The sequence below is a fragment of the Spirulina sp. LEGE 11439 genome (assembly GCF_059821285.1).
Genome location: NZ_JCAMRX010000004.1, coordinates 141738 through 198338, shown reverse-complemented (window position 1 = coordinate 198338; position 56601 = coordinate 141738). Strand labels below are relative to the sequence as shown.

General features: G+C 43.0%; 57 protein-coding genes, 2 tRNA genes and 1 pseudogene (1 of these 60 cut by a window edge). 24 read left to right on the top strand and 36 right to left on the bottom strand.

Translation table 11 applies throughout. The features are described 5' to 3' along the window. A protein-coding gene (locus tag AC6RV6_RS04615; RefSeq protein WP_500239282.1) for a CHAT domain-containing protein crosses the window boundary here: on the top strand, positions 1-153 show its 3' portion. It extends 3810 nt beyond the left edge of the window; only the last 153 of its 3963 coding nucleotides appear in the window; its start codon lies off the left edge, out of view; it ends in the stop codon at positions 151-153. After that, positions 150-1544: a hypothetical protein gene (locus AC6RV6_RS04610; RefSeq protein ID WP_500239280.1), complete on the top strand. Its 1395-nt coding sequence runs from the start codon at positions 150-152 to the stop codon at positions 1542-1544. The genes AC6RV6_RS04615 and AC6RV6_RS04610 overlap by 4 nt, the downstream gene beginning before the upstream one ends. 37 nt (positions 1545-1581) lie before the next feature. Here the strand turns inward: AC6RV6_RS04610 and AC6RV6_RS04605 are convergent, their stop codons facing one another. From AC6RV6_RS04605 to AC6RV6_RS04595, 3 genes are all read right to left on the bottom strand, one after another. Next, positions 1582-2238 (bottom strand): hypothetical protein, encoded by a 657-nt coding sequence (locus tag AC6RV6_RS04605; RefSeq protein WP_500239278.1) that lies wholly within the window; start codon positions 2236-2238, stop codon positions 1582-1584. Positions 2239-2313: 75 nt separating this feature from the next. Further along, entirely contained in the window at positions 2314-3789 is a 1476-nt protein-coding gene (gene ffh, locus AC6RV6_RS04600) for a signal recognition particle protein (protein ID WP_500239277.1), read from the bottom strand. Between the two features lie 141 nt (positions 3790-3930). Next, the gene (locus AC6RV6_RS04595) at positions 3931-5856 is read right to left on the bottom strand and encodes a mechanosensitive ion channel domain-containing protein (RefSeq protein ID WP_500239275.1); all 1926 of its coding nucleotides are present in this window, start codon (positions 5854-5856) and stop codon (positions 3931-3933) included. A 215-nt stretch (positions 5857-6071) separates the two neighbouring features. Here AC6RV6_RS04595 and AC6RV6_RS04590 point away from each other — a divergent pair, with 215 nt between their 5' ends. From AC6RV6_RS04590 to AC6RV6_RS04570, 5 genes are all read left to right on the top strand, one after another. Next, a complete protein-coding gene (locus AC6RV6_RS04590; RefSeq protein WP_500239273.1) occupies positions 6072-6656 on the top strand; it encodes a L,D-transpeptidase in 585 nt (194 codons plus the stop codon). A gap of 116 nt (positions 6657-6772) precedes the next feature. Further along, complete coding sequence (locus AC6RV6_RS04585; RefSeq protein ID WP_500239271.1) at positions 6773-7339, top strand: L,D-transpeptidase; 567 nt, start codon at positions 6773-6775, stop codon at positions 7337-7339. A gap of 97 nt (positions 7340-7436) precedes the next feature. Next, on the top strand, positions 7437-8516 hold the full coding sequence (locus AC6RV6_RS04580; RefSeq protein WP_500239269.1) for an AAA family ATPase: 1080 nt from the start codon (positions 7437-7439) through the stop codon (positions 8514-8516). Continuing rightward, on the top strand, positions 8513-9184 hold the full coding sequence (locus AC6RV6_RS04575) for a DUF3226 domain-containing protein (protein WP_500239267.1): 672 nt from the start codon (positions 8513-8515) through the stop codon (positions 9182-9184). The genes AC6RV6_RS04580 and AC6RV6_RS04575 overlap by 4 nt, the downstream gene beginning before the upstream one ends. A 198-nt stretch (positions 9185-9382) precedes the next feature. Further along, positions 9383-10114, top strand: coding sequence for a Bax inhibitor-1/YccA family protein (locus AC6RV6_RS04570; protein ID WP_500239265.1), 732 nt, complete (start codon positions 9383-9385; stop codon positions 10112-10114). 108 nt (positions 10115-10222) lie between these two features. Here AC6RV6_RS04570 and AC6RV6_RS04565 read toward each other — a convergent pair whose 3' ends face one another. The 4 genes from AC6RV6_RS04565 to AC6RV6_RS04550 form a co-directional block, all read right to left on the bottom strand. Continuing rightward, positions 10223-12793, bottom strand: coding sequence for a DEAD/DEAH box helicase family protein (locus AC6RV6_RS04565; RefSeq protein ID WP_500239264.1), 2571 nt, complete (start codon positions 12791-12793; stop codon positions 10223-10225). A 14-nt stretch (positions 12794-12807) separates the two neighbouring features. Beyond that, positions 12808-13008, bottom strand: coding sequence for an HNH endonuclease (locus tag AC6RV6_RS04560; protein WP_500239263.1), 201 nt, complete (start codon positions 13006-13008; stop codon positions 12808-12810). A 79-nt stretch (positions 13009-13087) separates the two neighbouring features. Continuing rightward, the gene (locus AC6RV6_RS04555; protein ID WP_500239261.1) at positions 13088-13606 is read right to left on the bottom strand and encodes a DUF2062 domain-containing protein; all 519 of its coding nucleotides are present in this window, start codon (positions 13604-13606) and stop codon (positions 13088-13090) included. Between the two features lie 25 nt (positions 13607-13631). Next, positions 13632-13922: a hypothetical protein gene (locus AC6RV6_RS04550; protein ID WP_500239259.1), complete on the bottom strand. Its 291-nt coding sequence runs from the start codon at positions 13920-13922 to the stop codon at positions 13632-13634. Positions 13923-13989: 67 nt separating this feature from the next. Here AC6RV6_RS04550 and mnmE point away from each other — a divergent pair, with 67 nt between their 5' ends. Beyond that, positions 13990-15372, top strand: a complete 1383-nt coding sequence (gene mnmE, locus AC6RV6_RS04545) for a tRNA uridine-5-carboxymethylaminomethyl(34) synthesis GTPase MnmE (protein ID WP_500239258.1) — start codon at positions 13990-13992, stop codon at positions 15370-15372. A 51-nt stretch (positions 15373-15423) separates the two neighbouring features. On the opposite strand, the gene murA is transcribed toward mnmE, so the two are convergent. Further along, positions 15424-16785 carry a UDP-N-acetylglucosamine 1-carboxyvinyltransferase gene (gene murA, locus AC6RV6_RS04540; RefSeq protein WP_500239256.1) on the bottom strand — a complete coding sequence of 454 codons (1362 nt, stop codon included), beginning with the start codon at positions 16783-16785 and terminating at the stop codon, positions 15424-15426. 239 nt (positions 16786-17024) lie between these two features. Between murA and AC6RV6_RS04535 the strand changes: the two genes are divergently transcribed. From AC6RV6_RS04535 to AC6RV6_RS04525, 3 genes are all read left to right on the top strand, one after another. Then, positions 17025-17109 (top strand) — tRNA-Leu (locus tag AC6RV6_RS04535). Positions 17110-17228: 119 nt separating this feature from the next. Further along, complete coding sequence (locus AC6RV6_RS04530; RefSeq protein ID WP_500239254.1) at positions 17229-17759, top strand: DUF4330 domain-containing protein; 531 nt, start codon at positions 17229-17231, stop codon at positions 17757-17759. Between the two features lie 96 nt (positions 17760-17855). Beyond that, positions 17856-18485, top strand: a complete 630-nt coding sequence (locus AC6RV6_RS04525) for a DedA family protein (RefSeq protein ID WP_500239252.1) — start codon at positions 17856-17858, stop codon at positions 18483-18485. Between the two features lie 4 nt (positions 18486-18489). Here AC6RV6_RS04525 and AC6RV6_RS04520 read toward each other — a convergent pair whose 3' ends face one another. Beyond that, positions 18490-19179 carry an acyl carrier protein phosphodiesterase gene (locus tag AC6RV6_RS04520; protein ID WP_500239249.1) on the bottom strand — a complete coding sequence of 230 codons (690 nt, stop codon included), beginning with the start codon at positions 19177-19179 and terminating at the stop codon, positions 18490-18492. Positions 19180-19212: 33 nt separating this feature from the next. On the opposite strand from AC6RV6_RS04520, the gene AC6RV6_RS04515 reads away from it, so the two are divergent. After that, positions 19213-19833, top strand: a complete 621-nt coding sequence (locus tag AC6RV6_RS04515) for a cyclase family protein (protein WP_500239247.1) — start codon at positions 19213-19215, stop codon at positions 19831-19833. Between the two features lie 41 nt (positions 19834-19874). On the opposite strand, the gene AC6RV6_RS04510 is transcribed toward AC6RV6_RS04515, so the two are convergent. Then, positions 19875-21224 carry a hypothetical protein gene (locus AC6RV6_RS04510; RefSeq protein WP_500239246.1) on the bottom strand — a complete coding sequence of 450 codons (1350 nt, stop codon included), beginning with the start codon at positions 21222-21224 and terminating at the stop codon, positions 19875-19877. Between AC6RV6_RS04510 and AC6RV6_RS04505 the strand changes: the two genes are divergently transcribed. Beyond that, positions 21223-21981 carry a Uma2 family endonuclease gene (locus AC6RV6_RS04505; protein WP_500239245.1) on the top strand — a complete coding sequence of 253 codons (759 nt, stop codon included), beginning with the start codon at positions 21223-21225 and terminating at the stop codon, positions 21979-21981. The genes AC6RV6_RS04510 and AC6RV6_RS04505 overlap by 2 nt on opposite strands. Positions 21982-22011: 30 nt before the next feature. Here AC6RV6_RS04505 and AC6RV6_RS04500 read toward each other — a convergent pair whose 3' ends face one another. The 3 genes from AC6RV6_RS04500 to AC6RV6_RS04490 form a co-directional block, all read right to left on the bottom strand. Continuing rightward, on the bottom strand, positions 22012-22377 hold the full coding sequence (locus tag AC6RV6_RS04500) for a DUF5615 family PIN-like protein (protein WP_500239244.1): 366 nt from the start codon (positions 22375-22377) through the stop codon (positions 22012-22014). Positions 22378-22388: 11 nt separating this feature from the next. Next, positions 22389-22730 (bottom strand): DUF433 domain-containing protein, encoded by a 342-nt coding sequence (locus AC6RV6_RS04495; RefSeq protein ID WP_500239243.1) that lies wholly within the window; start codon positions 22728-22730, stop codon positions 22389-22391. Positions 22731-22812: 82 nt separating this feature from the next. After that, entirely contained in the window at positions 22813-27186 is a 4374-nt protein-coding gene (locus tag AC6RV6_RS04490) for a CHAT domain-containing protein (RefSeq protein WP_500239242.1), read from the bottom strand. 240 nt (positions 27187-27426) lie between these two features. On the opposite strand from AC6RV6_RS04490, the gene AC6RV6_RS04485 reads away from it, so the two are divergent. Beyond that, positions 27427-27816: a C6orf136 family protein gene (locus tag AC6RV6_RS04485; protein WP_500239240.1), complete on the top strand. Its 390-nt coding sequence runs from the start codon at positions 27427-27429 to the stop codon at positions 27814-27816. Positions 27817-27857: 41 nt separating this feature from the next. Then, positions 27858-29033: a TRC40/GET3/ArsA family transport-energizing ATPase gene (locus tag AC6RV6_RS04480; RefSeq protein WP_500239238.1), complete on the top strand. Its 1176-nt coding sequence runs from the start codon at positions 27858-27860 to the stop codon at positions 29031-29033. Positions 29034-29160: 127 nt separating this feature from the next. On the opposite strand, the gene AC6RV6_RS04475 is transcribed toward AC6RV6_RS04480, so the two are convergent. The 3 genes from AC6RV6_RS04475 to psbZ form a co-directional block, all read right to left on the bottom strand. Then, positions 29161-29232: transfer RNA gene (locus tag AC6RV6_RS04475), tRNA-Gly, on the bottom strand. A 68-nt stretch (positions 29233-29300) separates the two neighbouring features. Next, positions 29301-29864, bottom strand: a complete 564-nt coding sequence (ribH, locus tag AC6RV6_RS04470) for a 6,7-dimethyl-8-ribityllumazine synthase (RefSeq protein ID WP_500239235.1) — start codon at positions 29862-29864, stop codon at positions 29301-29303. 99 nt (positions 29865-29963) lie between these two features. Continuing rightward, positions 29964-30152, bottom strand: a complete 189-nt coding sequence (psbZ, locus tag AC6RV6_RS04465; protein ID WP_500239233.1) for a photosystem II reaction center protein PsbZ — start codon at positions 30150-30152, stop codon at positions 29964-29966. Positions 30153-30342: 190 nt separating this feature from the next. Between psbZ and AC6RV6_RS04460 the strand changes: the two genes are divergently transcribed. From AC6RV6_RS04460 to AC6RV6_RS04445, 4 genes and pseudogenes are all read left to right on the top strand, one after another. Then, positions 30343-33072 (top strand): CBS domain-containing protein, encoded by a 2730-nt coding sequence (locus AC6RV6_RS04460; protein WP_500239346.1) that lies wholly within the window; start codon positions 30343-30345, stop codon positions 33070-33072. Positions 33073-33086: 14 nt separating this feature from the next. Then, positions 33087-33173, top strand: a pseudogene (locus AC6RV6_RS04455) (IS1/IS1595 family N-terminal zinc-binding domain-containing protein); the annotation flags it as partial. A 20-nt stretch (positions 33174-33193) separates the two neighbouring features. Continuing rightward, positions 33194-33463, top strand: a complete 270-nt coding sequence (locus tag AC6RV6_RS04450; protein WP_500239230.1) for a helix-turn-helix domain-containing protein — start codon at positions 33194-33196, stop codon at positions 33461-33463. A 64-nt stretch (positions 33464-33527) separates the two neighbouring features. Further along, on the top strand, positions 33528-34163 hold the full coding sequence (locus AC6RV6_RS04445) for an ABC transporter ATP-binding protein (protein WP_500239228.1): 636 nt from the start codon (positions 33528-33530) through the stop codon (positions 34161-34163). A gap of 8 nt (positions 34164-34171) precedes the next feature. Here the strand turns inward: AC6RV6_RS04445 and AC6RV6_RS04440 are convergent, their stop codons facing one another. From AC6RV6_RS04440 to AC6RV6_RS04395, 10 genes are all read right to left on the bottom strand, one after another. After that, positions 34172-34489, bottom strand: a complete 318-nt coding sequence (locus AC6RV6_RS04440) for a hypothetical protein (RefSeq protein WP_500239225.1) — start codon at positions 34487-34489, stop codon at positions 34172-34174. A 29-nt stretch (positions 34490-34518) separates the two neighbouring features. Beyond that, positions 34519-34842: a low molecular weight protein tyrosine phosphatase family protein gene (locus tag AC6RV6_RS04435; protein ID WP_500239223.1), complete on the bottom strand. Its 324-nt coding sequence runs from the start codon at positions 34840-34842 to the stop codon at positions 34519-34521. Between the two features lie 3 nt (positions 34843-34845). Beyond that, positions 34846-35343: a thioredoxin domain-containing protein gene (locus AC6RV6_RS04430; protein ID WP_500239221.1), complete on the bottom strand. Its 498-nt coding sequence runs from the start codon at positions 35341-35343 to the stop codon at positions 34846-34848. Between the two features lie 36 nt (positions 35344-35379). Then, complete coding sequence (locus tag AC6RV6_RS04425; protein WP_500239219.1) at positions 35380-35994, bottom strand: hypothetical protein; 615 nt, start codon at positions 35992-35994, stop codon at positions 35380-35382. A 114-nt stretch (positions 35995-36108) separates the two neighbouring features. Next, positions 36109-36762, bottom strand: a complete 654-nt coding sequence (locus tag AC6RV6_RS04420; RefSeq protein ID WP_500239217.1) for a Tll0287-like domain-containing protein — start codon at positions 36760-36762, stop codon at positions 36109-36111. Between the two features lie 56 nt (positions 36763-36818). Next, complete coding sequence (locus AC6RV6_RS04415; RefSeq protein ID WP_500239215.1) at positions 36819-37637, bottom strand: cytochrome c3 family protein; 819 nt, start codon at positions 37635-37637, stop codon at positions 36819-36821. After that, positions 37634-38320 (bottom strand): cytochrome c3 family protein, encoded by a 687-nt coding sequence (locus AC6RV6_RS04410; RefSeq protein WP_500239213.1) that lies wholly within the window; start codon positions 38318-38320, stop codon positions 37634-37636. The genes AC6RV6_RS04415 and AC6RV6_RS04410 overlap by 4 nt, the downstream gene beginning before the upstream one ends. A gap of 10 nt (positions 38321-38330) precedes the next feature. After that, complete coding sequence (locus tag AC6RV6_RS04405) at positions 38331-39326, bottom strand: globin family protein (RefSeq protein WP_500239210.1); 996 nt, start codon at positions 39324-39326, stop codon at positions 38331-38333. Between the two features lie 250 nt (positions 39327-39576). Next, the gene (pabB, locus tag AC6RV6_RS04400; RefSeq protein WP_500239207.1) at positions 39577-41844 is read right to left on the bottom strand and encodes an aminodeoxychorismate synthase component I; all 2268 of its coding nucleotides are present in this window, start codon (positions 41842-41844) and stop codon (positions 39577-39579) included. A gap of 39 nt (positions 41845-41883) precedes the next feature. Next, entirely contained in the window at positions 41884-42783 is a 900-nt protein-coding gene (locus AC6RV6_RS04395; protein WP_500239205.1) for an ABC transporter ATP-binding protein, read from the bottom strand. A 4-nt stretch (positions 42784-42787) separates the two neighbouring features. Here AC6RV6_RS04395 and AC6RV6_RS04390 point away from each other — a divergent pair, with 4 nt between their 5' ends. Beyond that, positions 42788-43201, top strand: a complete 414-nt coding sequence (locus AC6RV6_RS04390) for an acyl-CoA thioesterase (RefSeq protein ID WP_500239203.1) — start codon at positions 42788-42790, stop codon at positions 43199-43201. A 121-nt stretch (positions 43202-43322) separates the two neighbouring features. Here AC6RV6_RS04390 and AC6RV6_RS04385 read toward each other — a convergent pair whose 3' ends face one another. Further along, the gene (locus AC6RV6_RS04385; protein ID WP_500239201.1) at positions 43323-44312 is read right to left on the bottom strand and encodes an RNA polymerase sigma factor, RpoD/SigA family; all 990 of its coding nucleotides are present in this window, start codon (positions 44310-44312) and stop codon (positions 43323-43325) included. Positions 44313-44930: 618 nt separating this feature from the next. Between AC6RV6_RS04385 and AC6RV6_RS04380 the strand changes: the two genes are divergently transcribed. Continuing rightward, entirely contained in the window at positions 44931-45260 is a 330-nt protein-coding gene (locus AC6RV6_RS04380; protein WP_500239198.1) for a DUF8822 family protein, read from the top strand. A gap of 9 nt (positions 45261-45269) precedes the next feature. On the opposite strand, the gene rpsN is transcribed toward AC6RV6_RS04380, so the two are convergent. Together rpsN and AC6RV6_RS04370 are read right to left on the bottom strand one after the other, a co-directional pair. Continuing rightward, the gene (gene rpsN / locus AC6RV6_RS04375; RefSeq protein ID WP_500239344.1) at positions 45270-45572 is read right to left on the bottom strand and encodes a 30S ribosomal protein S14; all 303 of its coding nucleotides are present in this window, start codon (positions 45570-45572) and stop codon (positions 45270-45272) included. A gap of 164 nt (positions 45573-45736) precedes the next feature. Further along, positions 45737-46465 carry a hypothetical protein gene (locus AC6RV6_RS04370; RefSeq protein WP_500239195.1) on the bottom strand — a complete coding sequence of 243 codons (729 nt, stop codon included), beginning with the start codon at positions 46463-46465 and terminating at the stop codon, positions 45737-45739. Positions 46466-46496: 31 nt separating this feature from the next. Here AC6RV6_RS04370 and AC6RV6_RS04365 point away from each other — a divergent pair, with 31 nt between their 5' ends. Next, complete coding sequence (locus tag AC6RV6_RS04365) at positions 46497-46646, top strand: hypothetical protein (RefSeq protein ID WP_500239193.1); 150 nt, start codon at positions 46497-46499, stop codon at positions 46644-46646. 3 nt (positions 46647-46649) lie between these two features. On the opposite strand, the gene argF is transcribed toward AC6RV6_RS04365, so the two are convergent. Then, complete coding sequence (gene argF, locus AC6RV6_RS04360) at positions 46650-47576, bottom strand: ornithine carbamoyltransferase (RefSeq protein ID WP_500239189.1); 927 nt, start codon at positions 47574-47576, stop codon at positions 46650-46652. A gap of 36 nt (positions 47577-47612) precedes the next feature. Between argF and AC6RV6_RS04355 the strand changes: the two genes are divergently transcribed. Together AC6RV6_RS04355 and AC6RV6_RS04350 are read left to right on the top strand one after the other, a co-directional pair. Further along, positions 47613-49229 carry an alpha/beta hydrolase gene (locus AC6RV6_RS04355; protein ID WP_500239187.1) on the top strand — a complete coding sequence of 539 codons (1617 nt, stop codon included), beginning with the start codon at positions 47613-47615 and terminating at the stop codon, positions 49227-49229. A gap of 348 nt (positions 49230-49577) precedes the next feature. Further along, the gene (locus AC6RV6_RS04350) at positions 49578-50018 is read left to right on the top strand and encodes a hypothetical protein (RefSeq protein ID WP_500239186.1); all 441 of its coding nucleotides are present in this window, start codon (positions 49578-49580) and stop codon (positions 50016-50018) included. 96 nt (positions 50019-50114) lie between these two features. Here the strand turns inward: AC6RV6_RS04350 and AC6RV6_RS04345 are convergent, their stop codons facing one another. The 6 genes from AC6RV6_RS04345 to tig all read right to left on the bottom strand — a co-directional run bounded on the left by AC6RV6_RS04345 (position 50115) and on the right by tig (position 56562). Further along, positions 50115-50762 (bottom strand): alpha/beta hydrolase, encoded by a 648-nt coding sequence (locus AC6RV6_RS04345; RefSeq protein ID WP_500239185.1) that lies wholly within the window; start codon positions 50760-50762, stop codon positions 50115-50117. Positions 50763-50849: 87 nt separating this feature from the next. Beyond that, complete coding sequence (locus AC6RV6_RS04340; RefSeq protein WP_500239184.1) at positions 50850-51647, bottom strand: alpha/beta hydrolase; 798 nt, start codon at positions 51645-51647, stop codon at positions 50850-50852. Positions 51648-51888: 241 nt separating this feature from the next. Further along, positions 51889-52740 (bottom strand): alpha/beta fold hydrolase, encoded by an 852-nt coding sequence (locus AC6RV6_RS04335; protein ID WP_500239183.1) that lies wholly within the window; start codon positions 52738-52740, stop codon positions 51889-51891. Between the two features lie 6 nt (positions 52741-52746). After that, positions 52747-54102, bottom strand: a complete 1356-nt coding sequence (gene clpX, locus AC6RV6_RS04330; RefSeq protein WP_500239182.1) for an ATP-dependent protease ATP-binding subunit ClpX — start codon at positions 54100-54102, stop codon at positions 52747-52749. Between the two features lie 17 nt (positions 54103-54119). After that, positions 54120-54791 (bottom strand): ATP-dependent Clp endopeptidase proteolytic subunit ClpP, encoded by a 672-nt coding sequence (gene clpP, locus AC6RV6_RS04325; protein WP_500239180.1) that lies wholly within the window; start codon positions 54789-54791, stop codon positions 54120-54122. A gap of 331 nt (positions 54792-55122) precedes the next feature. Further along, the gene (tig, locus tag AC6RV6_RS04320) at positions 55123-56562 is read right to left on the bottom strand and encodes a trigger factor (RefSeq protein ID WP_500239179.1); all 1440 of its coding nucleotides are present in this window, start codon (positions 56560-56562) and stop codon (positions 55123-55125) included. Positions 56563-56601 lie beyond the last annotated feature (39 nt).

The window sequence follows — 56601 nt, the reverse complement described above, 5'->3', positions numbered from 1 at the left end:
CTCTTAAGTGCAACCGGAGAAAAAGGCGGTCATCGTAGCAAAGCAACCTCCAAACAAGCCAGTAAATCTTTTCGGGAACTGATCGAACAAGCCACGAAAAAGAATACTCCGCAAAGCGATTCATCTAAACCCAAACCCCCAGAGAAATCGTGAAGAACTTTAGCCTCAGTCTCTACGCTTTCCATCTGCGTCAAACCTTAGACGATCCTCCTGATTCCTGCGATCGCGAAGCCGATCGCCTGTGGGAAAGTCTGACCCAATTCGGCCAAATTTTCAACTTTCCCGAACTGAAAAACCTTAAATCTCAACTCATTTCTTACACACTAGAAGATAATACCTATCAATATACTCCCCAACAAGAAGAGACTTTACAAAATGAATGGTTAACCCATCATGCCGATGCTATTGAGTTTACCCCCATTCCCACCCCAACAGGCTTTAAACTAACAGGAAATCTGCAAGCCTTTCGCCTCCACGATACTTATTGTGCAGATTTGACCCTCTACCCTGAAAGTGAAGAATTAGAAATTGCGATCGAACAACTTCAATATTTTAAACCTCATCATTTAGTTGAAAAAATTGATGCTAACCTCGGCAAATTCTTTTGGATGACAGGCTATACAAATTCTCGAAAATTGCAAAATATAGCCGATCGCTGGGCAAATTCTTTCTGTACGAATACCGATTCCATTCCTCAATTTATCGAGAAAGGAAAACTTTTTCATGCCGATTCTTTTCTTTACGAAACCAAGAATATAACAATTCTGATTTCCTTCACTCGCCCCAATAAAGCCGAAACTATACAACAATCTGCTACAATTAATTATACTTGGTTTCGAGACCTATTGTGGAGTCGTCAAAAAATTATTTTTGCCCACCGCGAAGCCAGAGAATGCTATCAAAAAGCGAGAACAATTTACAGCCAACTCGAAACCAAAATACGGGATTTTCAAACTATCTTACAAAAAGAAAGCGATCGCATTATCGAACTCGATACTCTTTTAAAAGAAATCCCTCAGGGTTTGCTAACTTATCAATGTTATTTGCGAGATTTAAAAGCACACTACACGACCCTAGAAACTAATGCTAAAAATTTTAGCACTTGTCTAATTCATGTTCTACAAACCAACAATAGCTTAAAAACTTGGACGGATTTTACCGATAAAATTTGCCCTCGCTATCTGACTCAAATTGCAACTTATATTAACTATCTCGAACCCGGAAAAAATTTATTTACCGACTTAACCAACACCATACGCGCTACAGTGGAGCTAGAACGGGCTAAAAGCGATCGCCAACGCCAACAAGCAGAACAAGAACTCCAAGATAATATCCAAGCGATCGGGGTAGGAATTGCAACAGGTGCCATTATTGCCTCGAGTTCTGGCGTAATAACCCAGCAGTGGTATTTCTTTAACAAAAAAATTGAACTGCCTTTTTCTCTCCCTCATCCTTTTTTAATCGCTGTTATTGGTAGTTTGGGGTTAGCAGCGATCGCGTGGAAGTGTACAAAATGGATATTGCAGAAAAAGCGATCGCGCTAAAAGTTTAGGTTCTTAAATTCCTCTATAGATGTTTGACTCACCAACGAAAAATCAGAGGTAAATTGGGTTGAAAATCTTTTATTTTCCCTTGTCTTTTGTTATCAAAACAAACTTCTAAACAGTAAAAATCGCTTTCCTTAAATTCAATTCCTTCTATTTTTTCTACTGCTTGTAAAGTTTGCGATCGCTTTCCTAAAGAAGGATGATAAATACACAAAGAAGAAATTTCTCGCAATCCAATTGGATGTTCTAACGGTTGAGTTTGCTGTATTTTATTCTGAGACCGGGCAAAAGGCAGATAAAAGATTGCGGGTTCATCAAGGCGATCGCTATTATCGCCAACATAAATTGCTACATTCTTGGGTAAATATTCGGGATAATAAGCCCATGTTTTAAAAGGAATATTGGGATTTTCAATAGCTGGACGAAAAAGAAGACCAAAAGGCGATCGCGTTTCTCTTTGCTGCCAGCGATCGGCTAATCTTGTCGGTGCGGTGCGATCGCTTTTCGCTTCTGCTAAGGAATGAACCCAAAGGAACTCTAACATCCCATTGGCAAAGAAAAAGCGACGATTGGCCGTGCCTTGTCCGGGGTGAATATTCGGCGTGCCTTCTCGCAAACCAAATTCAACAAGGCGATCGGCTTTGGGGGCATTTATATCGGTTAAAATAAAGAAATGATCCAGTTCTAGCATTGGCGATCTTCCCAAGATAAAAGATTAAGGGCAGAAATACTACTTGATTGAATTCTTACCCTTAATAACTAATTTCTACAAAGTACCAAACCCTTTCTTTTTCTTCTTCTTCCCACCGCCTTTTTTCTTACTTCCGCCACTATGACCGCGAAAACCCGGACGAGGCATTCCTCCCCCCATCATGCCGCCGAGTCCTCCCATTCCTCCCATACCGGGCATACCGGGCATACCGGGCATTCCCATACCGGGCATCTGGCCTTGTCCCATTTGCTTCATCATATTTCGCATTTTTGTGAAATCTCGAATTAAATTAGAAACATCTTTCTCACTATGTCCCGATCCATTGGCAATGCGACGGCGGCGGCTGGGAGACTTGGCCAATAAATCCGGATCTTTGCGCTCTTGTTTGGTCATGGAATTGATCATCGCTTCCGTGCGCTTGAGTTGCTCCTCTCCTTTTTCTAAGGTCTCGCCACTCAGTTTTCCCATCCCCGGAATCATCTTCATAATTCCCCCCAAAGAACCCATATTTTTCAACAGGCGCATTTGTTTGAGGAAGTCGTCAAAGTCAAATCTTGCCTCGAGGATCTTCTCCTGCATCTTGGCTGCATCGGAAAAATCAATTTGTTCTTGCGCTTTTTCAACTAAAGTGAGGACATCTCCCATGTTGAGAATGCGCGAAGCAATGCGATCGGGATGGAAGGGTTCTAAGGCTTCGACTTTTTCTCCCATCCCGATAAATTTAATCGGTTGACCGGAAATACAGCGTACTGACAAAGCTGCCCCACCTCGGCTATCCCCGTCCATTTTAGTGAGAATTGCACCAGTAATGCCGATCTCTTCGTGAAAAGTTCGGGTTAAACTGGCTGCTTCTTGCCCGGTCATGGCATCCACCACCAATAGCGTATCGTGAGGCTGCACGGTTTCTTTAATTTGGGCAAGTTCCCCCATCATTTTCGGGTCGATTTGCAAGCGTCCCGCCGTGTCGATAATAATCGTATCTACACCCATTTCTTTGCCTTTTTCTAGCCCTTGACGGGCAATTTCCACAGGATTTACATCCGTTCCCAACTCAAACACTGGGACATCAATTTGCTCTCCGAGGGTCATCAATTGATCGATCGCAGCAGGGCGATAAATATCCGTCGCGACGAGTAAACAATTGCGGTTTTGCTTGCGAAGATAAAGGGCGAGTTTTGCCGTAGCGGTGGTTTTCCCCGTCCCTTGCAATCCTGCCATGAGAATGACTGTTGGGGCTGTTTCTGCTCGGGCGAGGGGGACGTTACTGGCTCCCATAATCTCCACCAGTTCGTCATTAACAATTTTAATAAATTGCTGCCCCGGATTCACTCCTGATATAACATCAGCACCGAGTGCTTGCTGTTCGACTTCTTTAACGAAATCTTTAACGACTTGCAGGTTAACATCTGCGGACAGGAGGGCGCGTCGAACTTCTTTAATTGCGTCTTTTATATTACTTTCTGAAATTTTATCTTGACCGCGCAGTTTCTTCCATGCGTCATCGAGGCGATCGGCTAATGCGTCAAACATAATTTTGTGATGGGTTGTTGGTTGTTGGTTGTTGGCTGTTCGCTATTGAGTCATTTTATCAGAATCTTGATTTTTACTGAATTTATAGTTTTAATGTACTTTCTAGCGAGTGATGGGTTAACTTAGTAACCCATAACAAAATCAATAATAAAATTGATAGAACAAATACTCATCGAGAAAAGGATGTTCGTCCGTGACATGGTGCATAATTCCTCGTTTGCGGAGATGTTCGCCGATCGCGATCGCATCTTCCCGAGAGCAATTTTCTCGCATCATCAACCAATCTACTAACTCAGCACCGATAAAACAGCGCGGATAGCTTTTTAAACGATAGCGGCGATCTTTGATTTCGATGCCTTCAGATCCTTTTAAATTGACAACTAATGTTTCAATATCTAAGTTAGTTAAATCTCGTGTCGAGATCGCTTTCATTTCTTTTTCATCAATAGTCATAGGAATATTTTTCAAGGAAAAATTACTCTCAGTTTTAGCTATTTTTGGTTCTGCGGATACAGGAGGATATTGTTGTAGGAGAGATTGAGCCAACTGTTGCAATTCTGGCGATCGCACGTTCAAATCTCGTTGAGGAAAAGGTATTTCAATGTTATAACGATTCAAATTAGCTTCAATGCGATAATTGAGATCGCTTTTAATGCGAGCTTGTTGCTTTGGATCTGCCGTCCAAACTCGCAATTCAAAATTAAGAGAACTCTCAGCAAATTCCATAAACCAAACCTGCGGTTCCGGTCTTAATAAGACTTCTGGATGACTGGTCGCAACTTCTAATAAGGCTTGACGCACTAAAGGAACATTGGAGCCATAGGCAACTCCAACCGCAATTTTCAAGCGTGAAACCGGATCGCCATAACTACGATTAATGGTTTCTGAATCTAAAAACCGAGAATTGGGAACAACAATGGTAACGCGATCGAGTGTACGAATAATCGTACTGCGAGAACCAATTCGTTCTACCGTTCCTTCTAAATCAGCAACTGTGACAAAATCTCCCACTTTAATCGGACGTTCGAGGGCAATAATGAGACCACTGACAAAATTATTAACAATATTTTGGACTCCAAAACCAATCCCGACCCCGAGGAAACTGGCCAGAATCGCAAGAGAAGCTAAATTTAATCCCCATAACGGGAGTAAAATCAAAAAAGCAATAGAAATTAAGGCATAGCGAATTAGCACTGCTATCACTTCATAAGTTCCTGAATCTTGCCCCGATCGCTTGCAAATATAGCCTTGTAACCAACGAGAAATCAGACTAATAACAAACCACAGCCCCAAACTGATTAAAACTAAAACAACAACATCTTGAATAGATCTCGTTTCCGTATCGCTTAGAGGAATAATAGGTTCTCTCAGAAACCAGAATAATTGATAGCGCAAAATCCGAGTTTGTGGCAAGCGATCGCTAATCCAATAAAAAACGCTCAAACAAATCGTAATATCGAGAATTAGCCAAATAACTTGCAATAAAAACTGAGCGGGTTGCTTCCAAGAATAGAGAGGATTTTCAGGATTGCCGATCCACTGAAAAACTTTGCGAATGCTAAATCGCATGCTAAGGCGTAAAAGAATCATAAAAACAATCGCAGCGACTAAACAAGACAGCATCCAAGTTATGGCTTTTTGTTGGTATTCAGGAGTACGCTGTTCTTTTGCTTCTTTGAGAGATTGTTCGATCCTTCTGCGCCATAATTTCCCTTGTTGAAACGGTGTCGATGCAGACAAGAGATCGTTTTCCGTAAGCGTGAGAAGATAGCGATCGCCGATTTGCAGAATAACTTGTCCGTTTTCTCGCAAGATCTCGACATCCTCGGACTTTGAAGATTGAGCTTCCTCGTTTAATGTCCGATTGATAAAGTTAGCTCGTTCTTGAGGCGAAAAGTTACCAAACCCGCCCACTTCAAATAAGGCCTTCCCATCAACAACAACCGGGGCTTTTGCGGTTAAATTTGCCGGCGTTTGTGCCTCGATAAGAGCGGGATAAAGCACGACCAAAAGCGTTAAAATGCCGAAAAGCAGCCATTTACTCCAATCTTTGAGAAGTCTAGACATTGGCGAAAAGTAATAAAGCGATCGGTTAGCAGAACTTGAAGAGTCTTTTAGGGACGCTCTCTTCGGAAACAAGTATAAATTTCTCTGCGTCAGAGGGATTAACTTAGCAAAAATTTCTCAGGTAACTTTCAGGTTTCCCTTACAATATCTAGAAGGGCAAACCCATTATTTTTCCTGAAACTTCTCTAAATTCTTTTTCGGTGAGGACTGTAATAATGATGGCACGGGTTAAAAATCAGCGTATTTCCCGCAGCTTAACGGCTATTGTTTCGAGTTTGGTCGCATTAACGATCGCTACCCAAGGGCAGGCGATCGCTTCAGAGGATTCGGTAGCCGAATTCGGAACTTCGAGTTTGGCTTCTCTTGAGGTTCCTCCCCTCGGCAGCAGCGATCGCTACCTACCCGAAACCGCCGTAGCTCACTTGCGTTTGGACTTAAGCGATCGCCGGGTTTACGTGGAACGAGGCGATGAAACGATCGCCAGCTATCCCGTCGCGATCGGCAAATCGCAAACCCCAACTCCCACGGGAACTTATGAAGTGTTCCAAATGATTGAAGATCCTATTTGGCAAAGTCCTTGGACGGGACGAGTAACCCCACCGGGTGCTAATAGTGCTTTAGGACTGCGTTGGATCGGTTTTGCTCAAATGCACAATGGGATTATCGGTTTTCACGGTACCCCGACGGTTTCTTCCATTGGTAAAGCCGCCTCTAATGGTTGCGTCCGGATGTATAACAAAGATGTCGTTGCCATGTTCGAACAAGTGGAAATGGGAACAACGGTTATCGTACAACATTAAGCAAAAAATTGTTTATTGTTCATTGTTCATTGCCCATCTTGAACAATGAACAATGAATAATGAACGAAACTGATTGTTTTAAGACAGCAGCTTAAAATCTATTTTTGTAGATCATTATGGCAAAATGCGATCGCAAACAATATTTTTGTTGGGGTCTAGGGTTGGGTTTGTTCTTACTGGGACTTTACAATCCAGTTTTGGCATCTCCTCTTGAAGAAATTCCCCCAGCACAACTGACCTCGTTATTAGAGATTCCGCCTTTAGGAGATGCCGATAAATTTCTGCCCGAGATTGCCGAATCTCGTTTAGTTTTAAGGTTAAGCGATCGCCGCGTTTATTATTATCGAGGAGAGGAGTTAATAGTTAGCTATCCTGTCGCGATCGGTCGAGAAGGGTGGGAAACACCAACGGGTAATTTTCAGGTGTTCCAAAAAGTTGTTAATCCCACTTGGCAGCATCCCTTTACCGGAGAAATTGTCCCACCGGGTCAAAATAACCCTCTCGGGGTACGTTGGCTCGGTTTTTGGAGTGATGGCAAGAATGCGATCGGCTTTCACGGGACTCCCAATGAAGAATTAATCGGTCAAGCCGTTTCGCATGGATGCGTGAGAATGCGAAATGTTGATATTGTTGCTTTATTTGAAAAAGTGGACATGGGAACAACAGTTATTGTTGAGAATTGAGAAAAATTGGGCGAGCGATCGCTCAGTACAGTACAATGTTAAAATATGTAAGAAAATTAATGTTATAGATTTTCATATAAAATCTTGAGGTTATCAGATGGATAATATTCATTTTGTCAAATCTATTAAAATCAAGAATTTTCGCTGTTTTGACTCGCTAACAGTAAACTCTTTAGCAAGGGTGAATCTATTAGGTGGAGATAATAACATTGGAAAAAGTACATTTTTAGAGGCTTTAGAAATTATTACTCAAGCAAAAACAAAAGTCGATTTTATTAATATTATACGAGATGTTATCTATAGAAGACAAGGTAAGAATTTACAAGATAATGAATTTGACATGATTGCTTATGATAGAAACTGTTTTGAATTAGAAACAACTAATAATCACGTTTTCTTTGAAATCAGATCAAACGATACAATTTCTATCCTTGAAGATGACAACAAAGATGGAAGAGATAAACAATATGGAGATATCAGCGATACTTTTCAAGTAGAACTAAAAGTAAACAACGACTCCGATCAAATTCCACACAGTAGATTTGTAGAAATAATCAATAATGATCCTCGATATGGATTGCCACGCTATCGCCGTGATTCAAAATCAAATAAAAATATCGATTTTATTACTAGCACGACTATTGATGAAACAAAATTAGCAAGTTTATATGGAAAAGTTGTTGATTTAGGAATAGAAAAGGATATCGATCGCTTTTTAAGAGAATTTGATTCTCGCCTAGATTCTTTGGTTATCCGACCGACAGAAAGACATAGTGTATTTAAGATAAAATTAAAAGGAAAAGTACAGCCTGTTCTACTTTCTTCAATGGGCGAAGGATTAAACCGTTATGTTGCGATTATCTGTGCAATTTGGAAAAGTCAAAATGGGCATCTTTTTATTGACGAAATTGAAAATGGAATTCACTATACAAAATATGAGAAACTTTGGGAGATTATTTTTAAAATAAGTAAAGAGGCAAATTGTCAAGTATTTGCTGCAACCCATTCACGAGAATGTATTGAGGCATTTAGTCGCGTTGCAGAACAGTGCGATCGCGAAAATATAAAATATATTAATTTCTCAAGAATTTTTGATAATCCAGATGAAATTGTTGCAACAGTTTTAGAGTCAGTTGGACTAGAAGACAATTTTCAATTAGGAGTAGATGTGAGATGAAAAATATTCTGATTGTAGAAGGAAAGACAGACAAAAAATTTTTAGAAAGCTATATCGATCATCTCCGAAAAACTTTTCCTAGGGAAATATTTGAAATTGATGACATAAAAAATGCGGAAGGGCAAAATGGAATATCTCGAATTCTAAAGCCCTTAAAAATCAAGATTACAACAAGAGAAATAAAAAATATTGGTATTTTAATTGATGCCGATAATGTAGGAATTAATGCTAAAATTAGAGATACAATCAATCCTGCTATTAAAAAAGTATTCAATGTTGAAAATGCAATTACAACTCAGAATCAAAAATTTTCAATAACATATAATGAGAATAGTTTCAGTATTTTTTGTCATATCTTTAATTTGAATGGAAAAGGAGAATTAGAAGATATTCTTATGGAAATACGAACCGATACAGAACTTCAATCTCCAAGATGTTTAAAAGAATTTGTTCAATGTATAAAAGGTTTTAACATTGCTTATCCTGAAAAAGAGTATAAAAAGAATCGGGTTAACTTTTATGGCTATGAATCTCTTAAAAAAGAAGGTTTGAGTGATAAAGAAACAAAATCAAAATTAAAGAATTTGGAATACTATAAACCCGAATATTGGGATTTTGATAGCGATCTCCTCAATGACTTAAAGCAATTTTTAAACTTATTCCAATAACTCACTTAATAAAAAAGTGCCGATCTTAAAGTAAATTATCACAAATTAGAGATAGCGATCGCCTTTCATTTCCTAAAATACTCATCAATCATCAGTTGTCAAGAATTGCTTAAAATTCGGTATTCCCCCTCTCCTTGTTTGAGAATGCCGCGATAGAATAAACCTATCGAGTATAAAACATCATTTTCAAAACGGGTTATGGCTAATTCCAGTAATTTTGTCGATGCAATGCAGAAAGCCGGCCAGCAAAACCTTGTCGGTCCTAATGTTATTGCCAACGCCCTGCCTTTTGTCGGGGGCGGATTAATTCTTACGGCGATCGGAACCTATGGCGGTTTAGGGGTCATTCACTCCAACCCATCCCTATTTATGTCAACGGTTTGGGTTGCCCTCATTGCTGAGTTTGCCCTCTTCTTTGCCGTGCGTGGAGTTGCCGAAAGAGCAAACAATTCTCTAGCCTTACCGCTACTCAGCGTTTACAGTTTGCTATCGGGATATGTCCTGACGGGTCTGGTATTTTTAGCCCTGCATTCGGCAGCCGGAGTCAATGGTATTTTGATGGCGGCCTTGGGATGTGGTGTTACTTTTATCGCTGCCCGCAGCATTGGTTCTAATCTTTCCGATAGCGATGGTATCGCCCTGACGAAAACTGTCGGGATCGGGTTAATTGCCTTAATTGTCGTTCTCGTCGCACAACTCGGCCTCGCCTTATTTGGAGTCGGTACACCCACCTTTTTAGAAGTCGCCATTTCTGCGGCAGGGGTATTTATTTTCGCCGGGCTTTCTGTTGTTGATTTTTACGTTCTCCCTCGCACCTATCGAGACGATCAATATCTCTCGGCAGCGCTGTCGATGTATCTGACGTATATCAATTTATTTACGTTTTTGTTGCGCCTCATTATCATTTTAAACGGCGGCAGTCGTGATTAGAGGCGGTTAATCTGTATCGATCGAGAATGAACAATTGCGATCGAATAATTTTTGTAGGGACGTAGTGTACTACGTCCCTACTGCATTTAGAATACCATTTGATAATTTTTAAGATTTCCATTGTAATTGTTCTCGCAAACGCAACAAATAAATGCGTACCAATTGATAAACTTCTCGATATTGCTCCTCGTTATGTTCGGAAAAGCTGCGTCCCGTTGCTTCTTTAATGTAAGCAAAAACGGCAGAATGGAGAAATTGTTGATTATTTTTAAAGGAAACTTCTTCTTCTTTGGCGTTAACGCGATCGAGTTCTTCCTGTAATAAAGAGACAGGATGAGTTAATAAACATGTCCCATTTTTGCCATCGGGAACAAAACGACGCTGACGTAAAAGATCGTGAATTAAACTTCTAATTTGTCCCCCATAACGCCCTTGTATTTCTATTTTTGCTTTATCGGGACGCGCGATCGCATTATTATTTTGCGGCACATCTACATTAATACTGGTTAACTCTGCTTCCAATCCCTTCAAAAATAACTGATAAGCAGAATCCGGCATTAGCGATCGCAATTTTACGCCCTGAGAAACGATCTCGCCTTCTGCATCTAAATCAAAGCCTTTTTGTTGCAAAATTTCCCGTTTTTTATATTCCGTATAAGACATAATTTCATCTCCTACCATAACTTGCCAATCGAGGTTGACATGACTGAGAAAATGTGCATCGGGTAAGGATTGCGGCGTTCGTTCTCGCTGTATTTTTGCCCCCCGAGGAATGTCATTCCACGTCGGCGCAATTTGGACGTGTTTTTCGTCTAAAACTGCTTCGACTTGAATATTAAACGTCCGCAAACTGCGAATTTTTTCTAAGTTTTCTGCGATCGCATCAACTTCATTTTGCCAAGGTTGAGTTGGGGTTAATGTTTGAGATGTAATTGAGGATTGGGAATTAATTTCTGGAGAGAGAGAAGCGGAAATCGGCACTTGGGAATCGTTAACCGAATCAGAAACAGATAAGCTTTGATGATTTGCAGATGATTCGCTATTAGAAAAACTTTGAGTTTCAGCAACATTGGTTGAAGCTAACTCTCGGGTTAGATCGAATTTTGGCGGAGTAGCGGGTTCAGATTCTACCCATGTTGAAAGCTGTAGGATATCCCCCGATCGCAAGGAAGAAGTATCGGAGAGACTTAAAACTGTTTCTCCCGCTTCGTATTCGCTAACGAGGACGGGGTTAGGACGAGTGGGTAGAATATCTTTAATCGTATCGCTTTCCACCCCTTGCAAAAACTTCTCAAATAAAGGACGAATATCTAGACTTTCGTGAGTGACGATAACCCCCCAGTTGGGATGCTCTAAGCGAGGAAAGTATCCCGGTGCTTCTCCCGGCACACGCCGGACAATTCTCCCCCATTCTTGTTCTGCTGGCGAAAGACTTTTGAGAACGCACAAACAACAACTCACAGAAGCCCAAGGATGATCGAATCCGACTCCTACCATGCCGCAATGCACTAAAATCCACAAATCCCCGTGATAAAACCGTTGAATAATATCCCCCGGACGACCAGCAAGATCGAAACCTTCGCGATCGCTATGAATTCCACCCACGCGACCTTTTAATAACGGAAAATTCTTCTCTAATAATTCAGCCACGCGATGGACGTGGGGAATATTTAAAGCCCGCACGATCGCGGCGTGAGGTTGTCCCGTTTTCTGACGTTTGGCGAGTAAAATTTCTACAGTTTTTTGTAACACCGGGAGAGAGAAATTATCGGCAAACAATATCTTGCGAAACCAAAGGCGATCGCTTTCGGCTTTATGAAAAAATTCTTCAGGAGTATAAGCAATTTCTTCGCCTTCTTCTTCAATTAAAAAGGCTTCGCTAGTGGCTTCTTGTAGCGTTACTTTTTTAATCGGCGGTGGCTCTAATTTCCACGCATCTTGTAAGGAAAACTCATAGTCGGCAACTGGGGCATAATGAACGATCGCATCATTATTGATATCCCAGTCGGATACTTCTGTATAACGAACATAGGGTAACGGTTGACTATCAGAGCGAAATTTAGATCCCGTAAAATAGGTTAACAAAGCATTTTCAAAATAACCAGTAATCGTGCGATAAGAAGCCGCCGCCGCAAAATGAGCTTCATCAATAATTAAAATTCCGATCTCATTGGGTTCAATATCGCCGCGATTGACTAAATTAACGACAAATTGCCGATTCCCGACCAAAATATCAGCGCAGTGCATGGCATAAGCATAACTGTTAAAATTACTTGCATCTAGCCCGACAATCGTGGGCGGTGGCACTCCGGGAGGTAAAATATTTAAGCGATATAGCAACCATTTTTGATAATAAGGATGCCCTTTTATATCCGTAGGGAAATCTCGCAGAAAGCGATCGCGCAAGGTACAATTATCAGATAAAAATAAGGCTCTTTCTCCTTGCATCCACGGAGCGAGAATAAAGGGCGTTAATGCTTGAATTAATGTTTTTCCCGTCCCTACTCCTGCTAAAATCAAAGCAGCCTGTCGGTGTAAGCCATCCATTTCACCTCGCACAGCTTTTTGATAAAGGGCTAAAATGGCTTCTCGTTGATGGGGATAGAGTCCCGTTTGACCCGACAAGACGCGGGAAAGTACCAATTCGTGATAAGTTTTAAAATAGTTTGCGATCGCCATTCTTGTCACCTTCTTCAATGGTTGCTTTTGCGACTATTACAAGCCCGACATAATGCTTGCCCATTCCAAACTTGAGTTGCTCCTTGTTTAGAATAAGGAAGGCGGTGATCGGCAGCAAAATTATTGGGGGTGAGAGGTACGCCGCAGATTTGGCAGCAATAACCCGCACGACGCAATAACAAGAGTTTTTGCGCCTTGGTAAAACACCGTCTCATAAAAGTTTTAATTCTATATTGATTTTTTAGTCTATCAGAAGTTGTTCAAAACGTCAACTCAGATAGAAACTCTCATAATTTAGCGCGATCGCCGATAGCGTCGAATCAAAGTCAAACTGAGAAAATAGCCCCCAGTCCCTGCAATTAAACCCACCACAAAACAGCCTGAAAATAAGCGTAAGATAAAATCCGATCCCACCTTTAACACCTCGGGAGAATTCCAGTCAATCTTTTCTAAAGTAATATTTTTGCCCCCTAATAACCAACGCCCCACGGCAAAATTAAAAGTATAAATCGGCACGTAAGTTAAAGGATTGCTCACCCAAGTAGCGGTGGCGGCGGCCAACTTATTGCCGCGAAAAAAGGCAGCGAGAATTAAACCGATAATAGTTTGTAAGCCAAACAAAGGAAAAAATCCGGCAAACATTCCCACTGCAATACCTCGGGCGATCGCTTTAGGACTCCCTTCTAAACGTAAAAAACGCAGATAGTAATATTTAAGCGATCGCTTCCACCCAGATTGAGATTTTCGGCGCTGAGATTGACGACGGTGACGCTGCGATCGGGAGGAAGAATTATGCAGGGAAGAATGTGGCATTATTTAGTACATTTTTGGCCTTTTTTTAAGATAACTTAATTATTCTTAAAGCGTCACGGGAGATTCTACGTAAATCGTCGGATTTAATATTCTCAATTTCATAACGCTCAACTTCTAAACGTGCCAGCAAACCAAAAATATTAATATGATAAATCTGAGTAAAAATAATAGTTACAATCAAAATCAGCAAGATATTCGAGATAACCTTGATAACTAAAAGTAATAATATTCCCAAAATCCGCTTGCGATCGAGAGCAAAAATTTCTTGATAGAGGTTTGGGCGATCGCGTTTAACCAGATCGTTAATAGCTGACATGAGCCAACACCACTAAGACAGCGAACTTTTCAATTATGATGCCATATAGCGTTTAATCGGGAGAAATATGTCCCACTCCCCACTTCAAGGGGAAACGATCGCCGCGATCGCAACGGCGGTTGTTCCCGAACAAGGCAGCATTGGTATTGTGAGATTATCTGGCGCACAAGCGTTAGAAATTGCCCAACGAATTTTTTACGCCCCCGGCAAGCAACAATGGCAGAGTCATCGAATTCTCTACGGTGCAATTCGCCACCCGCAAACCCAAAAACAGATTGATGAAGCACTGCTATTAATCATGCAGGCACCGCGATCGTTTACCCGGGAAGACGTAGTGGAATTCCACTGTCACGGCGGCATGATTCCCGTGCAGCAAGTGCTGCAACTCTGCCTCGAATGCGGGGCGAAATTGGCGCAACCGGGGGAATTTACCCTGCGTGCCTTCCTCAACGGCAGAATTGACCTCACCCAAGCGGAAAGCGTTGCCGATCTGGTGGGGGCGAGATCGCCCCAAGCGGCACAAATTGCCCTCGCGGGGTTGCAAGGGAAATTAGCGACCCCCATTCGCCAACTGCGGCAAACTTGTTTAGATATTCTCGCAGAAGTGGAGGCGAGAATTGATTTTGAGGACGACTTGCCTCCTTTAAATGAAACAGAAATTTGCGATCGCTTGCAATCTGTCCTCGCAGCAGTGAAAAATATCCTCGCCACTGCCGATCGCGGACAACTCCTTCGCAGTGGGCTAAAAGTTGCCATTGTCGGCGCGCCTAATGTGGGAAAATCCAGTTTATTGAACGCTTGGAGTCGCAGCGATCGCGCTATTGTCACCGATCTTCCCGGTACAACGCGGGACGTAGTAGAATCCCATCTTATCGTCGGCGGCATTCCCGTCCAGGTCTTGGATACCGCCGGAATTCGCGAAACCGAGGATACCGTAGAACAAATCGGCGTTGAGCGATCGCAAAAAGCCGCCCGAGAAGCGGATCTCATTCTCCTCGCGATCGATGCGAGTAAAGGCTGGACGCAAGATGAATCAGAGATTTACGCTCACCTCAAGCACCGTCCCCTCATTCTCGTTATCAATAAAATCGATCTTGCCTCCCGCGATCGCATTGCCTATCCCCCCGAGATCGAGCGCATTGCCCAGACTTGTGCCATTAGCGATCGGGGCATCGATCGCCTTGAAACCGCCATTCTCGAAACCATCCACAGCGAAAATTTAACCGCCGCCAACCTCAATCTCGCCATCAACCAACGACAAGAGGCGGCTTTAACTCGAGTTAAAGCCGCCCTAGAATGCGTTCAAAACACAATTGAACGCGATCTTCCCCTTGACTTTTGGACGATCGACCTGCGCGATGCCATTCGTATCCTTGGGGAAATTACGGGAGAAGATGTCACCGAATCCGTATTAGAGCGGATTTTCAGTCGTTTTTGTATTGGTAAATAGTTACTGGTTATTGAGAACCGAACAACAAATAACCAACAACAAACAACGAAACTAAATCGTGACCCGTTCTACTTTTGCACCCAATTTGCGAAGTTTTCCTTCCAAATTTTCGTAACCACGATCGAGATGGCGCAGTCCTTTCATGAGTGTTTCGCCATCGGCAGCCAAACCGGCTAAAACTAGCGCCGCCGAAGCTCGCAGATCCGTCCCCGATACAGGCGCTCCCGACAACAGGGGAACGCCGCGAATAATCGCATTTTCTCCCTTAATGCGAATATCGGCTCCCATGCGAACCAATTCCGGCACGTGACCCATGCGATTTTCAAACACTGTTTCCGTGACGACGCTATTGCCTTCACTCAAACTCAACAAAGTCATAAATTGAGCCTGCATATCCGTAGGAAAACCGGGATAGGGGAGGGTCTCGATATCCGTCGCCCGTAGTTCCCCCGGAATAATTCGCAAGCGGTTGGGTTCTTCAAACAGGATCTGACACCCCATTTCCTTGAGTTTCGCGATCGCCGGGGTTAAATGCTCGGGAATGACCGGAGAAAGGGTGATTTCCGAGCGCGTGATCGCCCCAGCCACCAAAAAAGTTCCCGTTTCAATGCGATCGGGAATGATGGAATAGTCCGTCGTATGCAGCCTTGGCATCCCGACGATAATAATGGTATTCGTTCCCGCACCGCGAATTTTTGCTCCCATCGCCCGACAGAAGTTCGCTAAATCTTCCACCTCCGGCTCTTGAGCGGCGTTCTCGATGACGGTTTCCCCCTCTGCGAGGGTGGCTGCCATCATCAAGGTTTCTGTCGCGCCAACGCTAGGATAATCGAGATAAATTTTTGCGCCTTTTAATTTACCGCCGCGGCCTTTCACATCGGCATAAACAATTCCGTGTTCGATCCGAACCTCCGCGCCTAAGGCCTGTAAGCCCCGGACGTGGAGATCTACCGGACGAGCGCCGATCGCACAACCGCCTGGTAGAGGAACTCGCGCCGATCCTAGCCGAGCCACTAAGGAACCGATTACAAAAAAACTAGCTCTTAACTGCGAAACTAATTCGTAAGGTGCTTTGGAGGTGGAAAGATTGCTGGCATCAATATCGAGGGCATCTCCTTGTCGTTGTAACTTCACTCCGAGGGCTTGTAAAACCTGCCCCATTCTGCCGATATCCACTAGAGAAGGGACATTTCTCAGCCGACAGGGTTCGGGACAAAGCAACGCTCCAGCCATGAGGACGAGAGCGGAATTTTTTGCGCCACTAATGCGAACATTACCGCTTAGAGGTCGTCCTCCCCAAATCCGAAGGGCTTCTTGCACTTCATCCGAGGGAGCTTGGGCTTGAGTTGGGCTTAGAGAGAGATTTGTTGCTCTATTTTCCACAATTTGTTCGAGTTTTGCGAAGTTTTGCAATTTTTTGTTTTGATATTACCAAAAAGATTCACAATGTCCAGAGAAACTGGAGGATCTTGTCAGCAATTCCTGAAAGAAGGCGACAAATTAGGCACAAAATGGTATATTCGATCTCATTTTTCTGCGATCGCACTAAAATTCTTTCAATGTTTCTTGTTTTCCGCCATCGAGATAAGTCTTCGGGGCAATCTTGAAAAATTTTAATATTTGTGGCATAATAGTTTACTGCATTGTGACCTGCGGAACTGGCGGAATTGGTAGACGCGCTAGATTCAGGTTCTAGTGGGAGATAATCCTGTGCGAGTTCAAGTCTCGCGTTCCGCATTTTCCTCTTTTTTCTCATCCCTCTTTTTTTCTCTCATATTTGTTGGCTTTTAAAATCGCCATTTGAGGTGCGATCGCTGATAATCTTCAATAAGTCTTGCAATTTCATAAAACAGTCAATGAACATTATCGATTCTAAAGGGCGCTTATTTGGCAAACTCAATATTCTTGACTTGGGAGCGGCTTTAGTTATTCTATGCGTCATTATTGGTATCTTTTTTGTCCCCGGAACATCAGGATCTTTAGCACAAGTTACCTCAACGAAACCCATTGAAGTTGATGTCGTGGTGCGAGGATTAAGCGTTAAAAATCCTGACGAACTTCTGCAAGAAATGCAGGAAGCAGGAAAGACTGATATTATCATTCGCAACCAACCTAGCGGCTCGGTGGAGATTAAGGAAATAGAATTATTGGAAAGACAAATTATTGTGACGCAACCCGATGGCTCTGTCAAAACGATCCCCGATCCGCGCACTTCTGCAGATGCTTTCAGCACCGATCTACTCATTACGTTAACTGGAAAAGCTCAGATTACCGATAATGGGGCAGTCTTGGGTAAAAATCAAATCAAAATTGGCAAGACGGTGGAACTCGACGGCCAAAGTTATAACTTTAACGGGAGTGTCATTGGCGTTCGCATTGTTGATTAGATTTTATCACGAGCTTTTACCTTCCTTGATTGACATCTCCCGCCTATACCCGTCAAGATAGAGAAAGAAAATAAAATCTTTCTAAAAATTCTCTCTATGTCGTTAGAAATTTTTTCCTTAGAGACGATTCAAGAACTTGCTCGTCATTACGGTTATTGGGTGGTCTTTCTGGGAATTTCTTTGGAAAATACTGGAATTCCCATACCGGGAGAGACAATTACCATTGTTGGAGGGTTTTTGGCAGGAAGTGGCGAACTCAATTATCAGTGGGTTTTAGTTAGCGCGATGGGAGGCGCAATCCTCGGCGATAATTTTGGTTATTGGTTGGGAAGATGGGGTGGATTATCTTTATTAGAACGCATCGAACGCTTTTTTCACATTCCCGAACGACACTTAACAGAAGCTAGAAATCAATTTAGTAAAAATGCGGCGAAAGCTGTATTTTTTGGACGATTTGTAGCACTGTTGCGAATTTTTGCCGGTCCTTTAGCCGGCATTACGCAAATGCCTTATCCTCAATTTTTACTGTGTAATTTTGGTGGTGCTGTCATTTGGGCATTAGTGACAGTAACGTTTTCCTATATTGTCGGACAAGTCGTTCCTTTACATCAATTGGCAAATTGGGCGGCACAATTGGGTTTTTTAGCATTATTGGGAATTGCAGCTTGGATTGCAATTCCGATGTGGAGGGAGTCTCGTCAGAAACAAAAACTTGAAGAAAATTAGAGGATTAGCGATCGCATAATTGCCTCATGTACGCGATGAGTTCTGGAAAAAATTCCAGAAAATCTCGTTCTAAGTCTTGATAATGTTCTTGAAGATCGAGTCCTGCGCGATCGAGGGGATTAATTCGCTTAAATCGTCGCGAAATACGAGTTAACGTCAATTCAATTCCGGCCAAAGTTCGATAAGTGTTCAACCAGTTTTCTTTTTGGATTCTAGGAAGGATGAATTTGAGATTCTCCGGTAAGATTTCTGAATTTATTTGTAAAATTTTGTAGATATTCTGAATAAATTCTTCTCGATTTTCCGAGGAAAACTGAGACCAATGTAAAGACAAAAAATGATCGTAATAAATATCGATCGCTATCCCCGAATAATGTCTTTGATTATGACTAATTCGCTTTTTACTGCGACAATAAATCTTGTGAGTATCGGTGAAAGCGTCAATTTTTCGATGTTGTCGGATACCGCGAATAATCTCCGGGCTATAAATATTGGTATAGTTTTCTAAAGAACCCTTGACAAAATCCCCCAACAAGTTTCCGATTTTAGATTCGGGGGTATCTTCTGCTAAAAATAAATGGGCGAGATAATTCATGCGAGAAGAAAGTGAATAGATTGATTCAAATGATATTGCTAAAATGATATTGCGATCGCATTTTACCTTAGTTTTGTGCCAAAATTGTTGGCATAACAATTGAAAATCTTAAAAGAAGTGACAGAGTGAATAATGAGTAAACTATTCGATTTAACGCATACATTTAATGACAATATGCCCGTTTACCCCGGCGATCCTTGTGTCAATTTCTATCAAATCGCCTCTCTGGAAAAAGATGGATTTAACGATCGCAAAATTGAATCGGGTTTGCACGTCGGGACTCATATGGATGCGCCTCTTCATATTATTGCAGGGGGAAAATATATCTCGGAACTTTCTCTGAGTAAATTTTCGGGAAGAGGACACTTAATCGATGTTCGTGGAAGGGAAAAAATAGAGATAGATGTTTTGCGCGATCGCGATATCAAACAAGGAGATATCTTATTATTTTGCACGGGATATTCTCAAAAGTTTCGCGATCCCGACTATTATACAACTTATCCAGAACTTTCAATAACTTTAGCCAAGCAGATTGTTAGTTTAAAAATCAATATGGTTGGACTCGACTCCCCCAGTCCCGATCGCTCTCCTTTTCTCATTCATAAAATTCTTTTAGGAAACGATGTGCTGATTATTGAAAACCTGACTAATTTAGAGCAATTATTAGATGTACCTGTTTTTCGCATTATGGCATATCCGATCAAATTTCAGGCTGGAGGTGCGCCAGTTAGAGTGATTGCTGAATCTTGTTAAATCAAGATGATTGGAGTGATGCGATCGCATCTAATTTTCAATCACGCAACCCATTGATGTTGAGCAAAACGCAGTCCAAACAAGAATAATAATACTGCAAAAAAGACTGTTATCGCATATCCCCAACGTGGATACTTTTGGAGAAAGATTCCTAAAGCAATAGAAGTTGAAACAATCCCGTAAACATAGCGTTCTGCTGAAGTCGTCCGACCGGAACTAAAGATAATACAAAAACTAAAAAAAGCATAAAGTAGCGCGATCGCCGGCATTTTCTTGCGAGTCTGCCAGAGCAAATAAATTCCCCCTAAAACCATAACAGTATTCAGAAAAGGATCTCCAGCAATTAACCATAAAGCTAAAAATAATACACCCAATCCCAAATCGACCCCGATAGAAGGAATGCGATCTCGAAATTTCCATAATAAGAAACCGAGAATACCAACTGTAAAAATAATCAAAGGATGCCAAGGATCGATTAGCGTTCCAGACTTCATATTGGCATGACCAAAAAGAATTTGACCGAACATAACGAGCCATCCCTGACCAAAAAAATCTTGTTCGGGTTGCCATGCTTTTTGTACTTTGAGAAAAGCTAAAGGTTCGTTAAATTGCAGCCAACAATATAAACTATATAAAATCAAGCCACCACTGGCGATAAAACTGGCAAGATAAGCAGGAAAAGGACGACGTTTGCGCCATGCCAACACTAAAAATGCGGGGACGAGGGCCAGTCCAGTAATGCGCGTTGCCGTGGCTAATATGCCCCAAAATGCGGCTAAAAAATGACGCTGGCGATCGAATGCAGCTAAAGCCGCCGTACTGCATAATAAAAATAATCCTTCTGTATAAATTACCGTTCCGAAAAGTGAAAATGGACACCAAGCAAGCATTGCGGTTGACCATCGCGCCACATTTTTTCCTTGATAGCTTTCTAGCCAATTGTAGAGAATGAATAGCGCCCCTAAAAAAGCACAATTATTCACCAATGTTGCAGCAGCAGCAAAAGGTAAACCTAAACCCATGACCAATTTTGTTAAGAGGGGAAGCAAAGGAAAAAAAGCAACATTATAACCCTGACCATCATTAATATAGTTGTAGCCTTCAACCGCGATCGCATGATAGGCTGCACTATCCCAAGCAAAAAATACATCCCAACCTTGAGGGACGCTTCTCGCACCATCTGGAACATCAAGTAAGGGTGCAATAACCACCATTGCCAAGACTATTAAACCGCGACTGGTTAACCCCATTAAAAGTGGAAATAACCAGCGATCGCGTTGAAAAACCGTTTCCATTTTCTGCATTTTTTTGCTCTTTTGCGATCGCTTGAATTGCAAGCGTGAATGATTTGTTATGATACAATTATTCTTAACCGAATTGTTTGCGGCCATGACTTTTTCCGAAACGGTTATCCCTATACTTGACCATACTCAACTTCCCTGTGAAGATGGAACTTTTGTGAAGAATTTTCAAGAACACCCTCAAAGTATCCTCCTCACCACTTCGATCCGTCCTATCTTGGATCGCCGTCATCCTGACGGACAGTATTGTATTGGACAAGATAGCGGTATTTATTGGCGCATGACCGATCCCCCGCAAGATGGTGCAGAAGCCCCCGATTGGTTTTACGTTCCCCATGTCCCCCCTACTTTAGAGGGGCAAGTACGTCGCTCTTATGTTCTGTGGCGAGAAATTATTCCGCCGCAAATCGTTTTAGAGTTTGTTTCAGGCAATGGTAGGGAAGAACGAGATATAACGCCTTGGAAAGGGAAATTTTGGGTGTATGAGACCGTAATTCGACCTGCATACTATGGCATTTATGAAGTCAGGCGAGAACGAGTGGAGGTTTATCAATTAGTGAGAGATCGTTACGAACTGCTTTCTCCCAACGCTCGAGGACACTTTCCTATCGAGACATTAGGCATAGAATTGGGAATTTGGCAAGGACGATATCAAAATTTAGAATTACCTTGGTTACGGTGGTGGGATGATGAGGGGAATTTATTACTAACGGGAGAGGAAAGAGCCGATCTCGAACAGGAAAGAGCCGATCGCGCCGAAGCCAGTGTACAGGAGGAACGAGAGAAAAATCAACAGTTACGCGATCGCCTTTTGCAATTAGGGGTCGATCCCGATAGTTTGCCTTGATTTTGCGCGATCGCACTATCCATCGTTGTATTAAGATATAGGCAACCAATACAGTTGATTTTGAATTTCTTCAGCGCTCATGCGATCGAGTAATACCAGCAAACGACGGATTGTTTCTTTGATGGGGATTTGCTTGGAAACAATAATTCCAGAATGCGATCGCGTTTGACTTAAATAGCTCAAATGTAATTCAATAAAGTCAACCGTATTAAATGTAAAAATCGTACGATTTTGTTCGATCGCAAATTCTAGCTGTTGTAAGTCGGATAATCCATTTCGTTTGGCTTCATTGACGCTAAGAACATCATATCCTTGCTGTCGAAGTGCTTTGCCCAAGTCTCCATGTACGTCTTCGTCCAAGTAAAGGCGAATGTATAAATCGGCATCATTTGACATTTTTTGCGTTCTTATTGAGGAGAAAGTTTACCATTCGCATCGATTTTTAAGTTGAAGCGATCGCAAATTTGCGAGAGTTCTTCGGCTTTGCGATCACCGTCTATCTCGTTTTGATTGTCGTAGTAATAACTCAGGGCATCGTAAAATTGAGCGAGAGAAAGTTGCGGAAATCCTGCTAATATTTCTTCCGGTGTTTCTTGGTTTTGGTAGTGCGTCACCAAAACTTTTACGGGAATGCGCGTGCCGCGAATGACGGCTTTTCCACCACAAATTCCGGGGGTTTTAGTAATATGGGGATGAGGAGTTCTTCCTTCGGAATTAACGCTAATTTCAATGGTTTGTTGGTCGGACATGGTTTTTTAATGCGATCGCGGGATTTTCTTTTAATTATAAACAGGTGCGATCGCTCCCTCCACTGATAACTGATAACTGAAATTACCAAGGTGAACCCACCAAAGTAAAAGCACTCCAATAGTAAGGATGAGAGAGATCGCGATTTTGGAATCGTTCTAGTAGCGATCGGCTGGAACTGTCAAGATCGAGAGATTGCAACATTTCTTGCCAGAATTCACCATCGAGGTTTTCGCCGCGAATCATAGCAATTTGCGCTCGTCGCAAGGCTTCGGCTTTAATGGTGACATCAGGATCGCTGAGGTGGCGATAGAATTCCCCCATGAGGTTTAAGGTGCCGCCATCAGAAACATACCACAGACTCGCCAATGCAGATTTAGCACCAGTGTTGACCGCTAAACCCGCAAAGCCTAATTCTGCATCTAAGTCTCCCAATGCCGTGCGACAGGCACTCAAAACCAGTAATTCAATAGGATTTTCTTGTTTCCAGTCTAATTCTCGCAAGCGATCGATATCCATTTGTTCATCCCATAATTGGATATAAGTGCCATCTCTGTCACTGGGTCGAAAATCAGCATGGGTAGCAAGGTGGACGATATCCCGTTCTCCGTTCTGACTGTTGATTTTGAGGTTGTCAAAGGTAAAATCTTGATTGAGAAATGTGGTTTCGTCGGTTGATTGTTCGGCGATTAAGGATAATTCAACAGGGACGGCGGGTAAGGGTTCTTGTTCGTCGAATTCAGATGCACCCATTGCAAGAATGCGGGCATCTTGCGAGGAATGGTAGCTGGTATTCGTGAGGCTAACACTAGGGATGATACCCAAGCTATATTTTTCGACGAGAAATTGTTCGCCATCGTGTAGGGCGGCGAGGGGAATGGTTCGCAGTCCAGCGTTTAAACTGAAGACAAGAGTATCGATGTTGAGTCCTTCGAGTTCGGATTCGATAGGAGAAATGAGCCAATTATAAAGCTGTTGGGATGCAGGGAGATAAGCACTCGGACGGCGAGGATTTGTAATAGTTTTCCGCATATCTCTGACGGTTTCTCGCAGTGCTGTGGCATTTGCTGCGGGAATAGTTTTGCGAATGATTTGATCTTCTGGAGTGACAAGGAGCAGTTCTAATTGTTCGGGGAAGGAAAGGGCATAAACAATAACGGCGTTAGTTCCAGTTTCTCTGGCAATGTTTTTGAGAGTTGCGCGGATATTTTCAACGGTTTCTTCTTCATCTGTACTATCAATCACCTCTTCTGCAAATTCCTCAGTAAATAATTCTTCGATCGCGCTAACCGCTTCATTGAGATTATTTGCAATAAAGAGTGTTTTCAATTTAATTTCAACTCTACCCGATCGAGAATTGTAGTAAGCACTATCTAAACTTACTTCAAAGAATCCATCTTCAGTTTCCCAAGTTAAAGTACTATTCTCATTTTTGATAGTAAATCCTTGTTCGTGTCCTGTTCTTCTGATTGCTATTTCTAACAATTCATTTTGACTTTGTGATGGATCGTAAAGCCAGTTATCAGTAATTATCGGAATAGAATTATCGTTAACAAAAATAGAAAAAGGAAAAAGATCGATATTAGAAGAAGGAGTAGAATGAGAAATTGGTTGAGGTTGAGAGAGAGTTTTAGAATTAAGGATGATATTATTGGTTGGATTATTAGCTAGATTCGATGTTGGATTAGCAGTTTGATTAGATAGAAATTCAAAAGCACCAATATCGATAAAATTATCTCGAGAGAATCCTCGTTGATCTTCTGTTAGCGAACCTATATTTGTTCCGGAATTAATAGCAAGGCTATTAGAACGAAGAGCATGAGTTTTTGTTAGACCACCGTTATTAGCTAAGGGATCAAGTTGAGGATCTATATTGATTAGGTTGCCAGTTCCCGAAGAAAGATTAGTAAAAATGGAAGTATTACTAAGCACATTGTAGTTAAAAGTAGTTCCAGTAAAATCTCCACCAAGATCGTTTTTTATTGTGCCAGTGAAATTATCAGCAACAATGGTGTTAATAATATTAAAGATACTCGTACCAGCACGATGAATACCACCGCCATTACCAGTTCCATTGTTATCAACATCAGCTATATTATTAACAATCGTGCTATTCTCAATAATATTATCTACATGATCGCTCCAAATGCCACCACCATAATCGCCAGCAAAATTCCCCGAAATTGTACTATTTCGGAGAATTAAATTACTTGTTGAACTTGATGTTCCTATTCCCCCACCATGTCCTCCAGCTAAATTTACCGAAACAGTTGTATTTACTAGAGTTAAATTTCCAGATTCAAAAGTATCAATTCCACCACCGTGACCACCAGTCCTATTTCCTGAAACTGTACTATCAGTTAAAGTTGAATTTCCCGATTTAAAAGTATCAATTCCACCACCTTGAATACCTGCCGAATTATCTAAAATTGTACTATTTATTACATTCAGATTTCCTGATAATGAAAGGCTAACTCCACCACCTTCACTTCCAGCCGAATTGCCTGAAATCGTACTGTTGGTTATATTCAGGTTTCCTGATCCTGAAAGCTGAATTCCACCACCATTATTGCCAACGCTAACACTACCTCTAGTAATTGTTAGATTATCTAATGTTACCGTTTTGCTGCCTGTAATTTCAAATACTCGCGATGTTTGATTGCCATCAATAACAACATTAGATGCACCAAATGCCCCTGAAATCTCCAAATCTCCACTATTGACATCAATATCTAAATCCGTTTCTCCATCTGGATCGAGTCCGTAGGTCAGCACGATCGCGCCTTGACTCCCATCAAACACTCCCGGATCGAAACGAATTTTATCATCGCCAATTCCCGCACCAACATCCCCTCCCGTTGTATCTGTATCTGTATTCGTATTGTTAATTGCTTCCCGTAACGAAACCTGACCATCTGTAGCTACCGTATCCGCTACTGTCGTTACCGTTAATGTTGCCAACTTCCCTTCATAATTGTCCAAAACTCCCGACGCAAACCCTTCAGATGCCTCAATGTTTCCCGTACTCGCCTCTAAAACCCAATCTCCTCCCAAAGCAGCATTACCTGTTAAATTAATTGATGCTGCAACATCTGCACCTGTTTCCGCAGCGATACTTTCTATAAATAACTGCCCTGTATGTCCCAAAGCTGTCAAACAACTGTAAAGTAAGATATCTGCATTCCCACTCAAAGACTCTCCCCACTCCTGCAACCGATCGCGATAATCATCAAGATTATCAACCGAAACAAAATCGCGACCCAACCAAAAATTCCCTTGGTTTCCCTCTGCCACAATATGAACCTCATCCACCTTTTGCCCCGTTTCTGCTACTGTAGCAAGGCGATCGCCGATCGCTGAAATTCCGCTTTCATCCGGCGTTACCACCACCGAAACCGTACCCGATCGCCCGCCATAGAGTAAATCTTGATAATCTTCCACTGTTGCATCAATAAAAGTATAAGTGAGGGGTGTAGAAGCATCTTGAGGAAATAACGTCACCGTTGGGGCGCTATAAGTTCCATCTCCCGTACTCACCCAAGGCACGAGAGACGGTGCAACCCGCACCCGATTTGCCACCGCCAGATGCACTGTTTCCCCGCTTACATTCCCTGCAAGGGAAACATCTCCCGCATTCATCGGCAAACCTGCACTTTGCAGATCCGTTGGCGTTACTTGGGCGATATTCTTCGCTTCCGGTGCCAATAATTCCGGCAGATCACGCCCTGTAATCCCCGTTAGCAAAGCATCTAGAGGAATCTCCAAACTCAGGATCGTTCCCTCTTGAGAAATGCGTACCAAATTTGTCCCCGGAATGGCCGCGATCGTTACATTTCCTCCCGGTGCGGCAATCGTTCCCAAGTTAAGAACCTCACCTGCTAATAAATTTAGATTTCCCTCTCCCACAACCTGCAAATCCCCTGCATTCACAAGTGCTCCGGGTTGTGCTAAATCAAAAGCAAAGTGAGTCGGATCGCCGATTAAACTTTGATAATCATTATCTCCAACACCATTAAACCACTCGTTCCCCAACCCGATCCGCGTTGCAGTCGTCGCCGTAAAATCTCCCAAAACATTGAGACTGGCCCCCGTCCCAAAAACAATCCCTGCAGGATTCATTAAAAATAGGTTGGAATTCCCCCCTGTCACTTGAATTAAACCGTTAATCAATGAGGGATCGCCGCCCATCACTCGACCTAAAATATTGCGAATATCGGGAGCAGCGAGAAAGTTGGCAATTTGTCCCGCATCGATGCCAAACTGCTCGAAACTGTGAAATAAATTCCGTCCGTCTCGCGATAACTCACCACCGTTGATATTAAAGCGATCGCCATCAACTGTAATAGAAGTCTCACTCCCATTCTCTGGCACGATCGCTTGTGCCAAGACTGCATTTCCCGAACTTAAAATCGCGATCGCTATTAGGATCGGTAAAAGTTGCCCTCTCTCTCCAGCCATTGCACCTACTCCTCAGAGAAATTACTGAGATTTTTCTCCCATCAATGTAATTTGCGGCTCATTTACTGTCAAGCAGGATGTAAAGATTTACAACAGAAAGAAATCAAGGTGAGCGAGCGATTAATCTTGCGATCGCTGCCATGAAAAGCGATCGTTTTCTGGTTTAATTTTAGCGATCGCTTTAACTCAGATTTGATTTTTGAAGGTCTTTCATTATTGTTCGTAGCCAATTGCTAAATTATGGATATTCTCGAAATTCTCCAAGAAGACTATCAGCGTTTTCCCGATAATCAAACCTATAGCATTTATGCGACGGATGTTTATTTTAAAGATCCGATGAATGAATTTCAGGGACGCGATCGCTACCAAAAAACCATTGCTTTTATGGCGCAGTGGTTCAAAAATATAGACCTAGAATTGCACCAAATGACGCGATCGCAAGATACCATTCACAGCCAATGGACTTTAAGTTGGACGACTCCTCTCCCTTGGCAACCCCGCATTACCATCCCCGGACGCAGCGAACTCCAAGTCAATCGCGAAAATCTGATTATTTCTCACATAGATTACTGGAATATTTCCCGCCTCGAGGTTCTCAAACAGCATTTTTCCCCGATTTCCCAGGCCTAAGTTAAAATAATGTAACGAACTTCTCAGATGGGATCGACCTCATGCGCGTAATTTTGATGACAGGGAAAGGCGGCGTTGGCAAAACCTCAGTTGCAGCAGCAACGGGGCTGCGCTGTGCGGAATTGGGGTATAAAACCCTTGTCCTGAGTACCGATCCAGCCCACTCCCTCGCCGATAGTTTCGATATGGAACTCGGACATGAGGCCCAACCCGTGCGATCGAATCTCTGGGGGGCTGAATTAGATGCGCTGATGGAGTTAGAAGGCAATTGGGGGGCAGTGAAACGCTACATTACTCAGGTTTTACAGGCAAGGGGTCTCGACGGCATACAAGCAGAAGAATTGGCAATTCTCCCCGGAATGGACGAAATTTTCGGGCTGGTGCGGATGAAACGCCACTATGATGAGGGCCAATATGATGTTTTAATTGTGGATTCTGCCCCAACGGGAACGGCATTAAGACTCCTCAGCATTCCGGAAGTGGGAGGCTGGTATATGAGAAGATTTTATAAACCGTTACAAACAATGTCTGTCGCCTTGCGTCCTCTTGTAGAACCGCTTTTCAAACCTATTGCTGGATTTTCTTTACCGGATAGTGAGGTGATGGATGCGCCTTACGAGTTTTACGAACAGATTGAAGCCTTAGAAAAGATTTTGACAGATAATACCCAAACGTCAGTACGGTTGGTGACGAATCCCGAAAAAATGGTGATTAAAGAATCCTTACGCGCTCATGCCTATTTAAGTTTATATAATGTTGCCACGGATTTAATTATTGCCAATCGCATTATCCCAGAAGAAGTGAGCGATCCTTTTTTCAAACGCTGGAAAGAAAATCAGGAAATTTATAGACAAGAAATTCATGAGAATTTTCATCCTCTGCCCGTAAAAGAAGTGCCTTTATATTCTGAGGAAATGTGCGGCATTGAAGCCTTAGAAAGATTGAAAGATACTTTATACACAGATGAAGATCCGTCGCAGGTCTATTACCAAGAAAATACTGTACGGGTGGTTCAAGAAGGAGAATATTACAGCTTAGAATTATATTTACCCAGCATGACGAAAGATCAAATTCAGTTGAATAAAACGGGCGATGAATTAAATATTCGCATCGGTAATCATCGCCGTAATTTGGTGTTACCTCATGCGTTGGCTGCGTTAAAGCCAGCCGGAGCAAAGATGGAGTCAGATTATTTGAAAATTCGTTTTAGCGCTTGAAGCGCGATCGCAATTTCATGCAAATTTGAATAAAGACTTGCATGGTAAGGATTGGGAAAAGTAATACAGCAAACATGTAGCCCTAAATTTAGGGCTACATACCGTGTAAATATTTCCGTATTAGTTAAGCGGGTGATGAGGGTCGAACTCACGACATCCACCTTGGCAAGGTGGCGCTCTACCACTGAGCTACACCCGCGTTTTAACCATGCCTTTTTAGTATTACACGCGATCGATGATTTGTCAATTTTTCCCGATCTTTCCAGCTTATTCTGTCGGTTTAGCCGGCAGAGAGGGAGGCGCATCAGAAGTCGGACTATCGAGATAGGGATAAGTTGGGGCGGGGAGTTCGCGATGAATTTCTCGCATTAAACTTGCCATTTCAAGGGCATTTAAAGCATAATTCCAGCCTAAATTGCTCTTAATTCCCGCTCGTTCGAGAGCTTGCTGCAAAGTATCCGTAGTCAGAATGCCAAAAACCACGGGGATTCCCGTTTGAAAGCTTGCTGCTGCAATGCCTTTCGCCGCTTCTGCTGCCACGTAATCGAAATGAGGGGTGTGTCCGCGAATGACTGCTCCCAAACAAATCACGGCATTATAGCGACCGGAGAGGGCAACGCGCCGCGCAACCATTGGCAGTTCAAAACTTCCGGGTACCCAAAAATAATCGACCTGAGTGCCTTGCGGATCGACATTAATACCGTGACGCTTTAAGCAGTCCTGACATCCCGATAAGAGCTTATCCGTTACTAAGTCATTGAAACGACCGATAACCAAGGCAAAGCGTAATGTTGAGGGATCGCGGTGAAATGTTCCTTCAAAAACTGTCATGGATGATGGGTGATAAGTAATGAGTAATGGGGAGTGGGTAATAGACTCTGAAGAGTTCGCGATCGCGATTTTTTCTCCTGCTGTCTATTACCCGTAATATTAAACGACCAGAAAATTCAGTACGCCGACCAGAACGACCAATACAGCCCAAACCCCCGAGCCGAGATAGATTAATGACTTGGACTGTTCCCAGTTTTGCGGGGTGGCATAGGCGACGGGTACGCCAATGACCATGACCAAAGACATGAACACTAAGGCAGCTAGAGCCAATTCAAAGAGGATAAACATCTGCTAATTCTCCCAAGACGTTGATAAATGACAAAAACTCTAAAATTTGAGTTTTCTTAATGTTTTTTAATTCTTCTCCTATTGAACCAAATCTTGTCCCCTTCATCAATTCGCAACAGATCGAGATGCGGGGTGTAGGGTGTAGTAGGGAGTGGAGAAAATGAAAATGGGGTTAGCAGGAGTAAAGAACGTGGATATTATTTTGTGCCATCAAACGGCGGATTTTGATGCTTTAGGGGCAGCAGTCGGACTGACGCGGTTGAAACCGGGGGCAAAACTGGTTTTAACTGGAGGGGCGCACCAAGGGGTCAAAGATTTTTTGGCATTATATCGAGACGAATTTGCCACTATTGAACGGCGCAGCGTTAATCTCAAGCAAATTCAAACGATCTGCGTGGTGGATACCCAAAAACGCGATCGCTTGGGGATTGCGGCAGAATGGCTGGATCTTCCTCATCTCGAGGCGATTGAAGTTTACGATCATCATCTCGATACTCAAAGTGACATTCTGGCAACCTCCGCGCAAATCGAAGCGGTGGGGGCGACGGCAACGTTAATTGTCGAGAAATTACAACAAGCGAATATGGCCTTAACGCCGCCAGAAGCAACGGTGATGGCTTTGGCCATTCATGTGGATACGGCTTCTCTCACTAGCGAACAAACGACCCCACGGGATGCCCTTGCTCTCGCGTGGTTGATGGAGCGGGGAATTATCGGGCAGGCCTTGCGAGATTATATTGAACCGGGGCTGTCTCGCGAACTGCAAAAATTGTTTTCCGAAGCGATCGAACAACTGAAGAGACGCGAGGTTTTTGGGTATTGCGTGGCTTGGGTGCTGTTGTCAACCGATCGCTTTATGCCGGGGTTATCCAGTTTAGCGGAGCGTTTAATCGATTTAACTGAGGCGGATCTCTTATTATTGGGGGGGCGATATTTTCGCCGTAATGAAGGCGAGGAAAGATTAACTGTGATTGGGCGATCGCGTATTCCTCGGACGAATGTGGCGCGATTATTTGCACCGTTGCAAGGAGGCGGGCACCCACAAGCGGCTGCAGTTAATGTGAAGAATCGCGATAGCGAGCGGATTTTGCAAGAGTTGGTGGAGAAGGCGATCGCGCAAATTCCCCAACCCTTGACCGCCCGAGAGTTGATGTCTTCTCCCGTCCGGACTATTCGCCCCACCGTGACTATTGCCGAGGCACAACGGATCTTATTGCGTTACGGACATTCTGGGCTATGCGTGGTGGATGAGCAAGATTACTTGGCGGGGGTCATTTCTCGTCGGGATTTAGATATTGCCCTGCGTCACGGTTTTGCTCATGCCCCCGTAAAAGGCTACATGAGTCGCAACCTAAGAACCCTGAACCCTGAAACTCTCTTGCCAGAAATCGAGCTTCTTATGGTGACCTATGACGTGGGACGCTTGCCTGTTCTCGAGGGAGATCGCTTGGTGGGGATCGTGACTCGCACGGATGTTTTGCGACAGGCAATCGACAGCGAACAGTTATCCGCCAATGGCGATCGCTTCTCCGTCCAAAACAAACAGTTTCCCAATTTGCGATCGCTTTTATCTCCTCAAATTATCAATTTGTTCAATCTAGCGGCCAAAGAAGCGGAACAACGAGGCTGGCATCTTTATCTTGTGGGTGGTGCAGTCCGAGATATGTTGTTACAGTCACCCGTCACCCGTCACCCGTCACCCATTAAACAACCAATAATTAATAACCAAATTCAAGATATCGATTTGGTTGTGGATGGGTTTCATCAGACAGTGGAAACCGGGGCGGGAGTAGAATTGGCCAAGGTGTTGCAACAGCACTATCCGGCAGTACGGTTGGAGGTTCACGGCGCATTCCAGACGGCGGCTCTGCTTTGGCATAAAGACCCAGAATATGGTTCTTTGGCGCTGGATATTGCGACGGCTCGAACTGAATTTTATCCTTATCCTGCCGCGAATCCCGAAGTGGAAGCTAGCGATCTGCGCCAAGATTTGTATCGTCGAGATTTTACGATTAATGCTCTAGCTTTGCGACTGACCGAACCGCGATCGCAAGAATTATTAGACTTTTTTGGTGGTTTTTCGGACTTGCGATCGCGTCACATTCGCGTGCTTCATGCCAACAGTTTTATTGAAGATCCCACCCGCATTTATCGCGCCGTCCGTTTTGCCGTCCGCTTGGGATTTACCCTCGAACCCCAAACCGAAGACTATATTCGCTATGCCATTGAAAGCGGCGTTTACGATCGCCCTCGCAGCGATCGTAAAGTTCCCGCCCTGACCACGCGTTTAAAAACGGAATTAAAATACATTCTCCAAGCGCCTTATTGGTACCCAGCCTTAAAATTAATCGCTTCTTTAGGAGCCTTGCGTTGTTTGCATCCCACTTTAAAATTAGATGAAGCGTTGTGGTGGCAAATTCGCTTTCTCGATCGCACTTTGCGTCGCTTCGATCCCAAAAATGGTCTCGTTCATTGGCAAATGCGTCTAGAAATGCTGTTATCGAATTTACCCTCCGCCGCCGCCGTCCGCGTTGCAGAGAATTTACAACTCAATGCCGATAGCATTCAACGCTTAAGTCGTTTTACTGCCCTCAAGCAACAAATTACAACCGATCTGGCGGACTTATCCCGCGATCGCCCCAGCGCGATCGTGAAAACCTTGCGCCATTATAAAACTCCCTTATTAGCCCTGCTAGTGGTCCAAACCTCCAGAAGCACCCGTCGCAAAATTTGGTGTTATTTAACCTGTTGGTCGCAAGTCGTTGCGCCTCTCAACGGCAACGATCTCAAACAACTCGGCTACAAACCCAGCCCGCAATACAAACCCATGTTGGACGATTTGCTCTATGCCACCCTCGATGGCGTAATTCGCGATCGCGCCGAAGCCGAAGCCTTCTTACAAGCACATTACCCACATTGACAATTTCGTAAAAAATCGTCAAAAATGGTCGGATTCATAATGGTAAGCAAAATTATAAATGTCAAGACTGTAAACGACAGTTTGTTGAAAATCCACAACAGAATTTGACTAACACGAAAAATTGGCCAAGTTAAGCGATCGCTCCCAACAACTTATTGGCAAACTCGAACAGGGTAAAGCCAACGGGATTGGGTTTGAGACCCTCAACCAGATCTGTCAAGCAACAGGAAGGGAAGTTTGCGATATCATAGTTCACATTCCCGACGACCCCAAACAACTTGACGAGACTCTCGTAACCCTCTCCAAAAAACTGAACTGTTCGATTGACGAAATACTTCCTTACATCCCCAAAGACTTAAAAAGAGCTTATCGAAGGTTGAGAGTGCTTTAAAAGATGTGTTGTTATAGGTTAATGTTCGGAATGTTTATAATTTATCTTACATTTTTTCTCATTAATGTTATACCTGAAAGACTTAACCTATCATCCTCCTGCAACCCCTACCCCTATTCTCAAAAATGTGAACCTAAAACTCGCCCCACAAGAACTCGGTTTAATTGTCGGTCCGAGTGGTTCGGGAAAATCGACTCTCTTAGAACTTTTGGCGGGACTGGCAGAACGCACCCAAGGGGAAATTGCTTGGGGGGAAAGAGAACTAGACGCTTACGATTTACAGTATCTCGCGGGTTTGGTATTTCAGTTTCCCGAACGACATTTTTGCGGGGGAACGATGTTGGAAGAGTTGCGTCTCGGCCATCCGGAATTAGGATTGGAACGAGTCAAAGCCGCCTTGTTTGAGGTCGGTTTAGATCATCTTTCTTTCTCAACTCCTCCCCATGTTCTCAGTGGCGGACAACAACGCCGTCTTGCTCTCGCTGTACAATTAATCCGTCAGCCCAATATTTTATTGTTGGACGAACCGACGGCGGGTTTGGATTGGTCGATCCGCCGTCAAGTGGTGAAATTGTTAGAGAAATTAAAACAGCATTGGACATTATTAATCGTCACCCATGATGCAGAAGGGTTAGCTAAAATTGCCGATCGCTGTTGGCGCATTGAAACAGGCAATCTCATTTCAATGAACAATTATTAATGCCTGCTTTACAGTTCGATGCGATCTAATTCTGCAAATATTTTCTGCATGAATGCTTCTGGGTCTCGTGTAGGAATTTCTCCCATTGCCACGTATTCTTCTGGCGTATATTCACCGTCACTTTCCATCGCATCCTGAATGAAATTCGATAAATTTTCTGGATGTGCTAAAAGTTCGCACGCCATTTCATAAGCAGTTTTTCCAGTTTGTTCGGGTTCTATTTTCGTTGCTAAGCAAAAGTTTAATAATTTCCCCAAATCACTCTCGGGACGAATTGACATGAGAAACGACATGGTTTGCGCGAGAATTTCTTTTTGCTTGTCCATTCTTCCTTTATTTTTATAAGGCGATTAAACTATATCAGAAATGGAGTTACGGCTGCGTTCAATAACTCAATGAGTTCTTCATCCATGTAGCGATACTCGTCTGGAATATCTAGTACATGAATGGGTTTGTTTTTCAATAATCTTGAGAACTTTGCTTGCAGTTGATTTTTATGTTTCTTTTCCATAACAAAGATTAAATCAGCCCAACGCAAATCTGAAGCAGAGATTGTTTTGCGGGCTTTATGACTGGTTCCTGCGGAACGAACTTTAACCTCATTAGTATTCCGCCAAATTTTTTCAGCCGTTGGACTGCGCCACTGATTTCGACTGCATACAAATAATAAGTTCTGCAATTCTTACTCCTTGATTTTTACTTCTGATTGTACTCCATTTTTTAAGGCTGTGAAATATTGAGTCATAATCGATCGCGGCACTTTTCCTACCAAGGTTTTTTGAATATTGCGATCGCGATCTAAAAAAGTAAACTGAGGAACTCCTGTCACGCGATATTTTTGTATAATATCTACCCATTGCGGATCGTCAATATCGAGCATTACAAGATCGACTTTTTGTCTATATTCTGATTCTAAATTCTCCATTGTTGGTGCCATTGCCTGACAGGTAGTACACCAATTGGCATAAAATTCTAGAACCGTGGCGCGATCGCTTTTCATTGCCAGATCGTAAGGAATAGAATGTTCTGCCATGTTTTTCATCGTCACTAAACCCGTTAAAGAAGAACTCGAAAATAATCCAGCTCGGGCATTGGGAACAAAAAATAAACTATTGAGAAATAAACAGAGTAAGATTGCGATCGCGATCTTAAAATAATGGGAAATTAATAAGTATAACATTTTTTCTCTTCTCCTTTACGATAAATTAATAACTGTTTACTGATAATAATAAGCAAGAAAAATATGAAAAACAAGCATAACGCAAAATATAGCAACAAGAAAAATATGAGTATTTAGCCACCAAGCCCGAAGATTGCGAATGAGTGCCGCTTTAGAAATCAGAAAACGGCTCTTATGAACTTCTTTGGTATCGTGTGGTACCCAACCAAAATAACGCTGAGAAGATTCTAACACTCCTGTCTCGGCAACTGCACCGACCAAAGCTGAAAGCGTAACTCCAAAAAAGACCCAAAGAAAGATAGCATTAAAATTCAAACCTCGCGATCCGATGGTATGTATTAAAGTAGTTCCTAACAGTGCAATACCGAGGAAAATATGCCAACTGCGCCACAATTGTAAAGATCCGGGAAGTTTAACTTTAACTAGCCAAGTCCGCCCGCGTTTGCGAGCAATCAAAAGCATTTCTAGGAGAATAAATAATAAGGAAAAATATCCTGTAACTTGCTTGTATATTTCTCCTTGTAAAATTAGATGGCTCTCAAAAGCGCGATCGCGCAGATAAGGTAAATAATTGGGACTGAAGATAAAAGGAATCAGTAAAATCGCCGCCAATAATGTCAAAATAATTAAAGTAGAAAATTTAGGCTTCATTGTACAACTCTGAGATTTGTATTTTGTCTGCGATCGCTCAATTATTAAGAGTAAGGGACGTTGCCAACAACGTCCCTATCAAATTTCAGAAAACTATTGCCATATTAATTTGGATTAAGTTCCTTCTAACGGCAAGTTAATCACAACTCCTCCCATCACTTCTCCCATTTCAAATTGCTTGTCAGGATAGCGTTCTTTATGAATAGGATGAGTATTATGACAAGTAATACAAGCCTCAGCTACAGCTTTATCGGGATAGACGGCGGAAAAGTATTTTTGACCGCCAATTTCTTGATAATCTTTGTAGGCTTCCCCTGTTTCAATAACCTTATCCATTGCTTCTTTTTCAAAGTCTGTTTTCGGTGCTTGGGAATCATTAATATTCCAAGGCGAAATCAAACCATAAGTAAATGTTCCTTCTTCAGCAGCAATTTCCGACCCCAAACGGAACATCTGTGCGGGAAGAGGAACACCTCCCGTTTCTTTCCATCCTTCCGTTGCTTCTGCGGGAACAACTCCATCTTCTTTGGGTTGTCCTTCAAGGGTTTGCAAGCGATTAACAACATGCTTTGTATAAGCGGTTCTGTCTGCTAATAATACCGTGTGAATATAATCCACAACCACTTCCGGATTAATTCCTTCGCCGCCGCCTTCTGCTTGCGGAGCAGATCCACCGCCAGCACAAGCGATCGCAGTAAAACAAATCGCTGCCGCTAAAGTTAATAAAGCGATCGTTCTCGCTTTCAATTTTCGTAGCAATGCTAACATCTTGGGTTCTCCTCTTAATAAAAAATGAAAGTGAATTTCTCTGAATTGCTAACGCTTTAATTCTCTTTTCCCGATCGCTTTTTCTCGAGAACTTTGACCATTTCTAAAGTCTCTAAATATTGCGTCGGGGGCGTGTCAAAGTTTGCTTCCACTAACTCATCATCAAAGATACTATTGTAGGAATACTCCATACTGTGACAATTCATACAAACATCTTTGACCATGCGATCGCGAGGCAATAAATTATAGGTATTGTTGTGGTTGACAAAAATTGTTTGTGTTCCTTCAACCTTTTGCCGAGGTAAGTGACAAGTGGCACAACTGACCAAATTAGCCTCGGGTGCAGGCAGCGATCGCGCTTCGGAAAATAATAAACCATGTTTGGACTTGACATAATTCAACGAATGTGTATCGTTGTGACAAGTTAAACAAGAATCTACCGAAGCAGTAAAGGTATTCACCGAATGAACATCGTGACAGGTATTGCAATTCATTTGGCGATCGCGTGCCGCTTCTTTCATCGGTAAATGTGCCATTGCTGGGGTTAAAGGAGAAAGACCTTCTTGCAAGCGAATGCCATGTTTTCCGAGCAAAAATGTCTCAACTTGTTGTTTGTGACAGCTTTGGCAGCTTTCATGGTTTGGCGCAATAATTAATTGCTTGGTTTCTTCTTGGAGGTGGCAGCTCGAGCAATTAACATCAGCAAAAGCATGAGCGCTATTTTGCCACAAACTGTTAATCTCTTCAATTTGTTGTTCTGTGAAACTATCGGCTCGGACAGTATGGGGAAAAAGCAATAAAAACCCCCATAAAAATACCCCCAAAAGACCAAGAATTAATTGTTTAACCCGTTTTTTAACCTTGCGATCGCTCATCCTTTCCCTCGACTGGCTAAATTAGCATTTTGAATCTTAAATTTTACCTGTAAAAATTCTCGATTCAAGTCAGGTTGAGGAGGTTTTCTAAAGGGATCTCGTTCCGGTAATTTGGGAACTTCTGGCACGGGGAGCAATTGTGGCGCATTCATATTTTGCCGCAAAAATCCTGTAGAAATCGAGCGATGATCGTGAAAATTGTGACAGCCTGCCGTCCAACAACCATCCGGTGCAAAACCATCGTGACTTGCCAATTCCCCTGTGATAATTTCCTCGTGACAGGCTATACACAAATCGGGTTTCAGATGAACGCCACGAGCAAAAATATGCACGTGTTCCATATGACAGGCAGTACAAGTTAGCACATCAATTCGCGTTAATAAATCCGCCCAACGAGGATCGCGAAATTTTTTCGGTCCGTGAGCATCTTCTGCCATTTCTGCTTCGTGACAGCGCAAACAAGTTTCATTGGTCACGGGTTTAAATCCTTCATGACAAGAACTACAAGAAGCCTCAAAAAGAACGTGTCCGGGGGAAGTGTTTCCAGGGAGAAAAATGGTGCGCCGATCTAAAGCAAAAGTAACAGAAAACCAAACAATAAGCAGCACGATAATTCCAAGAATGGCAAATTTGGATTGAAAAATTTGACCGGGTTTCCCAACTCTATCAAATGGATTTGCCATCTTTCAACAATTAAAGCAATAGCAGCAAGAAAACGAGAACTCCTGCGCCCGCAAAAATTCCGCCAAACAAACCCCAATTAATCTCACTTTGTACTGCAAATGATAGTTCTGGTTCGGGGTTTGCATTAGATTTTTTGAGTGCCACATCCTCGGTTGAATAATCTGCGCCTGAAAGCATTAATTCGGTAATAATACCATAGGCTTGAACCCATGCTTGCTTCACTTCTTCCGTCCAATCTGTGCCGAGATACTGCTCAAAAGTGGTTAACAAAGCATTACCAACCAGAGGATAATGTTCCGGCAATGCACCATATTTAACGTGCTTTGCACCTAACCCTTTGAGAGCATCAGTTAATTTCTCTGGCTGGCGTACATTTTCAACCACTAAAACCAAAGAAGCAAGGAGTTTTTTCTTCTGAGATGCCATATCCGTACTGCCAAATAAAGGCTTAGCTTCTGGGTTGGCAGTAAAAAGATTTTCATAGAAACTACTCACAAATTCATCCGCTTTTGGTTTTATTTTTTCAAAGCTGGTTTCGAGTAATTCTACGGCTAATCCAGATTCTTCTTGAGGAGAATCTAGGGCAACTTCTTCAGCCGAATATTCTGCCCCTGAAAGCATTAATTCGGTAATTGCTCCGTAGGCTTCTACCCATGCTTGTTTGACTTCTTCAGTCCAACTTTCATTGAGATATTGCTCAAAAGTGGTTAACAAGGCATTACCGACAAGAGGATAATGTTCTGGCAATGCGCCATATTTGACGTGCCTTGCTCCTAAGCCTTTTAATGCCTCGCTTAATGCGTCTGGTTTGCGTAGGTTTTCGACAACTAAAACCAGAGAACCGAGGAGTTTTTTCTTCTGAGATGCCATATCCGTACTGCCAAATAAAGGCTTGGCTTCTGGATTAGCTGAAAACAAGTTTTCGTAAAAACTGCTTACGAATTCGTCGGCATAGGGTTTTATTTTCTCAAAACTCTGTTCTAGGGCTTCAACCTGTAAGGACATGAAAATTAGACTCCATTTAACACAATTTCCTGATTTTAAACATAATTTCTCTAACAAAATCTATAAATATCTATAAATTTTGTCAAGTTATTTTTGATTTAAAACTGGAGATTGAGTTATGACTTTTGCGCGATCGCTGAATTGTATTTATAGGAGCTATATCAACTGATTTTCGTAACTTTGATTACAAAAAATGATTTTTTATTACATTTTTGCAAAATAAATATGTAATTATCGCATGTTCTGATTGTCAGTCCCTTGAGAGTCTCGCAACTGTTTGTATTTCATTACCTTTGACTGCTCTCTTGTCTAAAGACGAGAGTTTTTTGTGTTCACAAAAAAAATCGCTATAGGTGTTTTTAGGAAAATATAGATTAAAATCTGTGATGTATGAATCTGGTGTCACTTTTCCATAAACAGTTTGTACTAAGGCACAAATTAGAGGTTCAGCTTTTAAGAGAGTTTCTTGAAACTCCATTTCAGGATCGGACATTGCGACAATACCACCTCCAATCCCAATTGAAGTTTCTGTGGGAGTTAAAATCGCAGTACGAATGACAATATTTAAGTCAGCCGTTCCATTCAGTCCCAAGAAGCCGATCGCACCGGAATAGATGCCTCGCGCTTCTCCTTCTAAGCGATCGATAATTGCCATCGTTCTTAGTTTTGGGGCTCCTGTCATCGATCCTCCAGGAAAAGCGGCACGGATGCAGTCTGTTACTTTTAAATCGGATCGTAAGTGTCCGCGAATAGTACTAACTAATTGATGAACTGTCGCATAGGTTTCTACTTGCATTAATTTAGGAACATAAACGCTCCCAATATCGCACGTTCGTCCCAAATCGTTCCGCAGCAGGTCTAAAACCATGAGATTCTCGGCTCGATCCTTTTCACTATGCTGCAAATGTTCCTCGATCTGGCGATCTTCTTGAGGAGTTTTTCCGCGAGGTGAGGTTCCTTTGATCGGTTTCGTTTCAATCCATCCTTCGCGATCGATTTGCAAAAATCGTTCTGGGGAAGAGCAAATAATGGTGTAATCTCCAAACTTAAGGAATCCAGAATAGGGAGACGGATTTCGCTGCCGGAGATGACGATAAAATGCTAAAGGATCGGGAGTTGTTTTGGTGTAAAGCCGATTGGTTAAACAAATTTCGTAGCTTTCACCGTCGTGAATTTCTTGCAAGCATTGTTCGATATCTTTGAGATAGGTTTGGCGATCGCGACTCAAACGAAAAAGTACGGGTTCTTTTTGGCTCGATTTTTCTATTTCGGGTAACGGAGGAAGTTCAGCCAAATGAGTTTCAATGGTTTGAAACCATGTATTAGCTTCGTGACTTTCATCATATTTTCCTAAATACAATAGATAAGTTGTTTGTTCGTGATGATCGAAAGCAATGATTTGTGTTGCGAAAAGAAAAGCTGCATCCGGTAAAGCAAAAGGGTGAGCAAATTCGGTACCGCATTCTAATTTTAGCTCATAACCAAAATAGCCAACAAACCCACAATTAAAGTCAAAGGGTAAATCTGTATTGGTACAAAATCTGCGATCGAGTTTCTCTTGTAGATACTCAAAAATATTGCCTTGTTTGCGATCTACGACATTATTTTGGGTAATTTGGAGTATTTTTTCAGGACAATTGTATGATACTCGCAAACTGTGGTAGCCGCGATTGTCCCCCATAAAAGAGAACCGAGATAAACCAGGCTCGACTTGGCTGCTATCAAGCCAAAAAGCGTAAGGAGAATTTTCATATAAATGAACAAAAACTTGTTCGGAATCGGGAGCAATGGCTAGTTTTTTGACAAATACTTTAAAATCTGAATGTTGTTCTGGAATAGCTTCTCTTGTTTTTTCAGGTGATGCGATCGCATTAATATAGGAAGGTGAAATTAAATATTTTTTTTTGTTTTTGTCTAAGGATTTTATCGGTTTTTGCAATGTTAATGTTATCGCTTTAAAATTTTCTAAAAGTTGATTTCCGTATTCTGTACCAATTGACTCGGGATGGAACTGAACGCCAAAAATTGGTTTTTGTCGATGGCGCAATCCCATAATCAAACGATCATTAGTCCATGCTGTAATTTCCAAACAGGCTGGTAAGTTTTTTTTGTCAACAATGAGAGAATGATAGCGAATTGCTAAAAAAGGATGAGGAATGCCTTGAAATAAGTTGGATTCTTGATGATAGATTAAACTACTTCGGCCATGTCTGACCTCTGGTGCGTGAGTCACGATTCCTCCAAAGACATGACCAATTCCTTGATGTCCCAAACATACTCCTAAAATCGGTTTTTCTAGATTTCGAATGATGCGATCGCAAATCCCAAAATCTCGTTGATTGGCGGGGTGTCCTGGCCCCGGAGAAATAACAACATTATTAAATTCAATTTGTTTTAATTCTTCCCAAGTTAAGCGATCGTTTTTTATCACGCGAGGCGGTTCGCGATTAATTTCAGCAATCAGTTGGTACAGATTGAAGGTATAAGAGTCATAGTTATCAATGAGTAATGTTTTCATATAATATTCTTTATAACTCGATCGAAATTTTCAATATCTTTATAATACGCGATCGCGGGTTACTTCCAGATAGATATGCTCGAGTCTCACGGGTTGACGAGAAATCGAATCTAGAACAATATTCTCAAAACAAGCTAGGATTTCTCTTAATTCCAATACTTCTGGCAGCCAAAATGCTAAATTTCCTCCATAGTAGCGATAGGGAAATCCCAATTCTTTTCCTCGATCGATCGCTCTTGCTTCATCTGTAGTTTGTACGATCGCAATTTCTTTTGCATTGACAAATTGGCGAAGTTGTGAAATAGATCCTTCTGCTAATAAATTGCCCGCTCGCAAAATTGCCAAGCGATCGCATAATTTTTCCGCTTCATCCAATAAATGAGTGGTTAATAAAATTGTCATTCCTTGCTGTTGTAATTGGCGAATTAATGCCCATAGATCGTAGCGTGTTTCAATATCTAATCCGGTTGTTGGTTCATCTAAAATCAGCAATTTAGGTTCGTGTACCAAAGCGATCGCAAAATTTAATCGCCGTTTCATACCACCGCTTAAGGTTTCGACGAGACTGTTCGCACGATCGCTCAAATTCACTGCGGCTAAACTTGTCGTAATGCGATCGCGCTGTTGTACTTTGGTTAACCCATAAAGACTAGCAAAAAAATGCAAATTCTCTTGACACGATAAACTTTTATAGAGTAAATTTTCCTGTGGCGCTACGCCAATCAAATGTTTAGTTGCATTGGAAATTGGCTTTCCCTCGAGTAGAATGGTACCGCGATCGGGTTGCAGCAGATTGCATAAAATATTAATGATTGTTGTTTTTCCTGCACCATTGGGTCCGAGAAGTCCATAAATTTCTCCTGTTTTTACCGCAAAATTCAAGTCTTGTAAAACTAGATTTTTCTGATAAGATTTGCTTAAATTTTGAATTCTTAACATATCAATGAGCAATTATCAGCGTACAATTTATTTATCCGAAACGGATGCAGCCGGAGTGGTTTATTTTGCTAATATTTTAGTGTTGTGTCACCAAGCCTACGAAGAAGCATTATTGCGATCGGGGATTAATCTCAAATCTTTGGTGAGTCCTACGGGAATTGCCCTTCCCATCGTACACAGTTCGGCGGATTTTTTGCGCCCTTTATTTTGCGGCGATCGCATAGAAATAGTCTTAAACCCCAAACAACTCAGCGAGACAGAATTCGAGATCGCCTATCAAGTATTATCTCTCACCGTGCCTCAAAAAAATGTCGCAAAAGCCATCACTCGCCATGTCTGTATTAATACGGAAAATCGCCAGCGATCGCCCCTCCCTGAAGAAATTTTACAATGGATCGCCATAAAGGGTAAAGGATAATTTATTGCTCTCATTCCCCTATTCAGTAAGAAAAGAGAGAGTAGATCGTGCCACTCTCCCTAATTTTGGTTTTCAACAATAAAGTTCAAGACTCTGTTATAAACGAGTATTGCTTATTGTTCTAGGCTAATTGATAAACATATTCTTGCACTTTGGCTCGACGTTTGCGAAGATGAGAAAGTGCTTGGTTTTCCAGTTGGCGCACTCGCTCTCGACTAATGTTGAGTTGTTTGCCAATTTTAGCAAGGGAGAGAGTTTTGCCATCTTCTAAACCATAGCGTAGGGCAAGAACATTACGCTGTTGCGGGGTTAATTCTGCCATCATATTGCTCAAATCTTGCCGCAAGGATTCTTGGGTTAAATAATTGTCAGGGGAGGCATTTTCGTCTTCTAAGAGTTCCGATAACTCCGTATCTTGATTATCTCCCACGCGCATATCGAGAGATATCGGTTGGCGGGCAATACTCAAATATTCGCGAATTTGAGCTGTTTCTAAACCCAATTCTAAAGCAATTTCTTTGGGAGTCGCATTCCGTCCCATTTTTTGCGAGATTTCTCGCTGCACGCGCTTGATTTTATTGAGTTTTTCGGTGATATGAATGGGCAGGCGAATGGCGCGAGATTGTTGGGCGATCGCTCTTGTAATCGCTTGACGAATCCACCAATAAGCATAGGTCGAAAACTTGTATCCTTTGGTGGGATCGAATTTTTCTACACCTCGTTCTAATCCGAGAGTTCCTTCTTGGATTAAATCCAAAAATTCCATGTTTCGCTTTTGATATTTCTTGGCGATCGCAACAACCAATCGCAAGTTTGCTTCAATCATTTTTTGCTTGGCGCGTCGCCCTTGACCTAAGAGTTTTTCTAACTCGTTTTCGCTTAAATTTACCCGTCTAGACCATTCTGCTCGAGTCGGGTTGCGTTGCAATTCCTCCTGCAATGTTTCTTTATCATCCAGCAATAACATCAATTGTTGAACTTGCTTACCGTAGAAAATTTCCTGTTCGTGGGACAGTAGGGGGACTCGTCCAATTTCGCGCAAATAGGTACGAACCATATCCGCAGAAATGGCTGAAGATTTGATTTTTGTGTCGAGTTTCGCTGTTGGCATCTTACTTGTCGTTACTCCTTAATGGTAGAAATTCATGCCGTCGCTCCGTTTGGTTCTTCATAGGGAGATGCCCTGTAAAGGTGGGTTGGATGCTGGAGAAATACCAAATCGGGCGGCTTCTACTTTTTCCGATCGCAGGTTGTTTTTACAACGTTTTTGATAATTGAGTTGGGGTAATCTAGATTAATCTCAATACTCGAAATCGCCACTCTTGCTCGTTACTGAAATTGAAAAGGGACTTTTAAAACGAAGTCATTATGACTTTACTTTAGCATACTCCATTTATCGATGAATGTAAAGAAACAAAAGTTTATTTCCTCCTGAAAATCTTTGTATTACTATGATGGCTCGATTTTTTGAGAGGAAGGTAGTGTAAATGAGGGGGGATCGCCGAACTCGTTGACGAGATAGTCAAAACCCAAGACATTTAACATCACTACATTGTTTTGATGGGGGATTCCGAATTCTTTTACAATGGATTTGTAATCAATTTTGCGACTTGATTTATCCTTGACTGGCCAACTCATAAAACTGTCCCACCCTCCAGATTTGGAGGGTGGGGAATAAAATAATAAAATTTAAAAAGTTACTGTTATTTGCGCGATCGCCAACCCAAAGATGTCTGACCCCATTCCTCCAATTACTTTGCCTCCTCTAAGAGACTCTCAAATTGAGGGAGAGTGGTTGCAGAAGAATTTGTTAACTTGGCTCGATCGCGAATTTTTGCCAGAACCCGCGAACCAAACAATTGCTAAACGTGCGTCGCAAATATTCGTTCGTCAGCGCTTGGAAGGGGAGAACGATTTAGGGTCTTTGGTGATTGCGATCGTGACGGAGATGCAAGCGTTCGACTTCAGCCAGAGCTTTTATGGAGAGTTTGCTGTGGCGAATGCAGTCAGCGATCTAATCTTGGACAGTTTGGGGATCGATCGCTGTTGCGGGGAGTAGAAAGTAAATTTACCAGCTAGATTTAACAACACCGGGTAAAAGTCCTTCGTGCGCCCATTCGCGAATCACGTGACGAGAAAGACCAAAATCGCGATAATATCCTCTAGGACGACCTGTAACCATGCAGCGATTGCGGACTCGAACTTTAGAGCTATTGAGAGGTAAGCGTTGTAATTTTCTTTGCAGTTCCAGTCGCTCTAAAGGGCTTTTGGATTTTCTCATCTGTTCTTTGAGATCTTCGCGCTTGGTTGCGTATTTCTCAACTAACTTTTTGCGCTTTTTTTCGCGCTCGATCATGCTCTTTTTAGCCATGTTTGCCTGCGTTCTGTAATTTTCGACACCATTCTCTATATTAGCATCTTTTTTGAGGGTACGATCGCGATCGACCTGCAAATTCGTTTGCTCGGCAGCGATCGCAAAATATCTTCTTTCCTAGAAAGGCGATCGCCCTTGTTGAATGTAATGTTAACGAAAATTTACCTCGCCAAAATTAAAACAGCATACAGCACCATTCCGCTTGAAAAAGAGATAAAACAACTCTTTCCGGGTAATTCCCGCGTTAAAACATTGAGAATAATGCTTCCGGCTAAAAACGACCAAATTAGAGAAATCGCAAAAGGATTTAAGCGAATCAATTGTCCGGCGATCGCCCCCACCATAATTGCCCCCGTCAGCAACCAACGGCCGTAATTATCGTAAGGCGCTTTGTGGTGTTCCCGCAAACGGCGATCGATAATGAAAAAGTTAAGCGCAATAGTGATAAAAAACAAGATGCACTCAAATAAGCTATGACTGCCTAAATCTTGGAGTAAGTAGCTTACAATCGAATTTAGGATAGCAAAAGTGCCGATATGAAGCCAAAAGACAACCGAGCCGGCGCGATCGACATTGTTAATCGCCAGATTCAGCCGCCGAGAAGTGAGTGCTAAGATATCCAAACCATAGAAAACGAGAAATCCGAGGAGCGCAAAGAGATAAGTATGGTTTTGTAGGGCAGTGAGAAAAGGAGTTGTAGAATGCTCTAATTCGCTTTGAATTTGGCTGAGATCGGGAAAAACTTGGAGAAAAACAAAGCCAAGAGATATACCCCCACCGAAGGAAAGCCAGCGATGCTCGGGCAGAAAAGCAACAATATTTCGCTTTGAAACAAACGCATGAATTAGCGCTAAACCAATCGCTAAAATAAGACCCGGTCCTTGTATCATGGGCTGCATCCAAACTCCGATTCTGACTTGAATGTTAGCGCAGATAGCGATCGCGCAACTCTCAGTCCGTTTATTGTTAGAGCATTTTTGCCAAAGTGCGATCGCAGATTATCCAGCACCCTCGGAAATTGAGCGTGTCTTTGCTCGCGATCGCCGCAAAATCTCAAAATCTCAACATTAATGCCTAACTCGTTCCCAACAAACTCGCCATTAACGCCTTTTGCGCGTGCAGGCGATTTTCCGCTTGATCCCAGACCCGCGACTGTTTCCCCTCGATCGCCTCGTCGGTAATTTCTTCACCGCGATGAGCCGGCAAACAATGCAAGACGATCGCCTCGGGATCGGCATGACTTAACAAGGCTGCATTAATTTGGTAGGGCTGAAATAAAGGAATGCGATCGAGGGCGGATTCTTCTTGCCCCATACTCGCCCAAACATCCGTATAAAGGGCATTTACCCCTTCTACTGCCGCAATAGGATCTTCTGTGATGATGATTTCTGCCCCATCGATGGCAATTTCTCGGCCTTTTTCAACAATGGCGCGATCGGGTTTGTAACCGACAGGGGAAGCAATGCGAATATTAACCCCCGCTAAAACACAACCCAACAATAAAGAATGGGCGACATTATTCCCATCCCCCAAAAAAGCGATCGTTTTTCCCGATAGTTCGCCAAAACACTCTTGCACCGTGAGCAGATCGGCTAAAATTTGACAGGGATGCTCTACATCCGTCAACGCATTAATGACAGGGATTTTGGCGTAGTGGGCAAAGGTTTCTAAATCTTCCTGTTTGAAGGTGCGAACGGCTAAAATATCGAGATAGCGATCTAAAACCCTCGCCGTATCCGAAATCGGTTCGCCGCGTCCTACTTGCGTGACTTTAGGATTGAGATCGATAACTTGCCCGCCCAGTTGGTAAATAGCTGTGGAAAAACTCACGCGAGTGCGAGTGGAAGCCTTGTAAAACAACAAACCTAAAACTTTTTGACAGGTGGGATTTTGAGCGCCACTTTTGAGATCCGTGGCAAATTGGAGTAATTCTTGCAATTCGGAAGCGCTCAAATCGGCCAGCCCGAGTAAATCCCTGCCCTGTAAACTCTTAACGCTCATGTTTTCGCTCAGTAAATAGTCAACAGTAAACCGTAAATGCTTCTTCGACAAGTCTCAAATCTGAGGAAACGATCGCTTCTTTCTCTCGGGCTGAAAACTTTAGCGTTGGTTGCCTTCAATCTCGCGATCGCCTTGGCTATGCCCGCTTTGAGTGCGGAAAAAATTATCTTGCGTTTCGGACCTTTAGAATTTTCCTTAATGCGAGAGTCTTTGGCAGAATACGCCCGAGAAGGAACGATCGCGCCAGATTTAAAAAACTTTATCTCTCGCTTGGATGCAAATCAACAGCAGCATTTGCGTAAAATTCTCTTGGCTAAAGCGGATGTCGATACGATCGCGGTTTCGCAATTTTTCTATTCCACCCAAGGGGAAGGAATTTTACAATTAGTGGGCAAAATCGTGCAAACTCGCTCGGGACTATCGGGGTTTTATGCCTTGCGATCGGCGCTGATTTTAGCCGCCAATGATGAGGCTGGACTCACACCACTCAATATTATCCAGCGATTTCCCACCTCAGAAATTCTCTTAAATTCCGCTTTTGCCTTCGATCTCCTCAATCAAGTCAGTCAATCGGTACGCATGACCGAAAAGGCGATCGCGGCGATCGAAGCAGAAGTTGCCGATCCCTCTGAAACGGCCAGAGAATTTCCTCTAGATTTACAACAATCAGGAATGTTTACTTATCGCCAACAAACTCTGATTTTTAACGATCGCGATCGCGAGCGAGCATTCTTGGCCGATCTTTACCTTCCTCGTCGCCGCGATCGCAAACGTTCCCCTTTAATTATTATTTCTCACGGCTTGGGTTCCGATCGCCAAACCTACACTTATCTCGCTCAACATCTTGTCTCTCACGGTTTTGCCGTTGCCGTCCCGGAACATCCCGGCAGTAATGCCCAACAGCTACAAAATTTAACGGCGGGATTCACTCAAGATATTAGCCCTCCTCGGGAATTTATCGATCGCCCCCTCGATATTCACTTTCTCTTGGATCGGTTGCAGGAGATGTATAGCGATCGCCTTGATTGGCAGCAAGTGGGGGTTATCGGTCAATCGTTTGGTGGTTACACGGCCCTTGCTCTCGCCGGAGCTAAATTGAATTTCGCACAACTGGAAAGTCAATGCCGTACCCAGCATTATTCTCTCAACTTATCCCTCTTGCTGCAATGCCCGGCACAAATCTTAGCCAATGGAAATTACGATTTACGGGACGATCGCATCATGGCAGCCATCGCCATTAATCCCATTGGTAGCCGTATTTTTGGGGATGCCGGCATCGCTGCGATCCAAGTTCCCACGGCGATCGTCACCGGTAGTGCCGATACGATCGCCCCAGCTTTAGCCGAGCAAATTTTACCCTTTACGGCACTCACCACGGCTAATAAATATCTCATTTTGTTCAAGGGTGGGACTCATTTTTCTACCCTTGGTGTCTCTTCTAACGATGTTGCCCTGCCTCCTCAAGTGATTGGTCCCGATCCTGCGATCGCTCGTCAATACATTGAAGCGCTAAGTTTAGCCTTTTTTGGCGTTTATATTGCCGAGGATTTTCAATATGAATCTTATCTGAGTGCTGACTATACTCGTTACATCCAGCGCGAAGAGATGCCCTTGAGCCTCATCAAATCCTTACAAAGAGAGCAATTCAACTAATTTTTTCATCTTCCAATAAGCATAAATACTGTTACAATATTTTACAAAATATTACCAATTTTCATCTAGAATATTAATTAATATGAACAAGGCGCGCGGATTCCTTCGTGATGCTGACCAAGAAAAATCACTCAAAATCCTTATTAATCAAGGTTTTTAAGGAAGAGCCACATTCGATCGCCGCGATCGCGCCTAACTGAAAACTGCTATAAGATTTGTTGCATTTTTTAAGGCGGTAGAGACAACAAAGCGCGATTGGATTGCATGACCCAAGTCCCCGTATTGCTCGAGGCAAGAAAAGCGCCAATACACCTATTGTTCGCGATTTAAAATAAGGAGAAATTCACCATGATCGGCCCTCTCAAAAATTTGTTCAAAGGACAATCCTACTATTTAGAACTTGACGAATCAAAATCTGTTGCGAATGAAACAGCTACTCCTGCTCCAGTTATCGAGGAAAAGCCTAAACCCGTTGAACCCATTGCTCCCACTCCGACAGTAGAAGTAGAACCCGAACCCGTTAAAGCGGAAACTGTAAAACCCGCGAAGAAGGCAGACACAAAAAAGGCTACAGCTAAAGTTGAAGCGATTCAACCGACTCCAGTATCGAATCCTCTGGAAACTATTAAAGCGATGGTGCAGAAACCCACATCTCAAGCCCAAGCCAAAAGTGAAAAAAGTGAAGCAACTTTTGCACCAGACTATCTCATGTATACAAAAACTCAAGTTAAGCGCCGTCCTGGAGCCTGCATGGATTCATTCCTTAATATGGCGCGTCAAATACGTTAAAACAGGAAAACAAAAGAAGAAAAAAAGAATATCTCTGGCTTGTCTCGACAATAAGGGATATTCTCTTCCTCTTCTTTTTTTCTTATCTACTATTTTTTATTGTCCGACTCTCGAGCGATCGCATTCACAGATCAAAGGTCCAAGCAGATCGCGCATGACGGCAACGGGAACCTCCAGAAATTCGCTAACGCTTTCAATAATATCGCTAACATCAGAAGCAATGCGAAGTGCTTTGCGACCGTCGATATACATCTGATCGAGAGGATAGTTTTTGAAAAAGTCTAACAGACTGATTCGATTATCATCTCGTGCAGACAGGACAATCGCAGAACGCAATGCTTGAATATTGGCACGGTGAGATTTTGTGTGAATTATATCACCGAGTTCAAAGAGAGCGTATTCTCCCGGAAGGGTACTTAAAAGATCGTACAAAAAGAGAAAGTCAACGCTCAATTCCGCCGACATAAGCCGTCTCAAGGTTTCCGGTTCTTGGCCAGAATAGCGCACGAGGACTTTAACATCCCGAGCAATTTCTCCAGTTTCCACAAATGTTTCTAAATTTTCAACGCTAAAATTTTGTTGAATTGGGCCATAGCTAAAGACAATTTCCTCTGCGGCTTCAACGTGCGGAGTGCCAAGGAGAAAACCCGCTCCCGCTCCTAGTAGGCAAATCCCACTAGCTGAGAGCATTTTAACGGTTTTTTGGCGTAAAGATTTTAGTGGCGATCGCAATAACACAGACATGGGTGCAATTTCCTTCTTCGGGTAGGTGCGCTTTAGAGTTAGGGACGCGAAAAGGCGATCGCGTCCGTATTTTATTCTCGTTTTTCCTTATTCACTGGCGTTCGCTTCGATGCGATCGTTTTGGGTATTATAAGTATTGCGAGCATCTTCTCCCAAAAGATCCGCGATCGCGTTGCGACAATGCTTGACGGTTTCTGCGGAAACAAGAGTCGCACCACTTTCAGAATTGATAACATTGCCTTCTGGATCGACTGCAACATTATCGCAATCGCAAATCAAGGGTTCGAGTAAGTTTCTGGCAACATTTAAAGCGGGTTCAATCTGAACGAGGAATTGACTAACCTGATTGTAAACGGTTTCCATGCCGCTTAAATCAAGATTTAGCGTTTCTACAGGATAGCGTTGCACCAGTTCTAAAAGAGAAATCCGACTATCTTGGGCAAGGGATTCATCGATCGCGCTTTTCAGTGACACGAGATCGTCTCCCACTTGACCCGTGTTAATCGCTTTATCAATTTGCAAGAGAACGAATTCGCCGATGGAACTGCCCAAAACATCCTCAATAAAAGTTGGGCTGAGACGAATTTCTAGGGTTAAGAAATCTTGTAAAATATCGGGCAAATCTTCACCAATCTCTTGCAGGAAGGTGTTAACTTCAGAAGGAAGTTCGCCAGTCCGAGCAAAGTTGACTAAAAAACCCGTGGGAACTGTAATCTGGGTTTCTTGATATTTAATATTGATGATTTCTGTGGCTGAGGCTGGATTTGCCAAACAGATGAGACTTGCACCGATTCCTAGGGCGCAACCTTGTCCGATCGCGTTAACTTTTGTTAAACATTGACGCAATTGCATCCCAACTTTGCGGATTTGAAAAGTAGACGACATGACCGACACTCCAGAATTGAGAAAGAATAATGATTTTTCCAAAAAGGATAACAGGCCGCTTGCGTGTTTAGTATATGGCAAATTGCGGCAATCCCTCGGTTTTTTGCGGGTTTTCCCAAATTTCTCATTTTTTCTTAAAAATTTCCGCGCCTTGGGATGAGTATTTTTACCAAGAGGGTCTCGTTGCGATCGCTGGCGGGAGAATCGTTTTTTTGTCTTTTTGAGAGTCAACGCATCGCACTCAAGCAATCTCTAAAAACTGATAAATTGTCTCCATATACGTTTCCGGATCTTCCAACATCGGGAAATGTCCTGTTTGCGGAACTTCAATATACTTAATCTTAGAATTCAAAGCCGCCGCACTTTTCCCCAAATTCGGTGGGATAATTTGGTCTTTTTCTCCCATAATTAACAAAGTTGGCATCTGCAAACTAGCAAAGGCTGTTGGCATTTCTGTTGCTGCTTTTTTACTCACCGCCGTTTTAATTGTTTCTGTCGCCGTTTGGGAATCTGCCCGTAAATAATCTTCTAAAAACATGCGATTCATGCGATCGCTCAAAGTCCGATGTACGAATCTCATCATAAATAAACGCCCGGCAAAAGGGACTCGTAGAAACCACCGATATCTCAGTTTCACAACAACAGATCCAGCAGCATGAAATGCACCAAATGTCAACTTATTGTAAACAAAAATACCGCTACAAGTTAAAATCAATTTGTCAATTTTTTCGCCGTAGCGACAGGCAAATAATGTCGCGATCGAAGCCCCAAAAGAATGAGCGATAAGGGTAAATTTCTTAATTTCAAACTGAGCCAATAAAATTGCTAAATCTTCTACATATTCTTCTAGTTCATAACTCAGAGAAGGCGATCGCTCTGAGGGATAAGAACGACCAAATCCGCGAAAATCATAAAGTAAGCAATCAAAATATTCTGAAAGGATCTGCGCCACATCCTCCCAGTATCTCGCCGAACCGCCCCAACCGTGCATAAAAACAAGGATGGGTTTCGAGGAACTTTCACGTTCTCGACGCACCCACTGATAATAATGTTCGACTCCTCGAATCGCGATTTTTTTTTCTACAGACTGCATCCTCTTCTATGCCGATTCTGGTTTTAAGAGCGTTGAAGGGTGAACCAAAAGCTCTGCTGTCGAGCGTTTTTCGACCATCTCTTTAGTAATCGCACAACGACGCAAATCCTTGCGGGAAGGTAACTCGTACATCACCTCCAACATTAACTCTTCAACAATACCTCGCAGCGCCCTCGCTCCAGTTTTGCGACGATAAGCCTCTTGCGCGATCGCCCGCACGGCATCGGGACGAAACTCTAACTGTACGTTGTCCATCCACAAGAGTTTTTGATATTGTTTGACCAAGGCATTACGCGGCTGAGTGAGAATTTCCACCAAGGCTTCCTCGTCCAAAGGATGCAGTACTGCCGAAACGGGAATTCGGCCGATAAACTCGGGAATTAAGCCAAACTTGACTAAATCCTCGGGTTCTAAGGTTTGCAGAACATCTGCCATGCGCTGTTCTTTTGAAGGCGTAGGTTCTCCTGGTTGAACGAATCCCATTGATTTTTTCCCGGTGCGGCGTTCGATGACCTTTTCTAACCCGACAAATGCCCCACCGCAAATAAAGAGAATATTGCTGGTATCGATTTGAATGCAGTCCTGATAAGGGTGTTTGCGTCCGCCTTGGGGAGGCACATTAGCAACGGTGCCTTCCAACATCTTCAAGAGAGCTTGTTGGACACCTTCTCCGGACACATCGCGAGTAATTGAAGGATTCTCGCTCTTGCGAGCAATCTTATCGATTTCGTCGATATAAATAATCCCTCGTTGTGCTTCTTCTACATCCAGATCCGCGACTTGCAGCAAGCGCAGGAGGATATTTTCTACATCTTCTCCCACATATCCTGCTTCTGTTAGGGTTGTCGCATCAGCAACAGCGAAGGGAACGTCTAAAATTTTGGCGAGGGTTTGAGCAAGGAGCGTTTTTCCCGAACCCGTGGGACCGATGAGGAGAATATTCGATTTTTGCAGTTCGATCGTATCTTCGATCGCCTCTTTGCCAGCATTATTCGCTTTTGACTGAACGAAACTGAGACGCTTGTAATGGTTGTAAACGGCAACAGAAAGCACTTTTTTGGCTTCATCTTGACCGATCACGTGTTCGTCTAGATATTTCTTGATTTCCGTGGGTTTGGGAATTTGATTGAAACTAATTCGCTCTGCGGGAGTCCGGCGTTGTTTTTGGGGATGTTCTTCCGGGTGGGAAACCGGTTGAGGTGCCGGACTTGATGAATCGATTAACTCCTCATCTAAAATTTCGTTACAGAGTTCGACGCATTCATCGCAAATGTACACCCCCGGCCCTGCGATTAGCTTTCGGACTTGTTCTTGGGATTTACCGCAGAAAGAGCATTTTAAATGTGAGTCATATTTAGGCATATTGACCTCGTAGGTTATTAAGTTAGGGCAGTAGCAGGAATTTCAATCTGGGGCAAGTGGGGTTGGCTGATGACGCGATCGATCAACCCGTAGTCTCGGGCTTCCCGGGCGGACATAAAGAAATCCCGCTCGGTATCTTCTGCAATTTTGTCTAGAGGCTGACCGGTGTGGCTGGCTAGGAGTTGGTTCAGTTGTTCTTTAACGTAAAGAATTTCTTTAGCTTGAATTTCAATATCGATCGCTTGGCCTTGAGCGCCTCCTAGAGGTTGGTGAATCATGATCCGCGAACTGGGTAAAGCCATGCGTTTTCCTTGTTTTCCCCCCGATAGGAGAAAAGCCCCCATACTCGCAGCCAAGCCGTAACAAATGGTCGCGACATCGGGACGAATTTGCTGCATGGTGTCATAAATCGCCATGCCTGCGTAAACCGAACCTCCTGGAGAATTGATATAAAGTTGAATATCTTTTTCCGGGTCTTCTGCGTCCAAAAAGAGCAGTTGGGCGACAACAGAATCGGCAATGGTATCATCTACAGGACTGCCCAAGAACACGATGCGCTCTCGGAGAAGTCTGGAGTAAATATCAAAGGCACGTTCTCCCATTCCTGATTGTTCGATGACCATAGGAACGACTGCTTGGGGAAAGCGAGTTGAATCGCCGGTCCCATTATGAGTCGCCGAGTCACTCATGGAGGAATAGGGATGAGAGTTTGAATTGTGGAGGGAAAGATCTGGCGATCGCGATTCAATCATGCGTCTGTCGCTATAGTATTGAGTTTAAGAAGGGAATATAGAGTTTTCTGCTTGTCTTCTTGTGACTATTATGCCGCAAGTCTTTCAAGTCTGTCCCGCGATCGCGGAAAAGTTATGAATTTGTTGCTGGTGATTGGTGATTAGTAATTAGTGATTTACCGTTTCCGAATATAGCCACAGAGTGGGTGAAAAGGGCGAAGAGAGAAAGGTTGTCACTGTTTTTAAGAAAATCCCAGACAGATTTTCAGGTTCTGTCCGGGACTTTTGTTTATTCGCTTTCGTCGGTAACTTCTTCCGCTTCAACTTCGATAACGGATTCTGCGACGGATTCCTCATTGGCCTCAGCATTTTCTTCTGAGTCTTCCTCTACTGCTTCCTTGGGTTCGAGAGTCCCTTCAGGAACGAGTTCGACGGAAACATTTTCCCGCAACCAGTCGAGGGCAAGTTCTTGACGCAGATCGTCGGTGATAAATTGGCGCACGCGATCCATATCCAGCTTGCGATCGCTGAGTTGTTCGACCAGTTCGGCGACTCGTTTTTCCAGTTCCTCTTTGTCAACTTCTAGATCTTTTTGTTGGGCAACTTCCTTGAGGGATAAGGATGCTTTAAGATTTTCCATCGCCTCGGGTCGGGCCGCTTCCTTGAGTTGAGGAACGCGATCGGCAGTGAGAAACTGGTTGACATCCAATCCATAGCGTTCCATCTCTCTGAGACTTTGTTGCAGGAGGCTTTCTACTTCCTGTTCGATCAGGGTTTCAGGCAGATCGGCTTCCACAATCGACCCTAATGCCTTAGTAATAGCGGCCTCAATATTGTCTTTAGTTTGGTTTTCGGCTTTTTCTTGGTATTGAGATTCTAAATGTTTCCTCAATTCGTCTAAGGTCTCGAAATCGCTAATTTCTTCGGCGAGTTCGTCGTCGAGTTCTGGCAGTTCTTTTTCTTTAATTTCATGTAAAGTGACATTGAAAACTGCCTCTTGGTCGGCTAAATCTTCTCGAGCGTAGTCTGCGGGGAATTTCACCGGAATATCTTGGGTTTCGCCAATCTTCATCCCCTCAATACCCGCAATTAAATCCTCGATAAATTTTCCCGACTCTAGCTCGATTTGAAACCCTTTGGCTTCGGCTCCAGAGATGGCTTCTTCTTCTCCTTCCTCATTCGCCTTTAAGCGTCCGGCATAATCGACAACGACGGTATCTCCGTTTTGTGCCGGGCGATCTTCAATTGGGACGAGGGTGGCTAAGCGCGATCGCTGTCGGTCTAAAAATTCATCGACTTGACCGGGATCGTATTTAACTTCTTCGGCTTTGACCTCCAAAGCGCTATAATCCCCCAGCTTGACTTCAGGCGGCACATCCATTGAAGCTGAGAAAACAAGGGCATCCCCGGGTTTGTAGCCGCCGACGAGTTCTTCAAAAGTCGGATCGAGCTTGTAGTTGCCTAAAACTTCGATGGATTCTTGATCGATCGCGCTTTGGACACTCTCTTGGACAATTTTTTCTAGGGCTTCGGCTTTGATATTTTTCGATCCCAGACGCTGAACCAAAATTTGGCGCGGTACCTTGCCCTGACGAAATCCCGGAATTTTCACCCGACGCGAGAGGTCGCGAACGACTTGTTCGTAAGCCTGCTTCGACGTTTCGGGAGGAACTTCAATTTCGAGGGCAATTTGACTGGCGGGACGTTTTGACTTCGCAATAATTTTCATCGAGCGCTCGCTTGCTGACAAGTTATCTATCTTAGTTGC

What these genes read in the sequence shown, in the direction of transcription:
- AC6RV6_RS04560 (WP_500239263.1), bottom strand. Translation starts at nt 13,008, where the DNA reads ATGAGACGGTGTTTTACCAAGGCGCAAAAACTCTTGTTATTGCGTCGT.
- AC6RV6_RS04340 (WP_500239184.1), bottom strand. Translation starts at nt 51,647, where the DNA reads ATGTCGTCTACTTTTCAAATCCGCAAAGTTGGGATGCAATTGCGTCAA.
- AC6RV6_RS04605 (WP_500239278.1), bottom strand. Translation starts at nt 2,238, where the DNA reads ATGCTAGAACTGGATCATTTCTTTATTTTAACCGATATAAATGCCCCC.
- AC6RV6_RS04480 (WP_500239238.1), top strand. Translation starts at nt 27,858, where the DNA reads ATGCGCGTAATTTTGATGACAGGGAAAGGCGGCGTTGGCAAAACCTCA.
- psbZ (WP_500239233.1), bottom strand. Translation starts at nt 30,152, where the DNA reads ATGTTTATCCTCTTTGAATTGGCTCTAGCTGCCTTAGTGTTCATGTCT.
- AC6RV6_RS04500 (WP_500239244.1), bottom strand. Translation starts at nt 22,377, where the DNA reads ATGTCAAATGATGCCGATTTATACATTCGCCTTTACTTGGACGAAGAC.
- AC6RV6_RS04525 (WP_500239252.1), top strand. Translation starts at nt 17,856, where the DNA reads ATGTCGTTAGAAATTTTTTCCTTAGAGACGATTCAAGAACTTGCTCGT.
- AC6RV6_RS04490 (WP_500239242.1), bottom strand. Translation starts at nt 27,186, where the DNA reads ATGGCTGGAGAGAGAGGGCAACTTTTACCGATCCTAATAGCGATCGCG.
- ffh (WP_500239277.1), bottom strand. Translation starts at nt 3,789, where the DNA reads ATGTTTGACGCATTAGCCGATCGCCTCGATGACGCATGGAAGAAACTG.
- AC6RV6_RS04565 (WP_500239264.1), bottom strand. Translation starts at nt 12,793, where the DNA reads ATGGCGATCGCAAACTATTTTAAAACTTATCACGAATTGGTACTTTCC.
- AC6RV6_RS04345 (WP_500239185.1), bottom strand. Translation starts at nt 50,762, where the DNA reads ATGTCTGTGTTATTGCGATCGCCACTAAAATCTTTACGCCAAAAAACC.
- AC6RV6_RS04555 (WP_500239261.1), bottom strand. Translation starts at nt 13,606, where the DNA reads ATGCCACATTCTTCCCTGCATAATTCTTCCTCCCGATCGCAGCGTCAC.
- pabB (WP_500239207.1), bottom strand. Translation starts at nt 41,844, where the DNA reads ATGAAAACATTACTCATTGATAACTATGACTCTTATACCTTCAATCTG.
- AC6RV6_RS04580 (WP_500239269.1), top strand. Translation starts at nt 7,437, where the DNA reads ATGGATAATATTCATTTTGTCAAATCTATTAAAATCAAGAATTTTCGC.
- mnmE (WP_500239258.1), top strand. Translation starts at nt 13,990, where the DNA reads ATGTCCCACTCCCCACTTCAAGGGGAAACGATCGCCGCGATCGCAACG.
- AC6RV6_RS04410 (WP_500239213.1), bottom strand. Translation starts at nt 38,320, where the DNA reads ATGGCAAATCCATTTGATAGAGTTGGGAAACCCGGTCAAATTTTTCAA.
- AC6RV6_RS04595 (WP_500239275.1), bottom strand. Translation starts at nt 5,856, where the DNA reads ATGTCTAGACTTCTCAAAGATTGGAGTAAATGGCTGCTTTTCGGCATT.
- AC6RV6_RS04355 (WP_500239187.1), top strand. Translation starts at nt 47,613, where the DNA reads ATGCTTCTTCGACAAGTCTCAAATCTGAGGAAACGATCGCTTCTTTCT.
- AC6RV6_RS04370 (WP_500239195.1), bottom strand. Translation starts at nt 46,465, where the DNA reads ATGATACAAGGACCGGGTCTTATTTTAGCGATTGGTTTAGCGCTAATT.
- AC6RV6_RS04590 (WP_500239273.1), top strand. Translation starts at nt 6,072, where the DNA reads ATGATGGCACGGGTTAAAAATCAGCGTATTTCCCGCAGCTTAACGGCT.
- AC6RV6_RS04550 (WP_500239259.1), bottom strand. Translation starts at nt 13,922, where the DNA reads ATGTCAGCTATTAACGATCTGGTTAAACGCGATCGCCCAAACCTCTAT.
- AC6RV6_RS04405 (WP_500239210.1), bottom strand. Translation starts at nt 39,326, where the DNA reads ATGTCCTTACAGGTTGAAGCCCTAGAACAGAGTTTTGAGAAAATAAAA.
- rpsN (WP_500239344.1), bottom strand. Translation starts at nt 45,572, where the DNA reads ATGGCTAAAAAGAGCATGATCGAGCGCGAAAAAAAGCGCAAAAAGTTA.
- tig (WP_500239179.1), bottom strand. Translation starts at nt 56,562, where the DNA reads ATGAAAATTATTGCGAAGTCAAAACGTCCCGCCAGTCAAATTGCCCTC.
- AC6RV6_RS04390 (WP_500239203.1), top strand. Translation starts at nt 42,788, where the DNA reads ATGAGCAATTATCAGCGTACAATTTATTTATCCGAAACGGATGCAGCC.
- AC6RV6_RS04445 (WP_500239228.1), top strand. Translation starts at nt 33,528, where the DNA reads ATGTTATACCTGAAAGACTTAACCTATCATCCTCCTGCAACCCCTACC.
- AC6RV6_RS04440 (WP_500239225.1), bottom strand. Translation starts at nt 34,489, where the DNA reads ATGGACAAGCAAAAAGAAATTCTCGCGCAAACCATGTCGTTTCTCATG.
- AC6RV6_RS04495 (WP_500239243.1), bottom strand. Translation starts at nt 22,730, where the DNA reads ATGTCCGACCAACAAACCATTGAAATTAGCGTTAATTCCGAAGGAAGA.
- AC6RV6_RS04515 (WP_500239247.1), top strand. Translation starts at nt 19,213, where the DNA reads ATGAGTAAACTATTCGATTTAACGCATACATTTAATGACAATATGCCC.
- AC6RV6_RS04350 (WP_500239186.1), top strand. Translation starts at nt 49,578, where the DNA reads ATGATCGGCCCTCTCAAAAATTTGTTCAAAGGACAATCCTACTATTTA.
- AC6RV6_RS04425 (WP_500239219.1), bottom strand. Translation starts at nt 35,994, where the DNA reads ATGAAGCCTAAATTTTCTACTTTAATTATTTTGACATTATTGGCGGCG.
- AC6RV6_RS04395 (WP_500239205.1), bottom strand. Translation starts at nt 42,783, where the DNA reads ATGTTAAGAATTCAAAATTTAAGCAAATCTTATCAGAAAAATCTAGTT.
- AC6RV6_RS04385 (WP_500239201.1), bottom strand. Translation starts at nt 44,312, where the DNA reads ATGCCAACAGCGAAACTCGACACAAAAATCAAATCTTCAGCCATTTCT.
- AC6RV6_RS04420 (WP_500239217.1), bottom strand. Translation starts at nt 36,762, where the DNA reads ATGTTAGCATTGCTACGAAAATTGAAAGCGAGAACGATCGCTTTATTA.
- AC6RV6_RS04585 (WP_500239271.1), top strand. Translation starts at nt 6,773, where the DNA reads ATGGCAAAATGCGATCGCAAACAATATTTTTGTTGGGGTCTAGGGTTG.
- AC6RV6_RS04365 (WP_500239193.1), top strand. Translation starts at nt 46,497, where the DNA reads ATGTTAGCGCAGATAGCGATCGCGCAACTCTCAGTCCGTTTATTGTTA.
- AC6RV6_RS04505 (WP_500239245.1), top strand. Translation starts at nt 21,223, where the DNA reads ATGACTTTTTCCGAAACGGTTATCCCTATACTTGACCATACTCAACTT.
- AC6RV6_RS04430 (WP_500239221.1), bottom strand. Translation starts at nt 35,343, where the DNA reads ATGTTATACTTATTAATTTCCCATTATTTTAAGATCGCGATCGCAATC.
- ribH (WP_500239235.1), bottom strand. Translation starts at nt 29,864, where the DNA reads ATGACAGTTTTTGAAGGAACATTTCACCGCGATCCCTCAACATTACGC.
- AC6RV6_RS04575 (WP_500239267.1), top strand. Translation starts at nt 8,513, where the DNA reads ATGAAAAATATTCTGATTGTAGAAGGAAAGACAGACAAAAAATTTTTA.
- AC6RV6_RS04415 (WP_500239215.1), bottom strand. Translation starts at nt 37,637, where the DNA reads ATGAGCGATCGCAAGGTTAAAAAACGGGTTAAACAATTAATTCTTGGT.
- AC6RV6_RS04510 (WP_500239246.1), bottom strand. Translation starts at nt 21,224, where the DNA reads ATGGCCGCAAACAATTCGGTTAAGAATAATTGTATCATAACAAATCAT.
- argF (WP_500239189.1), bottom strand. Translation starts at nt 47,576, where the DNA reads ATGAGCGTTAAGAGTTTACAGGGCAGGGATTTACTCGGGCTGGCCGAT.
- AC6RV6_RS04530 (WP_500239254.1), top strand. Translation starts at nt 17,229, where the DNA reads ATGAACATTATCGATTCTAAAGGGCGCTTATTTGGCAAACTCAATATT.
- AC6RV6_RS04335 (WP_500239183.1), bottom strand. Translation starts at nt 52,740, where the DNA reads ATGCAGTCTGTAGAAAAAAAAATCGCGATTCGAGGAGTCGAACATTAT.
- AC6RV6_RS04570 (WP_500239265.1), top strand. Translation starts at nt 9,383, where the DNA reads ATGGCTAATTCCAGTAATTTTGTCGATGCAATGCAGAAAGCCGGCCAG.
- AC6RV6_RS04485 (WP_500239240.1), top strand. Translation starts at nt 27,427, where the DNA reads ATGGATATTCTCGAAATTCTCCAAGAAGACTATCAGCGTTTTCCCGAT.
- AC6RV6_RS04380 (WP_500239198.1), top strand. Translation starts at nt 44,931, where the DNA reads ATGTCTGACCCCATTCCTCCAATTACTTTGCCTCCTCTAAGAGACTCT.
- clpP (WP_500239180.1), bottom strand. Translation starts at nt 54,791, where the DNA reads ATGAGTGACTCGGCGACTCATAATGGGACCGGCGATTCAACTCGCTTT.
- clpX (WP_500239182.1), bottom strand. Translation starts at nt 54,102, where the DNA reads ATGCCTAAATATGACTCACATTTAAAATGCTCTTTCTGCGGTAAATCC.